Below are 56,305 nucleotides of genomic sequence, written 5' to 3' on the forward strand. Positions count from 1 at the left end.
GGAGCGGAGGTCGTCTCGTGGACCCGCGCGCCGGCCGCCCGGTGACCGCGCTGCGGTCGGTCACCGTCGTCGGCCCGGACCTGCTCTGGGGCCGACGTGTACGCCACCGCCGCGATGGCCCGGGGCGCGCACGCGCTCGACTGGCTGGCCACTCTGGACGGGCACGAGGCGCTGGTGGTCGACGCCGCCGGCGGGGTGCGCACCACCCCGGCTGGCCGGGGGCACACCCGGTCGGCTGGCCGGGGCGACATGGGCTCACGGTGGGTGACGACCGGCCTCGACCCCGCCGTCATGACCGTGCGTGACGGCTTCGCCCGGCGTGGCACCGGCCCGCCCGGCGTCCCGCCGGCCCGTCCCGTCGCCGACCAGGGCGGGCGCCCGCAGACCGCCGGGGACGGCACCACCCCTCGCGCCCCCTTTGCTCTGCTGCCCCGGACGCAACAGTGACACCGCGTGCCTGTTGCGTCCGGGGCAGCAGAGCAAAGGACGAACCGGGGGGGGCGGCCTGCCGGAAGTCCGGATGACGCCATGTGACGGTGACCGGGTCGTCGCTGGCCGCCCCCACACCCGCCACGTCGGCGGACCCGGCCGGCTCCGCCGGGTGCCGCCCCGCCGCGCACGGCACCCGCCACGCCGACCGGACCCAACCGGCTCCACCGGGCCGGGGCGTACCGGGAAGAATGGGGGCATGCAGCCACACCCGAACGTGCAGGCGGTGCAGGCGGCCCTGGACGGCGCGGGCGCGCGTGACAGCGCGGGCGCGCCCAGCCTGGTCCGCCTGCTGCCCGAGGCGGTCCACACCGCGGCCGCGGCCGCCGCGGCGCTCGGCGTCGACGTCGGCGCCATCGCCAACTCGCTGGTCTTCGAGGCCGACGGCGAGCCACTGCTGGTGCTGACCTCCGGCGCGCACCGGGTGGACACCGCCGAGTTGGCCGCCCGGCTGGGAGTCACCCGGCTGCGCCGGGCCACCCCGGAGTTCGTCCGGGAACACACCGGCCAGGTGATCGGCGGGGTCGCCCCGGTGGGCCACCCCCGCCCGCTGCGCACCCTGATCGACACCGCCCTGCAGGAGTACGCCGAGATCTGGGCGGCCGGCGGGGTGCCCCAGGCGGTCTTTCCCACCACGTACGCGGACCTGCTGCGGATCACCGCCGGCACCCCGACCGAGGTGGCGTGAGCGAGCCCGGCGGGGCGACTGCCGGCGACACCGTTCCCGAGCTGGTCACCCTGCACGTGTGGCGGATCTCCCGGGCCGCGCTGCCCCGGGCGCTCACCCGGATGGCGCTCGACCCGCGCCGGCTGCGCGCCACCCCCGGCGTACGGTTCGGCAAGCTGCTCGGCACCGGGACCGGCACCGGCTTCGGGCCCGGCGACGCCGACCTGACCCGGTGGGCGGCGCTGACCGTCTGGGGCTCCCCCGCCGCCGCCGACGGCTTCGACACCTCCCCGGTCGGCCGGGCCTGGGCCCGGATCGCCCGGGCCACCGTCCGGGTCGACCTGCGCCCGGTGAGCAGCCGCGGCGAGTGGTCCGGCCGGCGCCCGTTCGGCGACCCGCCCGGCGGCCGGGTCGGCGGACCGGTGCTGGCGCTCACCCGGGCCCGGCTGCGGCCCCGCCGGGCGGCCACCTTCTGGACGGCGATCCCCCCGGTGGCCGCCGCGCTGCACGCCGCGCCCGGGCTGCTCGCCCGGTTCGGCGTCGGCGAGGCCCCGCTGGGCTGGCAGGGCACGGTCAGCGTGTGGCGCGATCCCGCGGACCTCGTGGCGTTCGCGTACCGTCACCCGGAGCACCGCGCCGCGATCAGCCGCACCCCCACCGAGGGGTGGTACGCGGAGGAGCTCTTCGCGCGGTTCGAGGTGCGCGACGTGGTCGGCGACCGGACGGTGCTGGGGTGGGTCGCCGACGGCGACGCGGCAACGGTGAAGGGACACGCATGAGGTTGGTGCGGTGGACGCCGGATGATCTCGTCCGGCGGCTGGACGACGTGGTCGCCGTCTACGGGGAGGCGATGAACTACCGCGCCGACCTGCTGGAGGCCCGCCGCGGCTACATCGCCACCCACGTGCGCCGCCCCGGCTTCCGCGCCGTCGCCAGCCTCACCACCGACGGCCGGCTGGCCGGCTTCGGGTACGGCTACCTGGGCGCGCCCGGGCAGTGGTGGCACGACCAGGTGCACCGGGCACTGGACCCGGCGGCCCGCCGGCGCTGGCTGACCGACTGCTTCGAGGTGGTGGAGCTGCACGTCCGGCCACCGGCGCAGGGGCACGGCCTGGGCACCCGACAGTTGACCGCCCTGCTCACCCTCGCCGAGGGCACCACCACCCTGCTGTCCACCCCCGAGGCCGACGAGCAGACCTCGCGGGCCTGGCGGCTGTACCGGCGGTTCGGCTTCGTCGACGTGCTGCGGCACTTCCTCTTTCCCGGCGACGAGCGACCTTTCGGGGTGCTCGGCCGGGACCTGCCGCTGGCCGTCGCCGACCCGGCCGCCACCGTCCGGTCCGGCCCAGCGGCACCGTGATCCGACGGCGAGCCCCCTGGGCGTTGCTGGCCGTCCTCGTCCTCGCCCAGATCTGCTACCCGCTCACCACCGGCACCACCCGGGCCCGGCTGACCGTGACCACCGTGCTGCTGGGCTACCTGCTCGCGGTCGGCCACGCCCTGCTGCGCCGCGGCCCGCGTACGGCGGGGGCGCTGGTCGCGGTGGCCACCGGCGGCGGCTTCGCGATCGAGGCCCTGGGGGTCGCCACCGGCTTCCCGTTCGGCAGCTACGACTACTCCGGCGAACTCGGTCCGAAGCTGGCCGGGGTGCCGCTGATCATCCCGCTGGCCTGGACCTGGATGGCGTGGCCCGCCTGGCTGGCCGCCGTCCGGTTGACCTCGTCCGGGCCCGGGCGGATCGCGCTGGCCGCCGTCGGGCTGGCCGCCTGGGACCTCTTCCTCGACCCGCAGATGGTGGCCGAGGGCTACTGGGTGTGGCGCGACGCCGACCCGGCCCTGCCCGGGCTGCCCGGCATCCCGGTCAGCAACTACCTGGGCTGGCTGCTCTTCGCGGTGCTGCTGATGAGCGCGCTGCGCCCGCTGGCCGGGCCGTCCGTCGCGGTCACCGACTCCCGGGACGACCCGATGTTCGCGCTCTACCTGTGGACGTACTTCTCCAGCGTGCTGGCCCATGCGGTCTTCCTCGACCTGCCCGCCTCGGCGGCCTGGGGCGCGGCCGGCATGGCGGTGGCGGCGGTGCCGCTGGCGGTGACGCTGGTCCGCGCCCGCCGGCACGGCGACGACCGGCGGGCACCCCGCCGACCGGCGCGTCCCGGCGTCGACGCCACCGCATGAGCGCGGCGGTCCTCGCCCTGGTCCTCGCGCTCGCCGCGCTGACCGCGCACACCGGGGTCAACGCGGGCCGCTGGCTGCGCCGCCCCGCCGGCGGGCCGGTCGAGGTCACCGAGCCGGTGGCGGTGCTGCTGCCGCTGCGCGACGAGGCGGCCCGGCTCACGCCCTGCCTGCGGTCGCTGCTCGCCCAGCGGGGGGTGCCGCGGCTGCGGATCGTGGTGCTCGACGACTCCTCCACCGACGGCACCGCCGAGGTGGTCCGCGCCGTGGCCGGCGATGATCCCCGGGTCACCCTGCTCACCGGGGTCACCCCGCCACCGGGCTGGCTGGGCAAGCCGCACGCCTGCCACCAGCTCGCCGGCCGGGCCGATCCGGCCGCCACCGCGCTGGTGTTCGTCGACGCCGACGTGGTGCTCACCCCGTACGCGGTCGCGGCGGCGGTCACCGAGCTGCGCGCCGCCGGGGCGACGCTGCTATCGCCGTACCCCCGGATCGTGGTGCGGACGGCGGCCGACCGGCTGGTGCAGCCGCTGTTGCAGTGGTTGTGGCTGACCTTCCTGCCGCTGCGCGCGATGGAACGCTCGCCGCGGCCGTCGCTGGCCGCCGCCGGCGGGCAGTTCCTGGTGGTGGACCGGGCCGGCTACGACCGGGCCGGCGGGCACGCCGCGGTGGCCGACAAGGTGCTGGAGGACATCGAGCTGGCCCGGGCGGTCAAGCGCGCCGGCGGGCGGATCGCCCTCGCCGACGGCTCCCGGTTGGCCGCCTGCCGGATGTACGAGGACTGGCCGCAGCTGCGCGACGGCTACACCAAATCCCTCTGGGCCTCCTTCGGTCACCCGGCCGCGGCGGCGGTCGTGGTGGCCCTGCTGCTCCTGCTCTACGCCGCTCCGCCGCTGGTCGCCGTCGCGGCGCTGGCCGCCGGCGCGCCGGTGGTGGCCGCGCTCGCCACCGCCGGCTACCTGCTCGGGGTCGCCGGGCGGGTGCTCAGCGCCCGGGCCACCGGTGGGCGGGCCTGGCCCGACGCGCTGGCACACCCCGTGTCGGTCGTGGTCCTCGGTTGGCTGACTTTGCGGTCGTACCATCTGCGGAAGCGGCGACGTCTGTCCTGGCGGGGCCGCCCGGTCAGCTAGGAGGACGCGCATGGCGCGGATCGTGGTCGTCGGCGCCGGGGTGGGCGGCCTGGCCGCCGCCGCCCGGTTGGCCGTCACCGGGCACGAGGTCACCGTCTTCGAACGCGCCGACACCGTCGGCGGCAAGCTCGGCCGGTACGCGCACCACACCCCGGCCGGCTCGTTCCACTTCGACACCGGCCCCAGCCTGTTCACCCTGCCCCAGGTCTTCCACGACCTGTTCGAGGCCACCGGGGCCAAGCTCGACGAGTACCTCGACCTGGTGCCGCTGGACCCGATCGTGCGGCACGTCTTCCCCGGCGGCGGGCCGGTGCTGGACTCCTGCGCCGACCCGGCCGAGTTCGCCGCCCGGATCGGCGCGGCCCTCGGCGACCGGGCGGCCGCCGACTGGCAGCGGCTGTGGCGCCGGGCCGCCCGGGTCTGGGAGGCCTCGCACCGGGACATCCTGCGCCGGGCCGTCGGCTCGCCGCGCGACCTCGCCGCGCTGGCCTGGCGGCTGGGCGACCTGGCCGCCATCGGTCCCGGCCGCAGCCTGCGCGGGCTGGGCCGGTCGCAGCTGTCCGACCCGCGGCTGCGGATGCTGCTCGACCGGTACGCCACCTACACCGGCGCCGACCCGCGCCGCGCCCCGGCCGCGCTGGTCGCCGTCCCCTACGCCGAGCTGACCTTCGGCGGCTGGTACCTGCGCGGCGGGCTGGGCACCCTGGCCGACGCGCTGCTGTCGCGCTGTCTGGACCTCGGCGTGGTCGTGCAGACCGGCGCCACGGTCACCCGGATCGACGCCGCGGGCGGCCGGGTGCACGGCGTACGTCTCGCCGGCGCCGCCGCGCCCGTCCCCGCCGACGTGGTGGTGGCCAACACCGACGCGCTCACCCTCTACCGGGACCTGCTGCCCAGCCCGCGCCGGCTGGCCGGGCTGACCGACCGCAGCCTGGCCGGCTTCGTGCTGCTGCTCGGGGTACGCGGCGACTCCGGGCTGGCCCACCACAACGTGTTCTTCCCGCGCGACTACGACGCCGAGTTCGACGCGGTCTTCGGCGACCCGGGGCGGGGCGTACGGGCCCGACCGGCGGTCGACCCGACCGTCTTCGTCACCGTCGCCGACGACCCGATGGTCCGCCCGGACGGGCACGAGTCGTGGTTCGTGCTGGTCAACGCCGCCCGCCACGGCACCGCCGCCGGGGCCGTGGACTGGCGCCGGCCGGGGCTCGCCGAGGCGTACGCCGACCGGATCCTCGACGTGCTCGCCGAGCGGGGCGTCGACGTCCGGGACCGGCTGGTGTTCCGCGAGGTGCGTACCCCGGCCGACCTGGACGCGGCGACCGGCGCGCCGGGCGGCACGATCTACGGCACCGCGGGCGGGCTGCTGCGCCCGGCCAACCGGGGCCCGGCCCACGGGCTCTGGCTGGTCGGCGGCTCCAGCCACCCCGGCGGCGGCCTGCCGATGGTCACTCTCTCCGCGCAGATCGTCGCCGAGGAGATCGGCCCGGCCTGGTAACGCGCCGCCCGGGGGCGGTGAGCGACGAGCGGGTCAGCCGGCGTCGACCAGGGCGCGGCGCACGGTCGACAGCAACTGCCCCAGGCCGAACCCGGCCAGCAGCACCCAGACGGCGGCGGCCATGGTGATGGTGCCGGCGGCCAGGTCCGGGTCGATCAGGCCGGTCAGGCCGGCCAGCAGCAGCCCCACCAGGGCCACGCAGACCCGGGTCGGGCGCTCCCCCACGGTCACCGCGCCGATGTCGCGCATCCCGGCGGCGACCGCGCGGGCCCGCACGTACTCGTGCAGCCAGGACAGCGCGCCGCCGGCGACGACCAGCGCGCCCGGCGCGCCGACCAGCCAGAACGCGGCCAGCCAGGCGATCTCACCGAGCCGGTCGGCGAGCGAGTCGTAGACGTAGCCGAGGCGGGTGGTCCGGTTGGTGGTCACCGCCACCGCCCCGTCGACGCTGTCCGCCACCGAGGCGAGCAGTACGAACAGCGCGCCCAGGATCGGCCCATCCACCGACCGCACGGAGAACAGCGGCACGCAGAGGCAGAGCAGCACGCCGGCGACGGTCACCGCGGTCGGGGTGATCCGGAGCCGGCCCAGGATGTATCCCACGTGGTAGGCGAAGCGCAGCCAGGCCCGGACCACCGGCGCGGCGGCACGCGGGTCGAAGCCGCCGTGCAGCCGCGCCCACGCGGTCGCGTAGTCGTCCCACTTCAGCTGTGTGCCCACCATCGGTCAACCGTCGTGGCGTGGTTCAGGTGGCGGGGTGCCCGCGTTCACACCCGGGCGCCGGCCTGGAGACTGCGCCAGACCTCCCGGGTGGCGGTGGACCGGTTGAGGGTGATGAAGTGGATCCCCGGCACCCCCTCGTCCAGCAGCTTGGCGCACATCTCGCTGGCCTGCTCGATGCCGAGCCGACGCACCGCCTCCGGGTCGTCGGCCACCCGCTCGAAGCGCTCGGCGAGCGCGGGCGGGAACGGCGCCCCGGACAGCTGCACGGACCGCTCGATGGTGCCGATCTGGGTCACCGGCATCACGCCGGCCAGGATCGGGGTGTCGCAGCCGGCGGCGGCGACCCGGTCCCGCAGCCGCAGGTAGTCGTCGGCGTCGAAGAACATCTGGGTGATCGCGAACTCGGCGCCGGCCCGGCACTTGCGGACGAAGTGCGCGGTGTCGCTGGCCACGTCCGTCGAGCGCGGGTGCTTGTACGGGAAGGCGGCCACGCCGACGCTGAAGTCCCCGGCGTCGCGGACCAGCCGGACCAGTTCCTCGGCGTAGAGCACGCCCTCGGGGTGGCGGACCCACTCGCCGCCCGGGTCGCCCGGCGGATCGCCGCGCACGGCGAGCACGTTGCGCACCCCGACGCCGGCCAGCCGGCCGATGACGTTGCGCAGCTCGGCGACCGAGTGGTTGACCGCGGTCAGGTGGGCCATCGGCAGCAGGGTGGTCTCGGTGGCGATCCGCTCGGTCACCGCCACCGTGGTGTCCCGGGTCGACCCGCCCGCGCCGTAGGTGATGGACACGAACGAGGGGCGCAGCGACTCCAACTCCCGGATGGCCTGCCAGAGCAGCCGCTCGCCCTCGGGCGTCTTGGGCGGGAAGAACTCGAAGGAGAAGGTCGGCTGGCGCTCACGGATCAGCTCCCCGATCGCCGGCTGGGGATTGGGGAGGACGGAGGGAAGACCGAGCGCCACGACCCGACTCTAGCGGGCGACGGCCCGCCGACCCACGATCTTCCCATTGCGGCATCGACGGCGGTCGTCGAACGCCGGCGGGCCGCTCGGTGCGGCGACGCACGGCGGGTCCGACGCGACGTCGTACCCCCGGAGTAGGAAGGAGCCAGCGCGGGTGGCGCCGGTCGGGGCCGGCGCCCGGAGGCACGCGCGGGGGTCAGCACCGACCGACGGCGCGCCGGTCCCGTCCCGCGGGGCGGCCGCCGTCGCCGCGCCGACGCCCGACCGGAGGACCGATGACCCCGCCCGACCCGCGCCTGCTCGGGCCGCTGATCGCCCAGCTGCGGCTGGCCCGCGGCTGGAGTCAGCAGCGGCTCGCCGCCGAGCTCTGCGCCGCCTCCGGCGCGGCCACCGTGACCCGGCACGAGATCTCCCGCTGGGAGCGCCAGGCCCGGGTGCCGGGCGACCGCTGGCTGCGCCGGCTCGCCCTCGTGCTCGACGCGCCGGCCGGGCAGCTGGTCGAGGCCGCCGGGCGCAGCCGGCACCACGGCCCGGTGGGCGCGGGCGGGTCCCGGTCCCGGTCGGCCCTGCTCGCGCTGGCCCAACGCTGGGTGGCCGACCCGCACGCTCCGCTGCTGGTCGCGCCGGCGGCGCACCAGTCCGCCCCGGCGGGCGCACCCGGCCGGTCCGACCCGGGCGGGCCGGCTGGCCCCGGCGAGCTGGCCGAGCTGCGCCGGCTCGACGACCTCACCGGCGGCGCCGACCTGGCCCCGGCCGGGGCGTACCGGCTGCGGCGGGCGGCCCGGGCGCTGGCCGGGGCGGGTCCGGCCGAGCGGCGGCGGCTGCTGCCGGTGCTGGCCGAGACGGCCCAGCTCGCCGGGTGGCTGCACGCCGACGCCGGCGAGCCCACCGCCGGGCTGGACGCCTACCGGCTCGGCCTGCGGGCCGCTGCGGCGGCCGGTGACCCGGCGCTCGCCGGGCACGTGCTCGGGTCGGCCAGCCATCTGCTGGCCGGGGCCGGCGACCCGGAGGGCGCGCTGCTGCTGGCCCGCACCGCGTACGCGGGGGCCCGGCGGTCGGCCGGTCCGGGGCTGCGGGCGCTGCTGCTGCACCGGGTGGCGCTGGCGGCCGCGCTGGGCGGGCGGGTCCGGGCCGCCCGGCAGGCCCTGGACGCGGCGCGGCGGACGGCCGGCGCGGTCGAGCCGGGCGCCGAGCCGGCCTGGCTCTACTGGCTCGACGACACCGAACTGGCGGCGATGACGGGCCGCGCCCTGGTCGCGCTCGGCCGACCCCGGCCGGCCCTGCCGCTGCTGCGCGCCGCCCGGCGCGGTGGCCGGCCCCGCCGGGCGGCGGTCTACGGCGGCTGGCTGGCCCGCGGCCTGCTCCAGGTCGGCGAGGTGGAGCAGGCCTGCGCGGTGGCCGGGGCCGCGCTGCTGGACGCGGTCCGCGCCGGGTCGGCGCGGGCCGCGACCCCGCTGGTCGAGCTGGAGCGCCGGCTGGCCACGCACCGCGCCGAGCCGGCGGTACGCCGCTACGCCGCGCTGCTCGCCGACGCCCGCGGCTTCCTGCCCCGCGGCCCGGTCACCACCCCCTCCCGACCGCCCGCGCCCGGGCGGCGGGGCGGCACGTCGGGCGCGGCGGGCGCGACGCGCCGGCCCGGTGGGGGGACGCGGCCAACCCCGACCGGCTAGCGTCGGTACGTGACCCACGCTGCTCCCGTCTCCCCCGTCGACCGCGCCGGCCTGCGTCAGCGCGTCGACAAGGCCCTGGCCGAGTTCCTGGCCAACCAGCGCACCTGGATGACCGGCGTCGACGACGCGCTGGTGCCCGTCGCCGAGGCGATCGAGGCGTTCGTGCTGGGCGGCGGCAAGCGGCTGCGCCCGGCGTTCGGCTACTGGGGGTACCGGGGCGCCGGCGGAGTCGACTCCGACCACGTGGTGACCGCGCTGGCGGCGTTGGAGTTCGTGCAGGCCAGCGCCCTGATCCACGACGACCTGATGGACCGCTCGGACACCCGCCGCGGCGAGCCGGCGGTGCACCGGCGGTTCGCCGCCCGGCACCGGGCGGCCGGCTGGGGCGGCGACCCGGACGGGTTCGGCGACGCGGCGGCGATCCTCCTCGGCGACCTCTGCCTGGTCTGGTCGGACGAGCTGCTGCACTCCGCCGGCCTGGATCCGCGGACGGTGGCCCGGGCCCGGCCGGTCTTCGACGAGATGCGCACCGAGGTCACCGTCGGGCAGTACCTGGACGTGCTGACCCAGGTCACCGGGGACACCTCGCTGGAGCGGGCCGGCAAGGTCGCCCGGTACAAGTCGGCCAAGTACACGGTCGAGCGGCCGCTGCTGCTCGGCGCCGCGCTGGCCGAGGCGTCGGCGGACGTACGGGCGGCGTACTCGGCGTACGGGTTGCCGCTGGGCGAGGCGTTCCAGCTTCGCGACGACGTGCTGGGGGTCTTCGGTGACCCGGCGCAGACGGGCAAGCCGGCCGGGGACGACCTGCGCGAGGGCAAGCGCACCTACCTGGTGGCGGCGGCCGTCGAGGCGACCGACGACGCCGGCCGGGAGCTGCTGCTCGGCCAACTGGGCGATCCGGGGCTGGACGAGGCCGGGGTGGCGCGGCTGCGGGAGCTGATCAGCGCCAGCGGCGCGCTGGCCCGTACCGAGCAGCGGATCGTCACCCTCACCGACGCCGCGCTGGCCGCCCTGACCACGGTCGACCTGGACACCGAGGCCCGCCAGGCCCTGGTCGACCTCGCCATCGCCGCCACCCGCCGCGCCGACTGACCCCCCTGCCAGAGTTGATCATGAAGTTGTTGCCCCGACACATCGGTGCCGGTGGCAACAACTTCATGATCAACGGGGCGAGGGGCCCGGGGGGGGGTTAGAAGCCGAGGGCTTGGGCGCGGCGTTTGACCTCGCGGGCGTGGTCGCCGCCGAGGGTGGCCGCGCCGGTACCGCCGGAGAGGGTGTCGTCGGGCTCGTAGAGCCAGCGCAGGGCGGCCTCGTCGTCGTAGCCGGCGTCGGCCAGCAGGTTCAGCACGCCGGGCAGGTGCTTGAGCACCGTCTTGTTCGCCACCAGGTCGACGGGAATCCGGCGGACGCCGTCGCGGCGGACGGCGATCAGCTCCCGGTCGCGGATCATCTGGTGGACCTTGCTGATCGGCAGCTCGAGGCGCTCGGCCACGTCGGGCAGGGTCAGCCAGGCGGCCGGGTCGGAGGGGCCGGCGAGGGCGGCGCCGGAAGCCTGGTCGGCGGGTACGGAATCGGTCACCCGACCACCCTGCCACGTCGCCCCGGCCCGGGCGCAGCGGCACCCCGGGTGGCCTGCGACAGCACGGCGGGACGGATCGGATCGTGTCCCGGCTGTAGCATCCTGTTCAACCTTCACCCTCTGGACACATAGACTGCCTGCCGATGGACACACAGGTCGCCGACACGTTGCTGGGCTCGCTGCTCGACGGGCGTTACCGCATTCGCGGGCGCGTCGCGCGCGGCGGGATGGCGACCGTGTACACCGCCACCGACGAGCGCCTGGAGCGCACCGTGGCGGTCAAGATCATTCACCCGACCCAGGCGCCGGAGACCCGCGGCCGGGCGGCCGGGTTCATGGCCCGGTTCACCGACGAGGCGAAGACGATCGCCCGGTTGACCCACCCGAACGTGGTGGCCGTCTACGACCAGGGCACCCACGGCGGGCTGCCGTACCTGGTGATGGAGTACGTCCGCGGCCGCACCCTGCGCGACGTGCTGGCCGAACGGCGCCGACTCAACCCGGACGAGGCGCTGGCGATCATGGAGCAGATGCTCGCCGCGATCGCCGCCGCGCACCGGGCCGGGCTGGTCCACCGGGACGTGAAGCCGGAGAACGTGCTGGTCGCCGAGGCGCCCACCGGCGGCGTGGCGAACCTCGTCGACAGCGTGGTCAAGGTCGCCGACTTCGGCCTGGCCCGCGCGGTCGAGGCCAGCGCCGAGGAGGAGAACGGCAACCAGCTCATGGCGACCGTCGCGTACGTGGCGCCGGAGCTGGTCACCGACGGGCACGCCGACCCGCGCACCGACGTCTACTCGGCCGGCATCGTGCTGTTCGAGATGCTCACCGGGCGGGTCCCGTACGACGGGGACCGGCCGGTGGACGTCGCCTGGCAGCACGTCGACCGGGACGTACCGGCCCCGTCGACCCTGGTACCCGCGCTGCCCAAGGCGCTCGACGACCTGGTCGCGCGGGCCACCCGGCGCGACCCCGGCGCCCGCCCGACCGACGCCGGCGCCCTGCTGGCCGAGGTGCAGGTGGCCCGGGACGACCTGGGCAACCCGAACACGCACACCGCCGTGCTGCGGCCGGTGGGCGACGAGAACTCGGCGGTGGCGCAGCCGACCATGGTCGTGGCGGCGGTCCACCCGGCCGAGCGGCCCGCCTGGGCGCGGCTGCCCGAGGGGGGCCCGCAGCGGCCGCACCGCCGTCGGGCCGCCCCGGAGTCGGACCTCGGGGCCCGGTTCGCCGCGCTGCGCACCCGCCTGATGGGCAGCCAGCGCGGCCGGCTCTCGGTCGCCGCCGCGGTGGTGGCGCTCGGCCTGCTCGCCGCGCTGGGCGGCTGGTGGGTCGGGGTGGGTCGCTACACGGTCGCCCCGGAACTGGTGAGCCTGAGCAAGGCCGAGGCCCAGGCCCAGGCGGACCGGGCCGGCTTCACCCTGGTCTACGCCGAGCCCCGCTACGACGAGAAGACCCCCCGGGACAGCGTCGTGACGCAGGATCCGGTCTCGGCCGCCAAGATCCTCAAGGGTGGCACCATCACGCTCACCCTGTCGCTGGGCCCGGAGCGGTTCCCGGTGCCGGACGTGGTGGGCAAGGAGTTCGAGCTGGCCGAGGTGGATCTGACCAGCGCGAAACTGCTGGTGGCCAAGGGCACCCCCCGCTACGACGACAATCTGCCGGCCGGGGTGGTGCTGGAGACCAACCCGAAGGTCGGCGCCGAGGTGAAGCCGGGCACGAAGATCACCCTCATCCTGAGCAAGGGCCGGGCGCCGATCTCGGTGCCGAACCTGCTCGGCAAGAACGTCAACGAGGCGCGGACCACGCTTGCCCAGCTCGGCCTGGTGCCGGTGGAGACGTACAAGGACTCGGACAAGCCGAAGGACGAGATCCTCGGGCAGAGCCCGGCCAACGGCTCCGGGGTCGAGAAGGGCGCGCAGGTCCGGCTCGAGGTCAGCAAGGGTCCGGCCCAGGTGATCATGCCCCGGGTGGTCGACCTGCCGTGCCCGCAGGCCAAGCAGCAGCTGGAGAGCCAGGGCTTCCCGGTGACCGTGCAGTTCAACCCGAACGGGATCGTCCGGTTCCAGAACCCGCCCGAGAACTCCCCGGTGCCGCCGGCCACGCCGGTCACCATCGGGTGCCTGTGACCATGCGACCCGTCGGCTCACACACCCCCACCTCGGGCGGACTGGCCCGGGCGGCCCTGCCGTACGTCGACGCGGCCGGCGCCGAGGTGGTGCAGGTCTACGTCTCCAACTCGCGCGGCTGGGCGCTGCCGGCCGGCGACCCGGCCCAGGACGCGCTGTTCCGGGACGGCTGCGCCGAGCGGGGCGTCCCGGTCTTCATCCACGCCTCGCTGCTGGTGAACCTCGGCTCCCCGACGGCGGCGACGGTGCAGCGGTCGGCGGAGACCCTGGCGCACGCGCTGCGCCGCGGCCGGGCGATCGGCGCCCGGGGCGTGGTGTTCCACGCGGGCAGCGCGGTCGACGCGGGGCACGCTGAGGCCGCCATGCGGCAGGTCCGCGAGACGCTGCTGCCGTTGCTGGACGAGGCGGCGGCCGCGGGCGGGCCGATGCTGCTGGTCGAGCCGAGCGCGGGCGGGGGTCGCTCGCTGGCCTCGCGGGTCGAGCAGCTGGGCCCCTACCTGGACGCGGTGGACCGGCACCCCGGGCTCGGGGTCTGCTTCGACACCTGCCACGCGTGGGCGGCCGGACACGACCTGGCCGCCGAGGGCGGCATGACGGCGACGCTGGACGCCCTGGTGGCGACCGTCGGGGCGGAGCGGCTGCGGCTGGTGCACGCCAACGACTCCAAGGACCTGTGCGGTTCCACCCGGGACCGGCACGAGAACATCGGCAAGGGCAGCATCGGTGAGCCCGCGTTCGCCGAACTGATGGCCCACCCGGCCACCGCCGGCGTCCCCGTGGTGGTGGAGACCCCCACCGAGAAGCACGAGGGCCACGCCGCCGACATCGCCACCCTCAAACGCCTCCACCCCTGACCCACCCCACGGGCCCGCCCGGCCCCACCCGGCCCGACCCGGCTCGCCACGGTGATCAAGAGGTTTGCGTCAGTTCCGGGCCGGATCCTGACGCAAACTTCTTGATCAACACGGCCGAGGCGGGCGCGGGCAGCGCGGGCGCGGGCAGCGCGGGCGCGAGCAGGGCGGGGGGGTCGAAACGCAGCCGAGCCCCGGGCCGGGTGGGCGCGGGGCTCGGGTGCGGAGGTGGGTCAGGCGCGCAGCAGGCGGGTGAGGATCTCCACCGCGCGGTCGATCCCGGCGTCGTCGACGTCCATGTGGGTGACCAGGCGGGCGGTGCGCGGGCCGAGCACCGAGACCAGCAGGCCCTCGGCACGGGCGGCGGCGGCCAGGGCCTTCGCGTCCAGCGGGTGCTTGGTCAGGTCCAGCGGGACCAGGTTGGTCCGGACCGGCGCGGCGAGCACCCCGAACGGGGCGACCGCCTCGGCCAGCCGGGCGGCCTTGGCGTGGTCCTCGGCGAGCCGGGTGACGTGGTGGGCCAGGGCGTACCGGCCGGCGGCGGCGAGCACGCCGACCTGGCGCATGCCGCCGCCCATCCGCTTGCGGATGAACCGGGCCCGGTCGATCTTTTCGGCGCTGCCGAGCACCAGCGAGCCGATCGGGGCGCCGAGGCCCTTGGACAGGCAGACCGACAGCGTGTCGAAGAGCGCGCCGTACTCGGCCAGCGGCACCCCGTCGGCGACGTGCGCGTGCCAGATCCGGGCCCCGTCGCAGTGCAGCGCCAGCCCGTGGTCGTCGGCGACCCGGCGCAGCTCGCGCAGGGTGGTCAGCGGGATCACCCCGCCGCCGCCCCGGTTGTGGGTCTGCTCGACGGCGATCGCCCGGGTGGGCACCGCGAAGTAGCCGTCGGGCCGGACCATGCCGGCGACCACGTCCGGGTCGATGTCCGCGCCGACCGCCGGCCAGGTCCGCGAGGAGATTCCGCCGTACGCGGCGGCGGCGCCGATCTCGTACGTGACGACGTGCGCGTCGGCGTCGCAGAGCAGCTCGTCACCGGGGGGCACGACGAGCTGGAGGGCGATCTGGTTGGCCATCGAGCCGGTCGGGGCGAACAGCGCCGCCTCTTGCCCGAAGAGCGCGGCGACCTCGGCCTCCAGCGCGGCGACCGTCGGGTCCTCGCCGTAGACGTCGTCGCCGACCTCGGCAGTGGCCATCGCCTCCCGCATCCCGGCGGTGGGCCGGGTCACGGTGTCCGAACGAAGATCGACAAAGTCAGCCACGCAGCATCTCCGCCACCAGGAAGGCCAGCTCCAGCGACTGCTGGGTGTTCAGTCGCGGGTCGCAGGCGGTTTCGTACCGATCGGGCAGGTCGAGGTCCTCGATGCCCTGGGCGCCGCCGAGGCACTCGGTGACGTCCTCGCCGGTCAGCTCCACGTGCAGGCCGCCCGGGTGGGTCTCCAGGCCGCGGTGCACCTCGAAGTAGCCGAGCACCTCGTCGACGATCCGGTCGAAGTGTCGGGTCTTGTAGCCGTTGGACGACTCGTGGGTGTTGCCGTGCATCGGGTCGCACTGCCAGACCACCTTGGCGCCGGCGGCGGTCACCTTGGCCACGATCGGCGGCAGCGCGTCGCGGACCTTGTGGTTGCCCATCCGGCTGATCAGGGTGAGCCGGCCGGGGACGTTGTCCGGGTTGAGCTTCTCGCAGAGCTCGATGGCCTCGTCCGGGGTGGTGGTCGGGCCGAGCTTGACGCCGATCGGGTTGGCGATCCGGGAGATGAAGTCGATGTGCGCCCCGTCGAGCTGCCGGGTCCGCTCGCCGATCCAGAGGAAGTGCCCGGACAGCCCGTACGCCCGGCGGTCGGAGACCCGGGTGAGCGCCCGGTCGTACTCCAGGGCCAGGGCCTCGTGGGAGCAGTAGAGGGTGACGGTACGCAGCGCCTCGTCCTCGGTCATCCCGCAGGCGCGGATGAAGGCCAGCGCCCGGTCGATCTCCCGGGCGATCGCCTCGTAGCGCTCGCCGGCCGGCGAGTTCTTGACGAAGCCCTTGTTCCAGTCGTGCACGGCGTGCAGGTCGGCCAGCCCGCCGGCCAGGTACGCGCGGAGCATGTTCATCGCGGCGGCCGAGTTCGCGTACGCCCGGATCATGCGCTGCGGGTCGGCGATCCGCGCCTCCGGCGTGGCCTCCAGCGCGTTGATCATGTCGCCGCGGTAGGCGGGCAGCCCGCGGGCGTCGGTCGGCAGGGACCGGGGCTTGGTGTACTGGCCGGCGACCCGGGCGACCTTGACCACCGGCAGCGAGGCGCCGTAGGTCAGCACGATCGCCATCTGGAGCAGGGTGCGGGCGTTGGCCAGCAGGTGGCTCTCGGTGTTGTCGGCGAAGGTCTCGGCGCAGTCGCCGCCCTGGAGAAGGAACGCCTTGCCCTCGCAGACCAGCGCGAGGCGCTGCCGGAGCTGGTCGACCTCGTAGGGCGCGACCACCGAGGGTACGACGTCGAGCACCTTGCAGACCTCGGCCACCTGCGCCGGGTCGGGCCACGGCGGGGTCTGTGCCCGGGGCAGGTCCCGCCAGCGGTCCAGGCCGAGGGCCGCGTCCTCGGCGGAGTCGACGGTGGGTCGGCTGGTCTGCAGCCCGGGGCTGCTCACGGCGGGGTAGCTCAGCTGATGCCACTCATGGCGCATGAGGGAAAGCGTACGGCGACGGTCGGGGTGACCCGCCGTCGAGGGTGACGGTTCCGGCAGATGGGAGGGTCAGGGGTTGACCGACGGCTCCGGGGTGTGCCCGCCGGGAGCCTCGCCGGAGATGCACCAGTCGGCGCCGCTGCGGGTGACCGTGAACAGCAGCGGCCGGGCCACGTCCCGGGCGCCGACCGAAACGGTCACCGAGGCGCTGACCTCCTGCCCGCGCGGGCCGGAGCGCACGTCGGTGATGGCCGCCTTGGGCACCTCGAAGTGGTCGGCGAAGTCCCCGTTCGGGCCGGTGGCCGCCGCGTCGAAGGCCTGCTGCATCGGCGCGCAGAGCTGGCTGCGGCCGGCCGCGACGTCCTTGGCGGCCATCGCGTCGAGGTAGGCCTGCACCCGCTCGCGGGACTTGGTGGCCGCCTCCTCGGCGGGGGCGCGCCCGATCGCGGGGCCGTCGCCCGCGTCGTCGTCGCCGCCGATCCCGCAGCCGAGCAGGGACAGCGGCAGCAGTGCCAGCGCGGCGACGCCGGCGGCGCGGTGCCTCAGGCGCATGGGTCCTCCCCTCGCTGCGGACATCGAGAGATGCCGAGCGGCGAGTCTGTCACATCGACCGACCTGCATGGCAGGCCGTCATGCCCCGCCGCTCTCTCCAGCCGACAACCCGCACGATCGAACAGGGGTGACGGATACCCGACGGCGGGCCCCCGGCGGCCGGCCGGGGCGCTGTCGCCTCGCGCACCCGACAGAGGCTGGCTAGTCTGCGGTGGTCGACGCGCCCGGGCGCGTCGCCGTGGCAGGAGGTGACCGCCCATCCTTTCCGTGGCGTCGGTCGACACCGGGTGGCTGCCACCGGCCGAGCGGTTCGACTTCTGGCAGGACCTGGTCGCCCGGGAGTCGGTGCCGGCCCGGATCAGCAGTGACCACGCCGCCGACTTCACCGCCTCGGCCCGGGTGGTCGACCTGGGCGTGGTCCGGCTCGGGGTGTGGCGGTACCCGTCGCTGGAGCTGCACCGGACGCGCCGGATGATCCGCAGCACGGATCCGGAGCTGTACCAGCTGGCCCTCCCGCTGTCCGGGTACGGCGCGATGTCGCAGCAGCGGCGTCAGGCGCCACTCGCCCCGTCCGGCTTCGCCTTCGTCGACACCGTCCGCCCGCACGGGTCGTCGCACCGGGCCGACGGGACGGCCGCCGGTCCGCTGCGCACGCTGACCGCGCTGGTGCCCCACGCGGCGCTGCCGCTCCCGGCGCACCGGATCGAGGAGCTGCTCGCCGCCGAGCTGCCCGCCGGCAGTGGAATGGGACTGCTGCTGGCCCGCTTCCTGCGCCAGGTCGGCGACCACCCCGAGCAGTACGCGCCGACCGACGCCGCCCACCTCGACCAGGTCGCCCTGGCGCTGATCGCCGGCACCCTGGCCGGCCGGCTCGACGACGAACACGCCCTGCCGATGGACGTCCGGGTCACCGGGCTGCGTACCCGGATCGAGGCGTTCGTGCAGCGGCACCTGGCCGACCCGGAGCTGACCCCGGCCGCGGTCGCCGCGGCGCACCACCTGTCGCTGCGGTCCCTGCACCGGCTCTTCGAGGGCACCGGCACCACGGTGGCCGGCCTGATCCGCGCCCGCCGCCTGGAGCGCTGCCGGCGCGACCTGGCCGATCCCCGGCTGGGCGGCCTGCCCGTGCACGAGGTCGCCGCACGCTGCGGGTTCCGCGACCGGGCCCACTTCAGCCGGGCGTTCCGCGCCCGGTACGGCATGTCGCCCCGCGAGCATCGGGAGCGGGCCGCCCGACGGTGAACGCACGCGGGCGGGGAGGGACCGTGGGTGTCCCTCCCCGCCGTGTGGGTGGTGCGTCGGCCCTCGGCTCAGCCGAGACCGCCCTTGATGGCGCCGATCAGCTCGCCGTTGCCGGTGTCGCCGGAGAGCTCCCAGAAGAAGGCGCCACCGAGGCCCTGGTTCTTCGCGTAGGTCATCTTGCCGCCGATGGTGGACGGGGTGTCGTAGCTCCACCAGTTGCTGCCGCACTTGGCGTACGCCGTGCCGGCGATGGTGCTGGTGGCCGGGCAGGTGTTCTTGAGGACCTTGTAGTCCTCGATGCCCGGCTCGTAGGTGCCCGTTGCGGCGCCGGTGGCGGTGCCGCCCGGAGCGGTCTGCGTGACCCCGGTCCAGCCCCGGCCGTAGAAGCCGATGCCGAGCAGCAGCTTGCTGGCCGGGATGCCCTTCGCCTTGAGCTTCTGGATCGCGGCGTCGGAGTTGAAGCCCTGCTGCGGGATGCCGGTGTACGAGGTGAGCGGCGAGTGCGGGGCGGTGGGGCCCTGCGGGTTGAAGGCGCCGAAGTAGTCGTACGTCATCGGCATGAGCCAGTTCAGCGACGACGCCGCGCCGGCGTAGTCGGTGGCGTCGATCTTGCCGCCGGTGCTGCCGTCGGCGGTGATGGCGGCGGTGACCAGCGCGCCGGAGCCGAACTTCGACCGCAGGGCGCCGACCACGTTCTTGAAGGCGTTCGGTCCGCTGCTGTCGCACTGCAGGCCGCAGGCGTTGGGGTACTCCCAGTCGACGTCGATGCCGTCGAAGACGTCGGCCCAGCGCGGGTCCTCGACGAGGTTGTAGCAGCTGTCGGCGAAGGCGGCGGGGTTCTGCGCGGCCTGGGTGAAGCCACCCGACCAGGTCCACCCGCCGAAGGACCAGATCACCTTCAGGTGCGGGTACATCTTCTTGAGCTTGCGCAGCTGGTTGAAGCTGCCGCGCAGCGGCTGGTCCCAGGTGTCCGCGACACCGTCCACACTGTCGGCCGCCGTGTACGCCTTGTCGTAGTCGGCGTAGCTGTCACCGATGGTGCAACGCCCGCCGGTGGTGTTGCCGAAGGCGTACAGGATGTGGGTCAGCTTGGCCGCGGACCCGCTGGTGTGGATGTTCTTGACGTGGTAGTTGCGGCCGTAGACGCCCCACTCGGCGAAGTAGCCGACGACCTTCTTGTCCCCGGTCGGCGGGGGCGGGGTGGTGGGCGGCGGGGTGGTCGGCGGCGGCGTGGTCGGCGGGGTCGTGGTGGGCGGGGTCGTGGTGGGCGGGGTGGTGGTCGGCGGCGCGGTGGTAGTCGGCGGCGGGGTGCTGCCGCCGCCGCACGGCGCGCCGTTGACGGTGCAGTTCAGCGGCGCCTTGTACGCCCCGGTGCCGTTGTAGCCCCAGCTGAAGCTGGCGCCCGGGCCGAGCGGACCGGCCCAGCTCTTCTTGACGGCGACGTAGTGGTTGCCGCTGCTGGTGACGTCGGCGTCCCAGAAGGTGCTGATGGTGGTGCCCGACGGCAGGTCGAACTCGATGCGCCAGGTGTCGACGCTGGCGCTGGAGCCGTTGGCGACGGTCACGCGGGTCTCGTGGCCGGTCCCCCAGTCCTGCACCTTGGCGAACGTGGCGGTCACGCTACCGGCGCCGAACGCCGAGGTCACCGGCACCGCGGCGACGGTCAGCGCGACCACGGCGCCGGCCCAGAGGGCACGACGGAGCGATCTCTTCATGTGGCACCTCCTCCAACAGTTAGGAAACTTTCCAGAAGATGGGGAGACGCTACTCACGCCGTCATCACTTCGTCAAGATGTGCATTTATCGATTTCCCGTGGGTCGCGGCGGCGCGCCCGCCGGGACGCGTAGCCTCGCGACATGACCGTCTTCGACATCGAGATCGACGCCCTGGCCGGCGGCCCGGCCGACCTGGCCGCGTACCGGGGCCGGGCGCTGCTGGTGGTGAACGTGGCCTCCCGCTGCGGCCTCACCCCGCAGTACGCCGGCCTCCAGGAGCTCTACACCACATACGCCGACCGGGGCCTGGTCGTGCTCGGGGTGCCGTGCAACCAGTTCGCCGGGCAGGAGCCGGGCACGGCCGACGAGATCGGCGACTTCTGCCAGGTCAACTACGGGGTCACCTTCCCGTTGACCGAGAAGGTCGACGTCAACGGCCCGGCGCGGCACCCGCTCTACGCGGAACTGGTCGGCACCCCGGACGCCGAGGGGCACACCGGGGACGTGCGGTGGAACTTCGAGAAGTTCCTCGTCGCGCCGGACGGCACGGTCGCGGCCCGGTTCGCCCCGACCGTCACCCCGGACTCCGCCGAGCTGCGCGCCAGCATCGAGAAGGTCCTGCCGGCCTGAGCCGCCGCCCGGCCGCCCGCCCGCGCGGCCGGCGCGGGCCGGGGCGCGGCGTCGTCCACCCCCGGACGAAGGCGCGACCGCGCCGCCCACCGGTCGGTGGGCGGCGCGGCGCCGCCGGGGACGGCGGTGGCCGCTCAGCCGGCCGCCGAGCGGAACACCGGGTAGTAGCCGCCGGACTGGCCGGCCGCCGTCGGGTGGTACGAGATGCCGATGTTGGCGTAGTTCAACGCGTGCAGCCACTTCTCCCCGTAGCTGCACAGCTGGTGCCCGACGAAGATCGACCGGACGTCGGCGAAGGTGAAGCCGGCGGCGGCCGCGGCGCTGCGGGTGATGTCGTCGACCAGGTTGATGCCTTCGTTGATCTTCGCGCGGGAGGTGGCGCTGAGCCCGACGCAGAGCGTGCCGAGCTGGTAGAAGACCGGGTAGCCGACGACCACCACCCGGGCGGACGGGGCCCGGCTGCGGATGCCGTTGTAGACGGTGGCCAGCAGGCCGGCCAGCTGCGCCCGGGCCTTGTCCTCGGCGGCCTGCACCGCGGCCACGCACTGCGTCTCACCCTGCAGCACGCAGGTGGTCATGATGCTGGAGAAGCCGACGTCGTTGCCGCCGACGGTGACGCTGACCAGCGTGGTGCTCGCCGAGAGCGCGGAGAGCTGGGTGCTGGTCACGCTGGTGGTGGTCGCCCCGGAGCAGGCCACCGAACGGTACGAGGCGGGCTTGATGTTGGTGTTGTACAGCGCCGGGTACGCGCTGGTGCTGCGCTGGCAGGAACCGCTCTCGGCGGTGTAGTTCCCGGCGCCGACGCCGGAGGCGTACGAGTCGCCGAGGGCGACGTACTGGTCGCTGGGGGATGCCTGGGCGGGCACCGCGATGCCGAGCGTGACGCCGAGGGACGCGGCGAGGCTCAGGGCGAGGGTCACGAAACGGGATCTCCGCACGTCGCACTCCTGGGGGTGGGAAGTGGTGGTGTGAGATAGATATCAATTGATCGGCGCGGGTCGGAAGATCACCGATTGCGCGGCAGATGCAGATAGATCCTTAGCGATACAAACCATTGCCAGTGATGCGATCAATGATGAAGGATTCCTCCACGGGACGATCCGTGCGCGCCGCCGGCCGAATAACCAAGCACGGCGGTGGGGAATACCGACGTCCACACCGGAGTTGGCAACGGACATGACAACTGTGGGACTGATCGGCAGCGGCAACATCGGTGGCACCGTGGCCCGGCTGGCGGTGGCCGCCGGTCACGACGTGGTGCTCAGCAACTCGCGCGGACCGGAGACGCTGAAGGACCTGGTGGAGGAGCTGGGCCCGCGGGCTCGGGCGGCCACGCCGGCCGAGGCCGCTGCGGCGGGGGACCTGGTCGTGGTCACCATTCCGCTGCGGGCCTACCGCGAGGTGCCCGCCGCGCCGCTGGCCGGCAAGACGGTCATCGACACCAACAACTACTACCCGGAGCGGGACGGGCACTTCCCGGAGCTGGACGACGAGTCGACCACCACCAGTGAGCTGCTCCAGGCGCACCTGCCGGAGTCCCGCGTGGTCAAGGCCTTCAACAACATCTACTTCGCGCACCTGCACGCCCTGGCCCGCCCGGCCGGGGCCGCCGACCGCAGCGCGCTGCCGATCGCCGGCGACGACGCCGACGCCAAGGCCGCGGTGACCGCGTTCCTCGACTCGCTCGGGTACGACGCCGTCGACGTCGGGCCGCTGGCCGAGGGCTGGCGGTTCCAGCGGGACACCGCCGCGTACGCCGGCCTCTACTCGGCCGACCCGAACGACTGGGAGCGGCCCGCCGCGAGGAACGCGGAGCAGGTCCGGGCCGCGCTGGCCGCCGCCCGCCGCTACGCCGACAGCTGAGCGGCGACGCTCCACCCGGTGGCGGTGCCGGTCCGGCACCGCCACCGCTGCGGGCCGGCCCCCGTTGCGGCGTCCCGGCCGCCCGGGGCCTCCCCCGGAGCAGCGGACCCAGCCGGTCGGGAATCGCGCAGCGGACGGGCCGGGGTCAGGCCGGCGAGCGCCACTCGCCGGCGAGCACCGACCAGACCTCGAGGTCGATCCGGCCCGCCGGGCCCGGGTAGAGCTGCCGCAGCGTGCCGTCCCGGCGCATGCCGAGCCGCCGGGCCACGGCGATGCTGCGCGTGTTGGTGGCGTTGGTGCGCCACTCCACCCGCTGGATGCCCCGCTCGCCCACCGCCCAGTCGACGATCCGGCCGACCGCGCGGGTGATCAGCCCCCGACCCTCGGCCGCCGGCTCCAGCCAGCAGCCCGCCTCGCAGACGCCGAGCGCCGCGTCGAACGACACGAACATCACCCCGCCGACCAGGACCCCGTCGTCCCAGATACCCCAGATGCCGCCGGCGTCGCGCGCCCACAGGTCGGCGTAGCGGCGCAGCACGGTCCGGGCCGAGCCGAGGTCGGTGGCCACGAAGGACGCGCCGACCCAGGGCGCGATGTGCTCCCGGGCCCGGTCGAGGTGGGCCAGGAACTCCTCCGCGCACCAGGGCGACAGCGGGCGCAGCTCGGCGGAACCGGTCAACGGCAGGGCGAACACGGCGACTCCTCAGGACGCGGGCAGGCTCAGGCGCAGGGTGGGGCCGGGGGTGTCCCGGAAGCCGAGCGAGCGGTAGAGCGCCTCGCCGGCCACCGACGCCCGCAGATCGATCTTCAGTACACCGCGGTCCCGGTACCAGTCGAGCAGGCCCGTCATGCAGGCCCGGGAGTAGCCGCGTCGCCGGTACCCCGGATCGGTGACCACGTTGAAGACGTAGCCGGTCAGTCCACTGGGGTTGCCCGGCCCGCCCAGGCGACGCTCGATGGTGCCGGTCGCGCAGGCGGCGAGCACGCCGGGTCGGTCGGGGGCGTCCACCACGAAGACGGCCATCAGGTCCACCGGGTCGGCGAGCCGCTCGCGCAGCACCTCCCGGGCGGCCGGCTGCCACGGCCCGGGCGACGGTTCCGCCCCCTCCATCGACGCCAGCATCACCCCGCGCAGCCGGACGATCTCCGCCGCGTCACCGGGTCCGGCCCGCCGCACCTTGATCATGACCGGACGGTACCGCACCCCGGAGGCCGGGCGTGGCAGGAGATTCCGCTGGCCGGGAACGGCGACGACACGCGCGTCGGAGGTTGCGCCGCAGTCCCTTGAACGAGACTCTATGACCGGTCCCCCTGACACGCCTCGGAGGCGACAATGCCCCAGCTCCGTACCGCGCCCCGCCGGCTGGTCGCGGCCGCCGGGGCGCTGCTGCTCGGCGCCGCGCTGACCGCCGTCGCCACCCCACCCGCCCGGGCCGCCGCCCCGCAGGACGTCGGGTACGTCCGCCTCGCGCACCTCTCCCCCGACACCCCCGCCGTGGACGTCTACCTCTCCGCGCCGGGCGCGGCCGAGCCCCGGGTCTTCCCCGCCGTCGGCTACGGCGTGGTCTCCGAGTACCTGACCCTGCCCGCCGGCCGGTACGCGGTGGCGATGCGCGAGGCGGGCGCCCCGGCCAGCCAACCACCGGTGCTCACCACCGAGGTGGCCGTCGAGGCCGGCGCGGCGTACACGGTCGCCGGGGTGGGCCGGCACGCCGACCTCGGCCTGCGGGTGCTCGCCGACGACCTCAGCGCCCCGGCTCCCGGGCAGGCCAAGGTCCGCGTCGTGCAGGCGTCGGTCCGGGCGCCGGTGATCGACGTCGCGGCGACCGACGGGCCGGCCATCGCCGACGCGGTCCGCTTCGCCACCACCACCGACTACCGCGAGGTCGAACCGGGACGCTGGCGGCTGCGGCTGGGCGGGGACAACGGCCCGACCACGGACGCCGAGGTCACCCTGAGCGGCGGCCGGGTCTACTCGCTGCTGGTGCTGGACGGCCGGCGCGGCGGACTCGCCACCGAGCTGCGCGAGGACGCCCGGGGCGGGGCGGTCACCCCGGCCGGCGGGGTGCCGGCGGGAGCCGGTGGGCTGGCCGGGCGCGGGCTCGGGGCGTACCCGATGGTGGCCGGCGCCCTGCTCGCGGCGGCCGTGGTGGTCGGGGCGGCGCTGCTGGTGCGGCGCCGGCGGCGACCGGTCTGGTGACCAGCCGGCCCGGCTTCGCGATCCGACGGCACCGCGACCGCCGGGCGCCGCTGGCCGCGCTGGTCGCGGCCAGCGCGGCGGTCTGCCTCGCCGCCGGCACCGGCGTCGGGCTGGCCGGCGAGGCCGCGCCGGTGCCACCGGCGAGCTGGCGGCCGGGCTGCGCCGACGGTTGCGCCACCACCGCCACCCCGCTGCCCGCGCCGCACGGTCCCCCCACCCGGGTACGCGTCGCGCGGATCGGCGTCGACGCCGACCTCGCGGTGCTCGGGCTGGACGCGGCCGGCCAGCTGGTCCCGCCGGCCGACTACGACCGGGCCGGCTGGTACGGCGGCGGCCCCGCGCCCGGCGACCCGGGGCCGGCGGTGATCGCCGGCCACCTCGACTCCCGCCGGGGGCCGGCCGTCTTCGCCCGCCTCGATGAGCTGCGCGCGGGCGACCGGATCGAGGTCTGGCGGGGCGGGCAACGGCTGGCCTTCCGGGTCACCGGGTCGTTGCGCACCCGCAAGGACGCCTTCCCCACCGCCACCGTGTACGGCCCCACCCCCGGCCCGGAGCTGCGCCTGGTCACCTGCGGCGGTGACTTCGACCGGCGCACCGGCCACTACCGGGACAACGTGGTGGTCTTCGCGGTCGCGGAGTCGTCGGCCGACCCGCTCCCCCGCTCGGCGGCCGACTGAGCGTCCGACCGGTCGGCGGTGCGTCAGACCGGTCGGCGGCCGGCGAAGCCGCACTCGGCGCGGTGGTACCAGCGCACGTCGGTGTCCCCCTCCAGCCAGCACCACAGCACCGGCCGGCCGTCGCGTTCGCCGGGGAAGTCCAGCAGCACCGGGGCGATGCCCTTGACCTGGATCTCGTGCCCGTTCAGCTCCTCCAACACGGCGTGCAGCCGGGCCTCCAGCCCCTTCACCTCGGCGCGGCCGCCGAGGGCCGAGACCCCCGAGGCCGCCAGGTCGGCGCGGAGTTCGGCGAGGTCGGCGCGGAGCCGGATCAGCTCGTCGACGCGGGGGCGCAGGGTGGCCACCAGGTGCCGGGCCTGGGCGAGAGTGAACACCCGGCCAGTATGGGCCACCGGGACGTCCTCGACCGGCCGAGACCGCGCCCAAAGAACCCCGGGACGGTGTGCCCCGGCACGCTTGCCGGCGGGCTCAGTCGGCCTGGGCGGCCAGCTCGCGGGCCCGGTCGCGGGCCGCCTCCAGCGCCGCCAGCATGGCCGCGCGGACGCCGTGGTTCTCCAGTTCACGGATGGCGGAGATGGTGGTGCCGGCCGGTGAGGTGACCGCCTCGCGCAGCTTCACCGGGTGCTCCCCGGAGTCGCGCAGCATCACCGCCGAGCCGATCGCGGTCTGCACGATCAGCTCGTGCGCCACCTGGCGGGGCAGGCCGAGCAGGATGCCCGCGTCGATCATGGCCTCGACCAGCAGGTAGAAGTACGCGGGACCGGAGCCGGAGAGCGCGGTGACCGCGTCCTGCTGGGATTCGGGCACCCGGATGGTGGCGCCGAGCGGGGTGAACATCTCCTCGGCCAGCTCCAGGTGCGCGCCGGTGGCGTGCGCGCCGGCCGAGATGGCGGTCATCGCCTGGTCGACCAGGGCCGGCGTGTTGGTCATCACCCGGACCACCGGGGTGCCGTCGGGCAGCCGGCGGGCGAAGAAGCCGGTGGGCAGGCCGGCGCAGAGCGAGATGACCAGCTTGTCCGGCGGGACCTTGGGGCCGATCTCGTCCAGCAGGGTCACCGCGTCCTGCGGCTTGACCGAGATCGCCAGCACCGCCGCCTCCTCGACCGCGGTGAGGTTGTCGACCACCCGTACGCCGTACCGGGCGGTCAGCTCCTCGGCGCGCGCCGGCCGCCGGGCGGTGGCCAGCAGCCGCTCCACCGGCCAGCCGGAGCGCAGCAGCCCGGAGAGCATCAGCTCGCCGATCTTGCCGGCGCCGATCACGGCGACCGTGTGCCTGCCCGGTGCCATCGCTGTGGTACCCCTTCCGTCACGGTGGCCGGCGGCGCGGCGGGTGATCCGTCGCGCCGCCGGCACCGGGCGATCAGCTGCCGAAGAAGACCTCGGCCTCGGCGTACCGCTCCAGCGGCACGGTCTTCAGCTCGCGGGTGGCGTCGGCCAGCGGCACCCGGACGATGTCCGTGCTCTGCATCGCGACCATCTTGCCCCAGTCGCCCTCGTGCGCCGCGTCGATCGCCTGCAGGCCGAGCCGGGTGGCGAGCACCCGGTCGAAGGCGGTCGGGGTGCCGCCGCGCTGGATGTGGCCGAGCACGACCGTGCGGGCCTCCTTGCCGGTCTTCGCCTCCAGCTGCTCGGCGAGCCACTGGCCGATGCCGCCGAGGCGGACGTGGCCGAACGAGTCGAGCTCCTGGTTGTGCAGCACCATCTGGCCGTCCAGCGGCTGGGCGCCCTCGGCGACCACCACGATCGGGGCGTACTGGTGCTGGAAGCGCTTCTCGACGTAGCCGGCGACCTGCTCGACGTCGAACTGCCGCTCCGGCAGCAGGATCACGTTGGCGCCGCCGGCGAGGCCGGCGTGCAGGGCGATCCAACCGGCGTGCCGGCCCATCACCTCGACCACCAGGGTGCGGTGGTGGCTCTCGGCGGTGGTGTGCAGCCGGTCGATGGCCTCCATCGCGATGTTGACCGCGGTGTCGAAGCCGAAGGTGTAGTCGGTGGCGCCGAGGTCGTTGTCGATGGTCTTCGGCACGCCGATCACGTTGACGCCCAGCTCGTGCAGCTTGGTGGCCACGCCGAGGGTGTCCTCGCCGCCGATCGCGATCAGGGCGTCGACGCCCTGCGCGGCGAGGTTCTCCTTGATCCGCTCCACCCCGTTTTCGATCTTGAACGGGTTGGTCCGGGACGAACCGAGGATGGTGCCGCCGCGCGGCAGGATGCCGCGGACCTCCGCGATGCCCAGCGGCCTGGACAGGCCCTCCAGCGGGCCCTTCCACCCGTCCTGGAAGCCCACGAACTCGTGACCGTAGGTGGCGACGCCCTTGCGGACCACCGCCCGAATGACCGCGTTGAGACCTGGGCAGTCGCCGCCGCCGGTGAGCACGCCGATACGCATGATCTGCTCATCCTCCTGGAGCATCAGGTGAAGCCCGGATAAGCCCCAGGATATGCGTCAGATCAGACCATCGGCGCCGTTGCCGGCCCGGGGCGGGCCGTCAGTGCGCACTGTAGTCGGCGCGGGGGCCCGCCGACACCGCGCCCCGGCCCGTCCCACCCGCCGAACCGGGCTACCGGTCAGTAGCTGACCTCGTGGTTCTCGCCCGCCCTCGGCGGCCTGCCGGTCACCGCCGCCCTGGCGAACCCGAGCAGGTTGACCACCGCGCCGCCCCGCGAGTCCCAGTACTCGGCGGAGTTGGCGTGCACCTTGATCAGCGTCAGGCCGGGGGTGTCCAGGCCGTCCGGGAACCAGGTCTTCAGCAGCGGGTTCCACAGCTGCTCGGCCTTCGCCCGGTCGTAGCTCTCCTGGGCGGTGCCGGAGACCGACACCCAGGCGTCGTGCCGCTGGTCGGAGAAGGCGACGTTCACCTCCGGGTTGACCCGGATCTGGCGCACCTTCGGCGAGTCCGCGTAGGCGAAGAACCACAGGTCGCCGTCGAACTCCGCTTCCTGCAACCCCATCGGCCGGCTCACCATCCGCCCGTCCACGCCGATGGTGGTCAGCATGCAGATCCGGGCCTGCCGGATCAGCTCGGTCACCCGGCGGCGGGCGTCGGCGGCGCTGGTCGGGTCACTGCTCATCGTGAACTCCCTCGCATCGGCTCGTCGGACCGGTGCCCAGGACAGAACGGGTCAAACCCGCATTGCCTCACCGGCCTGTCATCACCGGCCCGTCATCGCCCGCCAGCGCGCCAGGTTGTGCCGGGCGTCGACCAGGGCGTCGTGCCGGTCGGCGTCGGCGTCGGGCAGCTTCGGCCGACCCCGGTCGTCCCAGAGCTGACGCAGCTCCTTGGTGAACCGGGGAATCTCCCGGGGCAGCGCCGGCATCGCCCCCCAGAGCTGGGCCAGCACCACGTGGTCGTACGCGGCGTACCAGGCCCAGAGTTCGAGCTGCTCGCCCGGGCGGTCGCGGACCGGCTCCAGCAGGAAGTCGTAGAGGTCGTCGCGGATGCGCTCGCGCGAGCGCCAGGCGCGGTCGGCCGGGGACGGCAGCTTGTCGAGCACGTTGCGGCGCACCCAGGGCACGGCGCGGGAGTCGTCGAACTGGGTGGAGACCGCGTAGAACTCGCGGCCGTACTCGTCGACGACACCGATCGACACGAGGTCGACGATGAGGCCGTCCTCGATGAATTCGCAGTCGTAGAAATAGCGGTAGACCATCGCGTCAATCCTCGCCTACGCCCGGCGGCCTCCGCCGCCCGGGTCCGTTCCCGGCCGGCTGCCCACCCTTGCCGCGGGGGCGAAACCGCACCTCAGCCGGCACCCCGACCCCGACCGGCGGCGTCACGTAGACGATTTGAGGGGTGTACAGCAAGCGACTGGACCGTCATGATCTGATGTGTACCGCTACCGGACGCCGAACCGGTGTCAGTTCACCTCTTCAGGGGCCGTCAGGTTCACCCGGTGAGCGAGTTGTGGTCCTTGACCGGGGAGGGGTTGGGCCGTGGAGATGCGCCTACCGGAGCCGGGTGACGCCCTCACGGGCGTGGAGATGTTCGCCGGGCTGGAGCCGGAGGTGCGGCAGCGGGTGATCGCCGCGGCGGTGCCGCGCACATACCGCAAGGGCCAGCTGCTCTTCGTGGAGAACGACCCGGGCGAGTCGCTGATCGTGCTGCGCCGGGGGGCGGTGGCGGTGTTCCGCACCGCGCCGACCGGCGAACGGGCGGTGCTGTCGGTGATCCGACCGCCGGACGTGCTCGGCGAGGTCTCGCTGCTGGACGCCTCCACCCGCTCGGCGTCCGCCGAGGCGATCGAGGACAGCGCCGCGCTGGCCCTGTCCCGGCCCGCCTTCATGGAGCTGGTGCACTCCAACCCGCGCATCCTGGACGCGGTGATGCGCTCGCTGGGCGGCCTGATCCGCCGGCTGACCGAGCAGAACGCCGACCACGTCTTCCTGGACCTGCCCGGCCGGGTGGCCAAGACCCTGGTCCGGCTGGCCGGCGAGAGCCAGGCCCCGATGATCACCATCGAGCTCAACCAGAGCCAACTCGCCGAGATGGCCGGCGGCTCCCGGCAGAGCGTCAACCAGGCGATCGGCTCCTTCGCCAGCCGGGGCTGGCTGCGGACCGAGGGTCGCCGGATCGTCGTCACCGACGTGTCGGCGCTGCGCCGCCGGGCCGGGATGAACGACCGCTGACCGCGCGACGCGGCCGGGCGCTGCCTGCGCCGGCCGCGTCGTCGGCTCACCGCCCCCGGCTCACGGGGTGGTGCTGGTCGGCCCCGCCCAACTGGTAGTGGTGCCGGTCGGCCCGGCCCAGTCGGTGCCGTCCTTGCCGCCACCGGACTGCTCGCTGACGATCCCCTCGGCCTGGAGCACGGCCAGCGTGGCGGCGTCGACGTCGACCGACTCCCCCGCGGAGTGGGCGACGCCGTCACCGTCGGTCCAGTTGCTCTCCAGCTTCACATACACCATGATCTCTCCCCTTGATCATTGATGGGATTTTCGGCCGCCTGAATGTAGCTCTCCCAACCGGCCGGAGGAGTGTCCACAAGCCAACAGCCCGGTACCTGACAGCGCCGGCAACGGCGATACTCACGGTGGACACCGGGCGACGACCGGCAGGCAGACCCACCCAGTGGAGGGCGTCATCTCCGCGCAGTGTGACCGTTGTGGACGTACCGCCGCCGACGGCGACCGCTTCTGCGGTGGCTGTGGGACGGAGCTGGGTGCGCTCTGCCCGCACTGCCTACGGCCGCTCGCCACCGACGCGGTGTTCTGCACCTCGTGCGGCGCGCCCCGCGCCGGCTCCGGCCGGCCCGTCGCGACCCCGCAGGAGGACCGCCGCCGGGTCAGCGTGCTCTTCGTCGACCTGATCGACTTCACGCCGTACGTCGAACGGGCCGACCCCGAGCAGGTCCGCGGCATGCAGACCGGCTTCTTCTCCGCCGCCAAGCGGGTCGTCGGGCAGTACGGCGGGGTGGTCGAGAAGTACATCGGCGACGCGGTGATGGCGCTGTTCGGCGCCCCGGTGGCCACCGAGACCGACGCGCTGCGCTGCGTGCGGGCCGGGCTGGAGCTGCAACGGGTGCTCACCCGGTTCGCCCCCACCGGCGCCGACGAGCTGCGCTTCCGGGTGGGCGTGGCGACCGGCGAGGCGCTGGTCGACGTGGCCGCCGCCCGCGACGGCGGGCAGGCCATCGTCGCCGGCGACGTGGTCAACACCGCCTCCCGGATGCAGTCGGTGTCGCCGCCCGGCGGGGTGCTGGTCTGCGGCAACACCCACGCGCTGACCAAGGACGCCATCCGGTACGCCGAGCAGCCGCCGGTCACCCTGCGCGGGCGTTCCTCGCCCACCGAGGTCTGGCTGGCCCTGTCCCCGGTCCGCCGGCAGCCGACCGACCGGGAACCCGACACCACCCCGCTGATCGACCGCGAACACGAGCTGGGCCTGCTGGTCAACGCCCTGCACCGGTCGCTGCGGGACCGCCGGCCCCAGGTGGTGACGCTCTTCGGCCGGGCCGGCATCGGCAAGAGCCGGCTGATCCGGGAGCTGTACCGGCACTCCGGGCGGCTGGTCGACGAGCCGGTGAGCTGGCGTACCGGGCGGTGCCCGCCGTTCGGCGAGAACGTCACGTTCGCCGCGCTGGCCGACATCGTCAAGACCGAGGCCGGCATCCTGGACACCGACCCGGCCCCCACCGCGTCCCGCCGGCTGAGCGCGGCGGTGGCCGAGCTGGTCGGCCCCGGCGAGCGGGACCGGCTGGTCGACGCGCTGCGCCCGCTGGTCGGGCTCGCCGGCGTCACAATGCCCGCCGAGGAGACCGAGTCGGCCTGGCGTCGCTTCCTGCTGGCGCTGGCCGCCCGCCGTCCCACCGTGCTGGTCTTCGAGGACCTGCACTGGGCCGACGACGCGATGCTGCGCTTCGTCGAGCTGCTCGGCGCCGGCGCCCGGGACGTGCCGCTGCTGCTGCTCTGCACCGCCCGCCCGGAGCTGGTGGACCGGGACCCGAGCTGGGCGGGCACCATCACCGGCTCGGTGACGATCACCCTCCCGCCGCTGCGCGACACCGGCATCGCCTCGCTCTACGCGCACATGTTCGGCCAGGCGGCCTTCTCCGCCGACATGCTCAGCCCGCTGATCGAGGTGGCCGGGGGCAACCCGCTCTACGCCCACGAGTACGTGCGGATGCTGATCGAACAGGGCGCGCTGCGCCAGTCCGGGCGGGGCTGGTCGCTGGAGAAGCACCTCGAACTGCCGATGCCCGAAAGCGTGCACTCGGTCATCGCCAACCGCGTCGACCTGCTCGACGCCAAGGACCGCGCGGTGCTGCTCGCCGCCTCGGTGGTGGGCGTGCAGTTCTGGCCGGGCGCGGTGGCCGCCGCGCTGGGCCAGCCGGTCGAGTCGGTGGAGCGGTCCCTGCGCCGGCTGGAGCAGCGCGACTTCGTCCACGAGCAGGCGGCGTCCACGATGGCCGGGCAGCCGGAGTTCCGGTTCCGGCACGTGCTGGTGCGCGACGTCTGCTACCAGCGGCTGCCGCGTACCGAGCGGGTGGCCCGGCACGAGCGGACGGCGGGCTGGCTGGACGCGCTGTCGCAGAGCCGGGACACCGACCTGGCCGAGGTGCTGGCGCACCACCGCTGGGCGGCCCACGAGATCGCCCGCACGCTGGGCATGCCGACCCAGCGGTACGCCGGCCCCGCGCGGGCCGCGCTGCACCGGGCGGCCCGCCGCGCGTACGCCCTGCACGGGCTGGACGCCGCGGCCAGCCACGCGGGCCGCGCCCTCGGCCTGGCCGACGACAGCGACCCGGTCGACCGGCTGCAACTGGAGCTGCTGAGCACCGAGATCTCGTTCTACCGCGACGGCAACGCCTTCCTCTCCGGCGGCGGCCCGGAGCAGCTGCACGCGCTGGCCGACCGGCTGCTCGCGCACGACGACGACGCCTGCGCGGCCCGGGCGTGGACGCTGCTCGGCCAGGCCGCCTGGCTGCGCGCCGACCGCAGCGCCGCGGTGGCCTGTCTGGACCGGGCGGTCGCGCTCTTCGCGCCGCTGCCGGACAGCGCCCAGAAGGCGGACGCGCACGCCGAGCTGGGCCGGCTGCACATGCTCAACTACGAGCGGGACGCGGCGGTCGCCGCCGCCGAGACGGCGGCCGGGATCGGCGAGCGCCTGGGCCTGGCGGAGATCCGCACCAACGCCCGGATCACCGCGGCCACCGCCCGCTACCAGGCCGGCGACCGGGCCGGCCTGGACGAGCTGCACGCGCTGGTCGAGTTGAGCCGGACCCAGCAGCTGCTCGCCCTGCCCCGGGCGTTGCAGAACCTCGCCTTCGCGCTGCGCGAGGAGGGCGACTGGCTGCGCTCCGACGCGCTGCTGTCGACCGCGCCGGCCGCCCGGGGCAGCGGGCAGACCCTCGCCACCAGCTACTCCGGCGAGGCGATGCGGGCGTACTTCGACGGCGACTTCGGCCGGCTGCTGGCCGCCGCCGACGCGTTCGTGGACACCCCCACCGGCGGCTGGGACATGCAGGTGCGCGGCCTGCGCTCGTGCCTGCTGGTGCTGCGGGGCCTGCCGGTGCCCCCGGCGCCACGCCCGCTCCCGGCCGCCGGGGACGAGCCGGCCGCCGTGGGAGCCGAGCGGCACCGCGACGACGTGGCGGCGGCGCTGGAGACGGCCCGCCGCAGCGGGTTCCACCGGCCCTACTGGACGATGCTCGGGATGGCCGCGCTCTGCCGGGCGTTGCAGGGACGACTCGACGAGGCGGCCGCGCTGGTGGACGAGCTGGCCGACGCGTGGACGGCCGTACCGGCGCTGGCCAGCGGCGAGTGGATCGCCGCGGCGGCGTACGCGGCGACGCTGGCCGGCCGGGACGCCGCCGTACGGGTCCGGGCGATGCTGGACCAGTTGGCCCACCGCACCCCGTGGTCGGAGGCGGCGCTGCGCACCGTGACCGGGGCGCTGGCCGCGGCGGACGGCGACCACCGGCGCGCCGGCGAGCTGCACCTGGCCGGGGCGGAGATCTACGCCCGGATCCCGGACGTCACCGACCGGGTGCTGGCCCTGGCGCTGGCGGCGGCGGAGCTGACCCTGGCCGGCGACCCGGCGGGCCGGGCACCGCTCGCCGAGGTGCGCACCTTCGCCCTGCGCAACGACGCCCCGGGCCTGCTGGACCTGGCCCGCGGCCCGGTGTCGCAGACCGGCCCCGCCCTCGCCTCCTGACCCCCACCCCCACCCCCACCCACCACCCCGGCCCAAGATCCGCCTACTTTCAGAGAAAGAGTGGCTATTCCGCGCGGAATAGCCACGCTTTCCGTGAAACTGCAGCTCACGGCAGCATGTGGCGGGGTGTGTGGGCGGGGAGATCGGCCGGGTGGGTCAGGCGGCGATCGGCTCGCGGGCGAGCGGCTCGGCGGGGGGCTGGTTCTTCAGCTTCGCGGCGTACATGTCGATGTACTCGCGACCGGAGAGTTCCATCAGCTCGTACATGATCTCGTCGGTCACCGCCCGCTCGACGAAGCGGTCGCCGGCCAGGCCGGCGTAGCGGGAGAAGTCCAGCGGCGGGCCGAACCGGATCCGGACCCGGGCGATCTTGGGGATCAGCTTGCCGGGCGGCTGGATCTCGTCGAGGTTGAGCATCGCCACCGGGACCACCGGGGCGCCGCTCTCCAGCGCGAGCCGGGCCACCCCGGTCTTGCCCCGGTACAGCCGCCCGTCGGGCGACCGGGTCCCCTCCGGGTAGATCCCGGCGACGCCGCCGGCCCGCAGCACGCTGAGCTGGGTGTCCAGGGCGGCCTGGGCGGCGCGGCCGCCGGAGCGGTCGACCGGGATGCAGCCGGCGACGCCGGCGAAGAACGCCTTGGTGAGCCAGCCTTTGATGCCCTTACCGGTGAAGTATTCCGCCTTGGCCACGAAAGTGACTTTTCGCGGCACGATCAGCGGGGTGAAGATCGAATCCGAGAACGAGAGATGGTTGCTGGCGAGGATCACCGGACCGGTCTCCGGCACGTGGTGCAGCCCCTCCACCCGGGGTCGGAAGATCAGCCTGAGCAGCGGGCCGAGGATGATGTACTTCATCAGCCAGTACAGCAACGGTGTCCTTCCGGAGCAGGGGCGGGCGACACACCGGAGGACCGGCCGGTGGGCCACCGGGCGGACCCGGCGACCGCGCCGTAAATGGCCGTCGGCGGGCGGGATCGTCGGCCATGAGCCTACGAACCGGGAGCGGCACGCCACAACGCACTCCCGGAACCGGGTCCGGACGTGTCACGATTCAGGGCACGGCGTACGGGGCGCCGACACAACCGCACCGTGAGGTGCGCCGAGGAGGATGTCCGGTGTCAGCGGGTGGGGCCCGCCGGGGGCGGCGGGACAACGGGCTCGACGCGAGCGAGTACGCCGTCGCGGGCGACGTCGATCCGCGCGTCGGCGAGCACCTGCTCGACGTGCTCGCCGCCGGCGGGATCGCGGCCTACCTCCAGCCGTCGGCCGACCTCAACCCGATCACCCGCACCACCACCGTCCCGGCCCGGCCGGTCGACCGGCTCTACGTGGACCGCTCGCACCTGACCACCGCCCGGGACTACCTCACCCAGCTCGCCGACGAGTCGACCCCGGAGCCGCCGCGCGGCGAGCCGGACGTCGACGCCGAGTGGGACCGGATCGTGGCCGCCTTCCACACCGCCCCGGCCGCCGGCAGCCACCCCTGGCCCGCCGCCGAGGACGTCGACGACGACCCGACCGATCCGACCGGCCCGGCCGGCGCGCCGGCGACCCGCACCGAGGAGGCCACCGGCCCGACCGCCACCGACGTGCGGCGGCTGCCGTACGCGGCGGACATCTCCGGTGTCTCGGTGAGCCGGCCGCGGGCCGAGGAGCCGTCGCTGCTGGACGGTCTGGACACCTTCGGCGCCGACCTGCCGGGCGAGGAGGACGAGGGCTACACCCCGCCCCCGCCCCCGCCGCTGCCCCGGGTGTCGAAGTACGCGGTGGTCGGCGTGCTGGCGATCGTGCTCGGCTTCGTGCTCTTCCTCAACCCGGCGCTGCTGCCGGTGGACGCCTCGGTGGTGACCCTGCTCGGGTTCACCGGCATCCTCGCCGGCTTCGTCACGCTGATCTGGCGGCTGCGCCCCGGCGACGAGGACGACGAGGATCCGGACGACGGCGCGGTCGTCTGACGCTCCCCGCCCGATCGGCACGCTTCGCCCGTATCCCGGGACGGCCACGCCCCCGCCGCCGAGGTAACAGTGGTGTAACTTACGGTCAGTAGGAATACCGCTGTCCGTCACTTCCCCCTCCGGCTGCCCGGTTGTTCCTCCCTCGCGGTGGTCGGCCCGCTGCGGATCGGAATGCCCGAGATGCGACAGAATTCCAGTTCCCTCGTGGTGGTGGCCAATCGGCTCCCCATCGACGACAGCGTGGCGCCCGACGGTGCCTGCGAGTGGCGCCGCAGCCCCGGTGGGCTGGTCAGCGCGCTGCACCCGCTGCTGCGACACACCCCGGCCACCTGGGTCGGCTGGGCCGGCGGCACCGGTCCCGCGCCCCGCCTGCCCGACATCGACGGCGTCCGCATGCACTCCGTCGCGCTCACCGCCGAGGACCTGCGCGACCACTACGAGGGCTTCGCCAACGCCACCCTCTGGCCGCTCTACCACGACGCCGTCGAGCAGCCGGTATACCACCGCCGCTGGTGGGAGGCGTACCAGCGGGTCAACCAGCGGTTCGCCGAGGCGGCCGCGGCGGTGGCCGAGCCGGGCGGCCTGGTCTGGGTGCAGGACTACCACCTGCAACTGGTTCCCGGCCTGCTCCGGGCGCTCCGGCCGGACCTGCGCATCGGCTTCTTCCTGCACGTGCCGTTCCCACCGCCGGAGCTGTTCATGCAACTCCCCCGGCGGGCCGAGCTGCTGCGCGGCATGCTCGGCGCCGACCTGATCGGCTTCCAGCGGGCCCAGGCCGCGCACAACTTCGCCCAGCTGGTGGTGAAGGTGCTCGACCTGCCGGCCACCGACCGGCGGATCGGCGTCGACGACCGGGTGGTGCGGGTCGGGGCGTACCCGGTCTCGATCGACACGGCCGAGATGGCCGCGCTCGCCGGCCGTCCCGACGTGACCGCCCGGGCCCGCCGGCTGCGCCACGACCTCGGCGACCCGCAGCAGGTGATCCTCAGCGTCGACCGGATGGACTACACCAAGGGCATCGAGCAGCGGCTCAAGGCCTACAGCGAGCTGCTGGCCAGCGGTCACGTCAAGGTCCGGGACACGGTGCTGGTCCAGGTGGCGGTGCCCAGCCGGGAGCGGGTCGGCCAGTACCAGATCCTGCGGGACCGGGTGGAGCGCGAGGTCGGCCGGATCAACGGCGAGTTCGGCCGGGTCGGCGAGCCGGCCATCCACTACCTCACCCAGCACTTCGACCGGGCCGAGCTGGCCGCCCTCTACCGGGTCGCCGACGTGATGGCGGTGACCCCGCTGCGGGACGGGATGAACCTGGTCGCCAAGGAGTACGTCGCCGCCCGGGTCGACGACACCGGCGCGCTGCTGCTCAGCGAGTTCGCCGGCGCGGCGGCCGAGCTGGAGCAGGCGTACCTGGTCAACCCGCACGACCTGGAGGGCCTGAAGCAGATGCTGCTCACCGCGCTGCGGGCCAGCCCGGACGACGTCGGCGACCGGATGCGGGCGATGCGGGCGCACCTGCACCGCCACGACATCCGCGCCTGGGCCCGCTCCTACCTCAGCGCGCTGGACCAGACCGGCTCGCTGGTCACCCGGCTGGGCAGCACCGGCTGACCCAGGTCACACCCGCTGCGGGTCCTTGACCAGCCAGTCGAGGATCGCGTCGATCGGCTCCCGCCACCGGGCGTCGAGCATCAGGTCGTGCCCCATGCCGGGGAAGAGCAGCGGAGCCGAGCCGTACCGGCGGGCGGCCCGGGTCAGCGCGGCCGGTGGCACCACCCGGTCGTCCGGGCTGCCCAGCACCAGCACCGGCGGGCGACCCACCGGCGGCTCGGCCTCCCGGCCGGCCAGCAGCTGCCACTGCGCGCGCCGCCCGGCCCGGCCGAGCCGCGCGACGTGCCGGCGGGCGTCGGCCTCGGGCAGCTCCCCGCTGAACAGCTGCCGGCGGTGCAGCCGCAGGCCGCCGCCGAACAGCGCGGGCAGCGTGCCCACCGGGTTGCGGCGCAGCGCCACGCCGGCCGTCGACCAGCCACCCAGCACCGGCGCGACCAGCACCGCGGCCCGGGCCGGGTAGCGGGCCAGCGCGTGGGTCACCACGAGCGCCCCGGCGCCGTGCCCCACCAGCACCGCCTGGCGCGGCAGGCCCGCCGCCACCTGGACCACGTCATGGGTGTACGCCCGCAGCGTCGCCTCCGGCGCCGGCTCGCTGCCGCCGTGCCCGCGCAGGCTCAGCGCGTACGCCGCGAAGCCGCGCGACGCGGCGTGCTCCAGCCAGTGCTCGGCGAACGCCCAGGCCCCGTGCCCGAAGCCGGGGACGAAGAGCAGCGGTGGCCGCCCCTCCTCCAGCTCCGGGGCCGCGCCCAGCACCTCCCGCCGGGCCGGGCGGACCGGGCGGGCCCACTCCCGGCCCCGCATGATCCGCAGCCGCTCGCTCACCGGTGGCCCTCCAGCTCGTACAGGGCGCGCTGTACGGCGCGCAGGTAGTCGGCGTGGCCCACCTCGAACCAGTGCCGGCTGCTGTCCTTGACCTTGCCGGAGTACCGCTCACCGGCACCGGCCTCCACCTTGGACGCGAACGCGGCGGCCCGCTCCGGGCGGCCCAGCCGGGCCTGGAGCAGCCGGGCGAAGAGCACGGTCTGCCAGTGCGACAGGGGGAAGATGCCGGAGTCCGGCTGGACCAGGCCGGCCACCGCGAGCGTCGGGTACCCGGGGACGAGGGCGTTGAGCCAGAGCCGGGGGCGACCCGAGGCGTCGTCGTCGCCGAGCACCTTCGGGTCGAGGAACTCGAAGCGGGGCAGGTAGCCGGTGGCGAAGACGACCAGTTCCGGGTCGATCTCCCGCCCGTCGGTGAGGGTGACCCCGCCGGCGTGGAACCGGGCCAGCTCCGGCACCGGGGTGATCTCGCCGTGGCCGACGTAGTAGACCAGCTGGCTGTTGGCGATCGGGTGGGTCTCGTAGACCCGGTGGTCGGGCTTCGGCAGGCCGAACCGGGTCAGGTCGCCGACGGTCAGCCGCAGCGTCCAGTGGTAGAGCCACTGCCGGACCCGCAGCGGCACGCGCAGCGCGAGCAGGGCGTCGTTGACCTGGTCGGCCGGGCGGCCGAGGACGTACTTCGGGGCGTACCAGTAGCCGCGGCGGGTGGAGTGCCAGCAGCGCGACGCCTGCTGGGCGGCCTCGACCGCGATGTCGCAGCCGGTGTTGCCCGCGCCGACCACCAGCACCCGCTTGCCGCGCAGCTGCGCGGGGTCCTTGTAGGACGAGGCGTGCATGACCTCGCCCCGGAACTCCTCCAGCCCCTCGTAGCGGGGCAGCTTCGGCGACCAGTTGTGGCCGTTGGCGACCACCACGGCGGCGTAGCGGGAGGTGCGCTCGGGGCCGTACCCGCCGGTGCTGCGGGTGGTGACGTCCCAGCGGTCGCCGGTTACCGGCTCGACCCGGACGACCTCGGTGCCGAACCAGATGTGCTGGCGCAGGTCGAAGTGGTCGGCGTAGCGCTCGAAGTAGGACAGCAGCTGGCTGTGGTGCGGGTAGTCCGGCCAGGAGTCCGGCATCGGGAAGTCGGGGAACTGGGTGAACGGCCGCGACGAGATCAGGTGGGTGCTGGCGTACACCGGGCTGCGGTCGTGCCGCCAGTTCCACGCGCCGCCGACGCCGGTCTCCCGCTCGTAGCAGTCGACGCCGAAGCCGTGCTCTTTCAGGTTCTTCACGGCGGTCAGGCCGCTGGCGCCGGCGCCGATGACGCAGACCGTGTCGCCCCGGTCGGCGACCGGGCGGCCGTCCCGGCTCGGGGTGAGCGTGGTCTCCGGATCGGGCCGGCCGTGCTCGGTGGAGGGGGGCACCGGGGAATCTCCTTATGTGCGGCACGAACGCCGGTTCGACGGGCATCCTCCCCGTACCCGCAGTCGGTTGTCCAGCCCGGCACTCCGGGCGCGGACCGGCGCCGGGCTCAGGCGGTGGCCGGCAGGAGCAGGTCGACCAGGACCGGGAAGTGGTCGCTGGCCCGCCGGGTGAGCGGGGTGTCGACCACGTCGTAGCCGACCACGGTGACCCGCGGATCGACGAAGAGCGCGTCGATGCGCCGGCGCGGGTTGGCGCAGGAGTAGGTGTGCCGGTCGGCGGCGTCGGCGGCCACCGCCGCGTCGGTCAGTCCCGTGCCGACGGTGCGCCAGGCCTCCCCGTCCGGGCCCTCGTTGAGGTCCGCGCCCAGCACCACCGGCAGGTCGGCGCCGGCCAGCTCGCGCTTGAGCAGCGCCGCCTGGCCGGGCCGCTCGGCCGGGTCGGTGGACAGGTGCGAGCCGCCCAGCAGGAACCGCGCGCCGCCGACCGCGCACTCGGCGTACGCCGCGCCGCGCAGGTGCCGCCCGGGGGTGAGCGGGAACCGCTGGCAGCGGGTGGCCAGCACCCGCACCCGGAGGCTGGTGAGCAGCAGGTTGCCCAGCGACGGCAGGCCACCGGCGGCCACCACCAGGCCGAAGGACTCGGCGAGGGTGGCGCAGCGTTGCCGCCACCGGAACCGACGCGGGGCCTCCTGCACGATCACCACGTCGGGGGCCGCCTCGCGGACCACCGCCGCCAGCGCGGCCGTGTCGTCACGCTGGCTGTGGATGTTGTACGACACCACCCGCAGCCGCACCCCGCCGGCGGGGGCCGGCGCGACGGTCACCGCCGGCGGGCGAGGTCGGCGGCACCGATGACGCCGGCGGTGTTGCCCAGCTCGGCGGGGCGCACCTCGGCCACCGGGAGCCGGCTGCGCTGGGCCAGCGCGTCGGTGAACGAGCGCCGGGTCGGGCCGAGCAGCAGGTCACCGGCCTCGACGACGCCGCCGCCGACCACCAGCACCTGCGGGTCGAGGATCTGGGCCATGTCGGCGAGGCTGGTGCCGAGCCAGCGCCCGATCTGGGCGAACGCCTCGGCGGAGATCGGGTCGCCGGCCTGCGCGGCGGCGGTGACCATCCGGCCGGTGACCGCCTCGGCGTCGCCGCCGGCCAGCTCCAGCAGGGCGGTGGCACGCTGCGGCTCCTGCCGGGCGCCGGCCCGGGCGAAGCGGACCAGGGCGCTGCCGCTGGCGTACTGCTCGATGCAGCCGAGCCGGCCGCAGCCGCACTGGTGGCCGTCCGGGACGGTCAGCATGTGGCCCAACTCGGCCGCGATGCCGTTGGCGCCGCGCAGCAGCTCGCCGCCGAGCACGATGCCGCCGCCCACCCCGGTGCCGATGGTGAACATGACCATCGAGTCGTCGGCGTCGCGGGCCGCGCCGTAGCGGAACTCGGCCCAGGCGGCCACGTTGGCGTCGTTCTCCACGATCACCGGCAGGCCGGTGGCGGTGCTGACGTACTCGCGCAGCGGTTCGTCCCGCCAGGCCAGGTTGGGGGCGAAGAGCACGGTGGAGCGGGAGGCGTCGATCCAGCCGGCCGCGCCGATGCCGACCGCGCCGACGTCGTGGCCGGTCGCCAGTTCGGTGACCAGCTCGATGATGACGTCGCGGGTCTTGCCGACGTCGTCCGCGGGGGTGTCCCGTCGGGCCTGCACGAGAACCTTGCCGGTGTCGTCCACGACACCGCCGGCCACCTTCGTGCCACCGACGTCGACTCCGATGGTCAGCGTCACCGCTGCCACTCCCCTCTGCTGTGCTGCCCGACATCGACCGGACCGGCCGGATGCGATGTCGGATGTCCCGTGTTCAGGCCTCGTCGCCTGGTGCGTCCCCGCCCGCGCCGGCCGGCGCTCGCGAGGCGGGCACCACCGGACGGTCGGCCGTCGGCCGGACCTGGGCCGGCGCGACCGGCCCGGCGTCGTCGACGGGCGCGGCGGCGGCCGGCACGACCTCGTCCTCCGCCCGCGTGGCGGCGGACCAGACGTCCCGCTCCGGCGCCGACGGAGAATCATGCCCGGTACGGGTCGCCTCGCGCCACAGGTGGTCGGCGTCAGCGGCCGACCCGGCCGCGGGACCGGGCGCGCCGGCCGCTCCGGCCGCCCTGTCCGGGGCTTCCCCGTTGTCGGCGGGAGCGAACGCGCGCATCAGACTGGCGATTCCGGCGGCCAGATCACCCGCGCCGGTGGCGAGCCGCTCGGCGAATTCCGGACTCGGATCGCGTAGCGCCGCGATACCGCGGCAGACCGGGCAGATGCAGCATTCCGGCGATCCGGTGGCGAATCCCCCGGTGCGGCCGGCGCCCCCGGCCGGGCCGGACGCGCCGCCACTGTGACCGAGGACACCGGAGAGGATTCCACCCAGCGGACCCCACGGACCGCCGCCGGACCCGGCGTTGGCCAGCCGTGCCGTGGCGAGCAGCGTGGCGACGAGCCGCTCGGCCTCCTCCCGGGCGGAGCCCGGTTGCGTACCCGCCATCGTCGGCTCCTCTACCGTGCCGCCGGCTGCGTCACTGTGCCGCACCGGTTGCTTCTACCCGGCGCTTGAGCTGCTTCAACGCCGTATCCATGATCATTTTCTCGGCCTTGCGGCGAAACATGCCGAGCATGCCGACCGACAGCTCGACCTCGAGGGTGTAGGTGACCGTCGACGTCCCGTCCGGGTTGCCGACGATGTCGTACGACCCGCGCTGGGACTTCTGCATCTTCGACGGCGCCACCAGGTGCCACTCGATCCGGGACAGGTCCTCGGCGTACTCGTACGCCAGCACGTACTCGTCGGCCATCACGCCGGCGTCGATGGTGAAGTGGACCTGACTGGCGTAGCCGTCCTCGTACTCCTCGACCACCTCGGCCCGGCGCACCGCCTCGGTCCACTCGGGGTAGCTCGCGAAGTCGCAGATGACCGCCGCCACCCGGTCCGGTGACGCGCCGATGATGATCGACTGGGTGGAGGAGTCCGCCATGGGGGGAGGCTACCCGGAGCGGCCCCGGCACGCGGCGCTTGACCCCGGCCACGCCCGGCGCGGCGGCGCCGGCGGCCCCGCGACGGCGCCGTCCCACCAGGCGGGCGGGCAACCTCCCTAGCTCACCCGCCCGGGCGTGCGGGTAGGTTTCGACAAAGCCGACCCGCCACGGCGGCCGGCCCGGCCAGTGCGAGCACGAGGGAGTGCAGGTGCGCGAGTTCTCCGTCCCGCCGATCGTCACCATCGGCGACGCGGCCAACCTGACCGACCCGGTCTGGGACAACGCCGAGGCCGCGCCGGACGCGGTCCAGTTCGTCCGGCCCGCCGTCCGCGCCGAGGGTGCCGCCCAGGTGGACGTGACCTGCCGGCAGTTCCGCGACGAGGTCGTCGCCGTGGCCCGCGGCCTGGTCGGCTCCGGCATCAACCCGGGCGACCGGGTCGCGCTGATGAGCCGCACCCGCTACGAGTGGACCCTGCTCGACTACGCCATCTGGGCGGCCGGCGCGGTCACCGTGCCCATCTACGAGACCTCCAGCGCCGAGCAGGCCGCCTGGATCCTCGCCGACTCCGGCGCGGTCGCCGTCGTGGTGGAGTCCAACGCGCACGCCACCCTGGTCGCCGGCGTCCGCGACCGGCTGCCCGAGCTGCGCCAGGTCTGGCAGATCGAGCTGGGCGGGGTGGACGAGATCGTCGCGGCCGGCGCGTCGGTCGAGCCGGAGGAGGTCGAGCGGCGCCGCAAGGCGGTCGGCTCCGCCGACGTCGCCACGATCATCTACACCAGCGGCACCACCGGGCGGCCCAAGGGCTGCGTGCTGACCCACCGCAACATGTACGCCGACATCGCCAACGCGGTGCCGGTGCTGCCGAACCTGTTCCGGCCCGGCGCGTCGACCCTGCTCTTCCTCCCGCTGGCGCACGCCTTCGCCCGGCTCATCCAGATCGGCGTGGTGCAGGCCCGGGCCACCATGGCGTACTGCCCCGACACCAAGAACCTGGTCGCCGAGCTCCAGGCGTTCAAGCCGACCTTCGTGCTCTCCGTGCCCCGGGTCTTCGAGAAGGTCTACAACGGCGCCCGGCAGAAGGCCGAGGCGGACGGCAAGGGCAAGATCTTCGACCGGGCCGAGCGGGTGGCCATCGCCTACAGCGAGGCGCTGGAGACCACCAACGGCCCGGGCCTGACCCTGCGCGCCCAGCACGCGCTCTTCGACAAGCTGGTCTACCGCAAGCTGCGCGCCGCGCTCGGCGGCCGTTGCCGGGACGCGATCTCCGGTGGCGCCCCGCTCGGCGCCCGGCTCGGGCACTTCTTCCGCGGCATCGGGGTGACCATCTGCGAGGGCTACGGCCTGACCGAGACCTCCCCCGCCGCCGCCGCGAACCTGCCCACCGCCACCCGGGTCGGCACGGTCGGCCGGCCGCTGCCCGGCGTCACCATCCGGATCGACGACGACGGCGAGATCCTGATCTCCGGCGACCTGGTCTTCCAGGGCTACTGGCGCAACGAGGCGGCGACCGCCGAGGCGATCACCACCGACGGCTGGTTCCGCACCGGCGACCTGGGCCAGATCGACAGCGACGGGTTCGTCAGCATCACCGGCCGCAAGAAGGAGATCATCGTGACGGCCGGCGGCAAGAACGTCGCCCCGGCCGTGCTGGAGGACCAGGTGCGGGCGCACCCGCTGGTCAGCCAGTGCCTGGTGGTCGGCGACCGGCAGCCGTTCATCGCCGCGCTGGTCACCGTCGACGAGGAGGCCCTGCCGAAGTGGCTGGCCACCCACGGCCTGCCCGAGGACACGCGGGTCGAGGAGCTGCTCGAGCACGAGGAGCTGCTGGTCGAGATCCAGGGCGCGGTCGACCTGGCCAACCAGGCGGTCTCCAAGGCCGAGGCGATCAAGGTCTTCCGGATTCTGCCCCGGGACTTCACCGAGGCCACCGGCGAACTGACCCCGTCGCTCAAGGTCAAGCGGCAGGTCGTGCACAAGACGTACGCGTCCGAGATCGCCGAGATCTACCGGAGCTGACTACCATCCGTCACGTGCCCGCCTCCACACCCGTCCGGCCCCAGCCGCATCCCCTCGCCGCCGCGGCGCGCGGGGTCATGCTCGTCCTGGTCGGCGCCCTGACCCTGATCGCCACCCGCGACCCCGCCCAGCTCTGGTGGATCGCCCTGCTGGCGGCCGCCGGCCTGCCGGCGGTGCTCGCCCCCGAGCACCGGCTGCTCGGCCCGCTCAGCCGGGTCGCCGAGGCGGTGGTGCTGGGACTGGCCGCCAGCCAGGTCGCCGTCGAGTCCGCTCTCGGCGGATCGGTCGGTGGGCTCGGCGCCTCGGCGGTGCTGCCCTACCTGGCGGTGCCGGTGACGGTGACCGCGCTGCGTCGCCGCTTCCGGGAGGGAGCGGCGCTGCTCGGCGTCGCCGCGGCGACCCTGCTGATCGCCGGGGCGTTCACCGAGGTGGACGGCGGGCGGCAGCTCGGCCAGCCCGGCTACCTGGCGGTCTGCGCGCAGTGGCTGATCCTGGCCGGGCTCGGCCTCTACGCGGCCGGCACGCTGCACCAGGTGATGCGGGTCCGGGGCGAGGGCAAGCCGCAGCCGTACGCGGAGGCGACCCGACTGCTGACCCAGCTGCGCACGGTCGCCCGGCAACTGCCCGGCGCGACCCTGGACCCGGGCGGCATCTCCGAGCACCTGCTGGAGGAGCTGCGCGGCGTCGCGCCCAACAACCGGGCCGCGGTGCTCTCGGCCAGCGGCGGCGGCCGGCTCGTGGTGCTCGCCCAGGTCGGGGTGGACCGGGTGGACTGGGAGACGACGCTCGACGCGGACTCCGCCATCGCCGACGCCTGGGCCAGCCAGCAGCCGCAGACCGCCGCCCGGTCGCAGGCCCGCTCGCACCGCGGCGGGGACGTCTCGGCGCTGATCGTGCCGCTGGTCGCCGGCGTGCGTACGGTCGGGCTGGTGGTGCTGGAGGCGGACGCCGCGCACGCGTACCCGCCGCCGGTGGTGTCCCGGGTGACCGCGCTGACCGGCCCCGCCGCGCTGCGGCTGGAGGCGGCGCTGCTCTTCGACGAGGTGCGCTCGCTGGCCACCAACGAGGAGCGGCAGCGGCTGGCCCGGGAGATCCACGACGGGGTCGCCCAGGAGCTGGTGATGGTCGGCTACGGCATCGACAACGCCCTGGCCACCGTCTACGACGACGCCGACGAGACCGCCGAGGGGCTGCGTACGCTGCGCGGCGAGGTGACCCGGGTGATCACCGAGCTGCGGCTGAGCCTGTTCGAGCTGCGCAGCGAGGTGGACCGGCACGGCGGCCTGGCCGCCGCGATCGCCGAGTACGCGCGCACCGTCGGCGCCTCCGGCGGCCTGCGGGTGCACCTGTCGCTGGACGAGTCCACCGCCCGGCTGCCCGCCGCCACCGAGGCCGAGTTGCTGCGCATCGCGCAGGAGGCGGTGACCAACGCGCGCAAGCACGCGGGGGCCTCGAATCTCTGGGTCACCTGCGAGGTGGACCCCCCGTACGCGCAGATCGAAGTGTCGGATGACGGTCACGGCATCGGTGACCAGCACGCGGACGGGCACTACGGTCTTGCGATCATGGCCGAGAGAGCGGAACGTATCCGGGGCCGGTTGGAGATCAGGCCGCGACAGCCCAGCGGCACGACCGTGGCGGTGGTGGTCGGTTCCTCGCCCCGGCGCGATAACGTGCGTGGCAGCGCAGCAGCAGAAGGGGAGTAACCCGAGGATGACCACAAGCCCGACACCGGCCACTCGTACCAAGGTCCTCCTTGTCGACGATCACGACCTGATCCGCAAGGGGCTTCGGCACGCCTTCGAGCGCGACCGGCAGTTCGAGGTCGTCGGCGAGGCCGCCACGGCGGCGGAGGGCGTACGCCAGGCTGGCGCGCTGCAGCCGGACGTCGTGATCATGGATCTGCGCCTTCCGGACGGCAGTGGCCTCGAGGCCACCCGGGCCCTGCGCAAGTCCAGCGCGTCGATGGGGATCGTCGTGCTGACCATGTACGCCGGTGACGACCAGCTCTTCGGCGCGCTGGAGGCCGGGGCGAGCGCCTTCGTGCCGAAGACCGCGCCGGCCGACGAGGTGGTGGCCGCCGCCCGGCACGCCGCCTCCTCCCCCAGCGCCTTCACCGCGGCCGACCTGGCCGAGGCGATGAAGCGCCGGCTGGCCCCGTCCGGTCCGCAGCTCTCCCCCCGCGAGGGGCAGGTGCTGCGGCTGCTGGCCGACGGCATGAGCGTGGCCGGCATCGCCAAGCAGCTCTTCGTCAGCGAGTCCACCGCCAAGACCCACATCTCGAAGCTCTACGAGAAGCTGGGTGCGGCCAACCGCGCCCAGGCGCTGATGACGGCGCTGCGGCTGGGCCTGCTCGAGGCCCCGGACGCGCCGAAGTTCTGAGGGGCTCCGGCCCGTCGTCGAGAGGTCCGCACCGCCCGCCGGTCGCGGACCTCTCGCCTGTCCGGGGCACGGCCGCGGCAGCGCCGCCAGCGCCCCTGAGTGAGCACGCCGTCGCGCAATGACCGTGGTCTTTGCACCGGGGCGAAGCGGGGGCAGAATACCCGGGTGGCCCGCGCGGGCGACGATCCTCGCGTTGTCAACTAAAGGGGTGGGCATGCAGCGGCCGGACTGGGCACCCGACGACATCGACATCGAGCGCCCCAGCGTCGCCCGCATGTACGACTACTACCTCGGCGGCTCGCACAACTTCGCGGCCGATCGGGCGGCGGCCCGGGCGATGATGGAGGCGGTCCCCGAGGCCCCGCTGATGGCCCAGGCCAACCGGGCGTTCATGCGTCGGGCGGTGCAGTACCTGGTCGACTCCGGCGTCCGCCAGTTCCTCGACATCGGCTCGGGCATCCCCACCGTCGGCAACGTGCACGAGATCGCCCAGCGCGCCGCGCCCGACTCCCGGGTGGTCTACGTCGACGTCGACCCGGTGGCGGTGGCGCACAGCCGGGAGATCCTCCAGGGCAATCCCGGCGCCACGGTCGTCCAGGAGGACCTGCGGCGACCGGCCGCGATCCTCAGCCATCCCGAGGTGACCAAGCTGCTCGACCTCTCCCAGCCGGTGGCCGTGCTGATCGTGGCGGTGCTGCACTTCGTCCCGGACGCCGACCGGCCGGAGGAGATCCTGCGGACGCTGCGCGAGACGCTGGCGCCGGGCAGCTACCTGGTGATGTCGCAGGCCACCGACGAGGACCGGGGCCACACCGGCGAACGGGCCGAGGCCGAACGGGTCTACCGCCGCACCGACAGCCCGCTCTCGATCCGCAGTCGGGCCGAGCTGACCGCGCTCTTCGACGGCTTCACGCTGCTCGAACCGGGCGTGGTGTGGGTGCCCCAGTGGCGGCCGGAGTCGCCGGAGAGCGCCGAGGACGCCGCGCAGGCGGTCTTCATGGGTGGCGTCGGACGCCTCGGTGGGTGAGACACCGGACCTGCCGGGGCATCCGTCGTGCCCCGGCGCGTTCGCCCGCGCCTGGGCCAAGGCGGTCTCGGGCACCAGCTACCTGCCGATGACCCAGGCGCAGCTGGAGCTGCTGCTGCAACGGCTCACCGAGCGGTTGGCCGGGGCGCTGCGGGCCGAGCCGTTCGACCCCCGCGTCGGGCATCAGGTGGGCGCGGAGCTGGTCGCCGCCCACATCGCCTCGGCCGAGGGTCTCGGCCGCACCGTGGAGGTCATCCAGCTCCGCCTGATCCGCGACCTGGGACTGGTCGCCGACGACGTCGAGGACCGGATGGCCCGGCTGCTGGCCACCGTCGCCACCGGGTACGCCCGGGCGCTGCGCGACCGGACGCTCGACGAGCAGGAATCGATCCGCCGGGCCGCGATGGTGGCCCGGGCCCAGGCCGAGCGGGCGCTGCGCGACAGCGAGTCCCGCTTCCGCCACCAGGCCACCCACGACCCGCTGACCGACCTGCCCAACCGGGTCCTGTTCACCGAGCGGCTCACCGCGGCGATCGGCGCGCCGGGCCGGGGCGCCGACCGGGTGGGCGTCTGCTTCCTCGACCTCGACCGGTTCAAGGTGGTCAACGACTCGCTCGGGCACCAGGTCGGCGACGCCCTGCTGGTGTCGGTGGCGCGGCGGCTGCGCGCGGCGCTCGGCGAGCACCTGCTCGCCCGGCTCGGCGGCGACGAGTTCGTCATCCTGGTCGAGCGCACCGCCCGGGTCGATGACGCGGTCACGGTCGCCGAGGCCGCGCTGGCCGCGCTCGCCGAGCCGGCCCTGGTCGACGGGCACGAGCTGACCGTCACCGCCAGCATCGGCATCGTGGAGCGCCCGGTGGCCGGCACCACCCCCGGCGAGCTGATGCGGGCGGCCGACAGCACCCTGCACTGGGCCAAGGCGGCCGGGGGCGCCCGCTGGTCGGTGTTCGACCCGGACCGGCACCGCGCCGACCTGGCCCGGTACGCCCTCGCCGCGGCGATGCCCGCCGCGATCGACCGGGGCGAGTTCTTCCTCGACTACCAGCCGCTGACGTCGTTGCGGGACGGCACGATGCTCGGCGTCGAGGCGCTGGTCCGCTGGCGCCACCCGGAGCTGGGGGTGCTGCGGCCGGACAGCTTCATCGGGCTGGCCGAGGAGACCGGCCTGATCGTCCGGCTCGGCGGCTGGGTGCTCGCGGAGGCCTGCCGCGAGGCGGAGAGCTGGGGCGCCCGCGCCCCCTTCGTCAGCGTCAACCTGGCCGTCCGCCAGGTGCACCGGCCCGGCCTGGTGCAGGAGGTGCGCAGCCTGCTGGCGGCCACCGGCCTGCCGCCGGAACGGCTCCAGCTGGAGATCACCGAGAGCACCATGATGAGCACCGCGGAGGAGCCCGTCCGGGCCCTGCGGGTCCTGGCCGACCTCGGCGTACGGATCGCCATCGACGACTTCGGCACCGGTTACTGCAACCTGGCGTACCTGCGGGACCTGCCGGTGACCGAGCTGAAGGTGGCCGGGGAGTTCGTCACCGGGCTGCGGTCGCCGGCGGTCGACCCGGCCAGCCGCACCGACGAGCGGATCCTCGCCTCGCTGGTGTCGCTGGCCCACGCGCTGGACCTGACCGTCACCGCCGAGGGGGTGGAGACGGCCGGGCAGGCCGAACGGCTGCGGGCGATCGGCTGCGACGCCGGCCAGGGCTGGTACTTCGGGCGGCCGGGGCCGGCCGAGGGCTGCCTCGGCCGTTCCCCCGCGCTGTCCACCGTGGCCGGTGCCGAGCCGGTCGCCTCAGCCGGGTAGCGACGGCCCGGCTGCGGTACGCCGCGGCGCCCGGCCCGGCACCGGGAGCTGGCTGTCGTCCCCGTTGAGGTACGTCAGCACCGCCAGCACCCGCCGGTTGTCGTCGTCCGACGGCGGCATCCGCAGCTTGCTGAAGATGTTGTTGATGTGCTTGCTGACCGCCTTCTCGGTGACGAAGAGCCGGGCGGCGATCGCCGCGTTGGACCGCCCCTCGGCCATCAGGCCCAGCACCTCGCGCTCGCGGGCGGTCAGCTCCTGCAACGGCTCGGCCCCGGACCGGCTGGCCAGCAGTTGGGAGACCACCTCCGGGTCCATCACCGTGCCGCCACCGGCCACCCGGCGTACCGCGTCGACGAACTGGGCCACGTTGGAGACCCGGTCCTTGAGCAGGTAGCCGACGCCACCGGCGCGGTCGGAGAGCAGCTCCCGGGCGTAGAGCTGCTCGACGTGCTGGGAGAGCACCAGGATCGGCAGGCCGGGGATCTCGGCGCGGGCCTGGATGGCGGCCTGCAAGCCCTCGTCGGTGAAGGTCGGCGGCAGCCGCACGTCGAGCACCGCCACGTCCGGGCGGTGGGTGACCAGGGCCGACAGCACCGACGGTCCGTTGTCGACGGCCGCGACCACCTCGAAGCCGAACGCCTCGAGGATGCGGGTCAGCCCGTCCCGGAGGAGGGCGAGGTCTTCGGCGATGACAACTCGCAAGGCAGCTCCATGGTCACGACTGTGGGCCCGCCGGGCGGACTGGTCACCACCATCGTTCCATCAAAGGCCGCGAGCCGTCGTCCGATCCCGGCCAGTCCGCTGCCCGCCGCCGGGTCGGCGCCGCCCCGGCCGTCGTCACCCACCACCATGGTCAGTCGACCGTCGCCGTAGCTCAGGTGGATCCAGGCGTGCGTGGCGCCGCTGTGCTTGGTGACGTTCGCCAGCCCCTCGGCCACCGCGAAGTACGCCGCGGACTCCACCGGCGCCATCGGGCGGCCCGGCAGGTCCACCTCGACCGCCACCGGCAGCGGCACGGCCAGCGCGAGCGCCCGGACCGCGCCGTCCAGGCCACGCTCGGCGAGCACCGGCGGGTGGATGCCGCGCACCAGGCCGCGCAGCTCGACCAGGGCCTGACCGCTGGTCTCCCGCGCCTCGGCCAGCAGCTTCCCGGCGGCGGTCGGGTCCTGCTCCAGCAGCTGCTCGGCCAGGCCGATGCTCATGCTCAGCGCGACCAGCCGGGCCTGCGCGCCGTCGTGCAGGTCCCGCTCGATGCGGCGCAGCTCGGCCGCTTGGGCGTCGACGGTGTCGGCCCGGGTGACGGTGAGCTGGCGGACCCGCAGCGCCAACTCCGCCGCCCGGGTGGGGGCCAGGAAGAGCCGGGCGAAGCGCAGGTGCAGCCAGACCAGCCAGGGGGCGACGGCCAGGCCGCCGAGCAGCAGCAGCCACCCCTGCGGCAGCGCGGCCAGCGCCTCGGCCAGGTTGGTCATCGGCCAGAACAGGCCGTAGCCGTAGGAGTCGGCGAGGAGATAGAGCAGCAGCGGCACCCCGAGCGAGCCCTCCAGCCCGTACAGCGGCAGGGCGAACGCGAGCAGGCACGCCCCGCCGGTGACCGCGCCGGGGACCAACCAGGCGAAGTCCCGCCAGGTGGCCGGGTCGCCCACCACCCACCGAAAACGCCGCCAGGTGCCGAACTGCGCCCCCTCCGGCAGCGGCCGGTACGGCGTGGCGATGGGTACGCCGCCCCACCGGGCCAGCCGGCGCTGCAACCCGGTCGACAGCCGCACCAACGCCGTCGCCATCGGGAACAGCGCGAAGCCGATGCCGAAGGCGGGGATGAGCAGCAGCGACACCAGCGACAGCACGAACAGCGCGACGTTGGTGGTCAGGGAGAGCACGGCGACGGCCAGGCCCTGGAGGGCGGCGGCCGCGCCGGGCCGGACCGTCTGCCGGGCGAACTCTCGTACGGGGCTGTCCACGGGTTCCATTCTCCGGCACGACCGCCCCGGCTTCGGTGGTGCTAGGACCACCGGCGTCGGGGACGTGACACTCCTGTCCGCACGCCCGCCGCCCAGAAGGATCGAAGGCAGGAAGCAGCACCGCCGCGGCTACGCGGTCCGCCTGGTTCCGCACCCGCCCGTCAGACCCCGATCCTCGGAGGAACCCGACATGTCCCGGCAAAGACTGGCCGGTCTGCCGTCCGGCCGACGCAGCAAGTACGCCCTGATCGTCTTCTGGCTGGTCCTCGTCGCGGTGGCCGGCCCGCTCTCCATCAAGCTGAGCGAGGTGCAGAACAACGACACGCTCGGCCTGCTGCCCGCCAGCGTGGAGAGCAGCCGGGCCGTGGAGCGGGCCGAGGCGGCCTTCCCGGACTCGAAGAAGCCCGTGGCGATCGCCGTCTACGTCCGCGACAGCGGCCTCACCGACGCCGACCGCGCCAAGGCCGAGGCCGACCGTGCCGTCTTCGTCCGGTACGCCGACGGTGGCGCGGTGTCGCCCCCGGTGCCCAGCGAGGACGGGAAGGCGCTGCTGGTGTCCTTCCCGGTCGCCGGTGACGACACCCAGCGCCCGGAGGCGGTGACCGACGTCAAGGAGCGCCTCGCCCTCGACCAGCCCGCCGGCCTGCGCACCGCGCTGACCGGCGACGCGGCGGCGGAGAGCGACGTCCTCGACGCCTTCGGCGGGATGGACACCACGCTGCTGCTGGCGACCGCGGCCACCGTCGCGGTGCTGCTGCTGGTCACCTACCGCAGCCCGGTGCTCTGGCTGATCCCGCTGATCACCGTCGGCATCGCCAACCAGTTCGCCGGCGGCATCGTGTACCTGATGGCGAAGTACGGCGGGGTGACCGTCGACTTCCAGAGCCAGACCATCCTGACGGTGCTCGTCTTCGGCGTCGGCGTGGACTACGCCCTGCTGCTGATCGCCCGGTACCGCGAGGAGCTGCGCCGGCACGCCGACCGGCACGAGGCGATGCGGGTGGCGCTGCGCCGGTCGTTCGGCGCGATCTGCGCCTCGGCGGCGACCGTCGCGATCGGACTGCTCTGCCTGCTCGCCGCCGACCTGCCGTCCACCCGCGGCCTGGGCCCGGTCGGCGCGGTCGGCATCGGCGCCGCCCTGCTCGCGATGACGACCCTGCTGCCGGCGGTGCTCGTCCTGTGCGGCCGGTGGCTCTTCTGGCCGTTCGTGCCGCGCTACACGCCGACCGCCGTCAGCGCCGACGTCACCGCCGACCACGGGATCTGGCGCCGGATCGCGGGGCTGGTCGGGGGCCGTCCCCGCGCGGTCTGGATCGGCACCGCGGCGGCGCTCGTCGCGCTGACCTTCGGCATCGGCAACCTCAGCATCGGCCTGCCCAACGAGGAGTCCTTCACCTCCGAGGTCGGCTCCGTGACCGGCCAGCGGCTGATCGCCGCGCACTACCCGAGCGGTTCCGCGTCGCCGGCGGAGATCCTGGCCACCGCCGGTGCGGCCGACCAGGTGATCGCCGCCGCCCGGGCGGTGCCCGGCGTCGCCCGGGTCGACGAGCCGGAGCGCTCGCCGGACGGCGCCTGGGTACGGGTCCCGGCGGTGCTGGCCGACACGCCGGACAGCGACGCCGCCATGGAGATCGTGCAGCGGCTCCGCACGGCGGTGCACGAGGTGCCCGGCGCCCAGGCGCTGGTCGGCGGCAGGACCGCGGTGCTGGTGGACGAGGAGCGCATCGTCGGCCGCGACAACCGCGTGGTCATCCCGCTGATCCTCGCCGTCGTCCTCGTCATCCTGGTGCTCCTGCTGCGGGCGCTGGTCGCGCCGCTGCTGCTGATGGTGAGCGTGGTGCTGTCGTACGCCGCCGCGATGGGGGCCGCCGGCTTCGTCCTGGACGCGCTGGGCTACACCAAGCTCTTCGTGGGCATCCCGCTGCAGGCGTTCCTGTTCCTCGTCGCCCTCGGCGTCGACTACACGATCTTCCTGATGACGCGGGCCCGGGAGGAGGCGGCGCGGCTGGGCCACCGGCCGGGCGTCCTGCGGGCGCTGACCGTCACCGGCGGCGTCATCACCAGCGCGGGGGTCGTGCTCGCGGCCACGTTCGGCGCGCTGGGCGTGCTGCCGCTGGTGCCGTCGATGCAGACCGGGGTGATCGTGGCCGTCGGCATCCTGCTCGACACGCTGCTGGTCCGCAGCCTGCTCATTCCGGCGCTGGCGCTCGACCTGGGCGCCCGCACCTGGTGGCCGGGGAAGCTGTCCCGGCGGACCGAGGCAACCGCCCCGGCCGCCCCGGCCGAGCGGATCCCCGCCGGAGCCTGACCGAATCCGCACCTCCGCCGACCGGGCGGGCCGGGCTTCACCGCCTGGCCCGCCCGGTCCCGCGTGCGCACTGCCGCATCGCGGCGCCCCGCCCCCGTGGTGCCGACCCCGGCACCGCGACGCCCCGTCACCCCTCCCTTGACGGGCGCAGGACGTCGCACCGCTCCCCCGAGCCGCCACGCGCGTGTCTCTCCGACCCGGCCGTCACCGAACGAGCGTGATACCTCAGAGTCATATTGATGCCTCTGAGGTATCACGCTCGCGGTGGCGTCATGCCCCGCACCGGCGCGACAGGGGCGGGACCCCGCAGCCTCGCCACGCGGACCGCGCCGGCACGCGCCGGTTGTCAGCCGGCGAGCAGGGCGGCCATCCGCTGCGCCTGGGTCTCCCAGCGCCACTCCCGCTCCACCCAGGCCCGGCCGGCCGCCCCGAGCTGCCGGGCCAGGTCCCGGTCGGCGAGCAGGGTGGCCACCCGGTCGGCGAGCTGGGCCACGTCCCGGCCCCGCACCACGTACCCGGTCTCCCCCTCGCGGACCGCGTCGGGCGCGCCACCGGAGTCGCCGGCGACCACGGGCAGGCCGGTCGCGGAGGCCTCCAGGTAGACGATGCCGAGCCCTTCGACGTCCAGGCCGCGGTTGCGGGTGCGACAGGGCATCGCGTAGACGTCACCGGCGGCGTAGTGGGCGGGCAGCTCGGCGGCGGGCACCGAGCCGGTGAAGACCACGTCGCGCTCCACGCCGGTGTGCCGGGCCAGCTTCTCCAGCGCCGCCCGGTACGGCCCGCCGCCGACCACCAGCAGCGCCGCGTCCGGCACCCGGCGGCGGATCTCCGGCATGGCCCGGATCAGCATGTCCTGCCCCTTGCGGGGCACCAGCCGGGACACGCACACCACCACCGGCCGGTCGGCCAGGCCCAGCCGGACGCGGACCGGCTCGCCGTCGACGGCCGGGTGGTAGGCGTCCACGTCGACGCCCGGAGCCAGCCGGTGCAGGTCGGTCACCCCGTGCAGCGCCCGTTCGAGCCGTACCCGGGTGTAGTCGCCGAGGTAGGTGACCACGTCGGTGCCACGACCGATCCGGCGCAGCGCGGCCCGGGCGGCGGGCAGCGCCGCCCAGCCGACCTCGTGGCCGTGGGTCTGCGCGACCACCCGGCGGATCCCCGCCCGCCGGCGCAGCCCGGCCGCGAGCAGGCCCAGCGGGGCGGCGGCACCGAACCAGACGGTGTCGCAGTCGTGCTCGCGGGCCAGCCGGGCGGCCCGGCGGGCCACCAGCGGGGTGGGCAGCAGCACCCGGGTCCGCTCCCGGACCACCTCGAAGGGCTGGTCGGCGTCGAACTTCGCCGCCCCCCGCCAGCTGGAGGCGTAGACCACCACGGAGCCGGAGGGCTGGCGGACGGCGAGGTTGTGCACGAAGGACTGGATGCCGCCGGGGCGGGGCGGGAAGTCGTTGGTGATCAGCAGCGTCCGGCTCATCTGCCGGCCTCCCTGGCGTAGGCGCGGGCGGCGGCCATCCGCTCCACGGTGGACGGGTGCGACGCCGACCAGAGGTACTCCCAGCGCGGCGGGTCGGGATCGGCCAGGTTGACCCCGGCCAGCCGGCGCTGCATCGCCTCGAAGGTGGCCGGGTCGCCGGTCAGCGCGAGGGCGTGCGCGTCGGCGCGCGCCTCGACCCGGCGGGAGACCAGCGCCTGCGCCGGCGCGGCGACCAGCCCGGCCACCGTCACCAGGGCGATCAGCAGCGGGAACGCGCGCGGCTCGGCGACCGAGTCGACCCCGGCCAGCCGTAGCAGCGGCCCCCAGGAGCCCAGCAGGTAGAGCGCGACGACCGCGAGGGCGGCGCCGAGCGCGCCGGTGAGCGTGCCGGTCCAGACGTCCCGGTCCTTCGCGTGCCCCAGCTCGTGCGCGACCACGCTGGTCACCTCGGCCGGGGTGGCCTCGCGCAGCAGGGTGTCGTAGACCACCACCCGCCGGGTCGGCCCCA

General features: G+C 74.8%; 53 protein-coding genes (1 of these 53 only partly in view). 26 read left to right on the forward strand and 27 right to left on the reverse strand.

Annotated features, from left to right (window positions below; genetic code table 11):
• Nucleotides 1-96: 96 nt before the first annotated feature.
• The 7 genes from ACTWM8_RS21910 (at nt 97) to ACTWM8_RS21940 (ending at nt 5,956) form a co-directional block, all read left to right on the forward strand.
• On the forward strand, nt 97-447 hold the full coding sequence (locus ACTWM8_RS21910) for a hypothetical protein (RefSeq protein ID WP_446210673.1): 351 nt from the start codon (nt 97-99) through the stop codon (nt 445-447).
• A 241-nt stretch (nt 448-688) separates the two neighbouring features.
• Nucleotides 689-1,177, forward strand: a complete 489-nt coding sequence (locus ACTWM8_RS21915; RefSeq protein WP_446210674.1) for a YbaK/EbsC family protein — start codon at nt 689-691, stop codon at nt 1,175-1,177.
• Complete coding sequence (locus tag ACTWM8_RS21920; protein WP_446210675.1) at nt 1,174-1,935, forward strand: monooxygenase; 762 nt, start codon at nt 1,174-1,176, stop codon at nt 1,933-1,935. Before ACTWM8_RS21915 ends, ACTWM8_RS21920 begins: the two co-directional genes overlap by 4 nt.
• Nucleotides 1,932-2,516 (forward strand): GNAT family N-acetyltransferase, encoded by a 585-nt coding sequence (locus ACTWM8_RS21925; RefSeq protein ID WP_446210676.1) that lies wholly within the window; start codon nt 1,932-1,934, stop codon nt 2,514-2,516. The genes ACTWM8_RS21920 and ACTWM8_RS21925 overlap by 4 nt, the downstream gene beginning before the upstream one ends.
• On the forward strand, nt 2,516-3,331 hold the full coding sequence (locus tag ACTWM8_RS21930) for a carotenoid biosynthesis protein (RefSeq protein ID WP_446214627.1): 816 nt from the start codon (nt 2,516-2,518) through the stop codon (nt 3,329-3,331). Before ACTWM8_RS21925 ends, ACTWM8_RS21930 begins: the two co-directional genes overlap by 1 nt.
• Nucleotides 3,328-4,458 (forward strand): glycosyltransferase, encoded by a 1,131-nt coding sequence (locus ACTWM8_RS21935; RefSeq protein WP_446210677.1) that lies wholly within the window; start codon nt 3,328-3,330, stop codon nt 4,456-4,458. The genes ACTWM8_RS21930 and ACTWM8_RS21935 overlap by 4 nt, the downstream gene beginning before the upstream one ends.
• Nucleotides 4,459-4,468: 10 nt before the next feature.
• Complete coding sequence (locus ACTWM8_RS21940; protein WP_446210678.1) at nt 4,469-5,956, forward strand: phytoene desaturase family protein; 1,488 nt, start codon at nt 4,469-4,471, stop codon at nt 5,954-5,956.
• A gap of 33 nt (nt 5,957-5,989) precedes the next feature.
• Here ACTWM8_RS21940 and ACTWM8_RS21945 read toward each other — a convergent pair whose 3' ends face one another.
• On the reverse strand, nt 5,990-6,679 hold the full coding sequence (locus tag ACTWM8_RS21945) for a CDP-alcohol phosphatidyltransferase family protein (RefSeq protein WP_446210679.1): 690 nt from the start codon (nt 6,677-6,679) through the stop codon (nt 5,990-5,992).
• Between the two features lie 44 nt (nt 6,680-6,723).
• The gene (gene metF / locus ACTWM8_RS21950; protein WP_179801058.1) at nt 6,724-7,641 is read right to left on the reverse strand and encodes a methylenetetrahydrofolate reductase [NAD(P)H]; all 918 of its coding nucleotides are present in this window, start codon (nt 7,639-7,641) and stop codon (nt 6,724-6,726) included.
• Nucleotides 7,642-7,916: 275 nt separating this feature from the next.
• On the opposite strand from metF, the gene ACTWM8_RS21955 reads away from it, so the two are divergent.
• Both ACTWM8_RS21955 and ACTWM8_RS21960 read left to right on the forward strand, forming a co-directional pair.
• On the forward strand, nt 7,917-9,311 hold the full coding sequence (locus ACTWM8_RS21955; RefSeq protein WP_446210680.1) for a helix-turn-helix domain-containing protein: 1,395 nt from the start codon (nt 7,917-7,919) through the stop codon (nt 9,309-9,311).
• A 9-nt stretch (nt 9,312-9,320) separates the two neighbouring features.
• Nucleotides 9,321-10,403, forward strand: coding sequence for a polyprenyl synthetase family protein (locus tag ACTWM8_RS21960; protein WP_280838223.1), 1,083 nt, complete (start codon nt 9,321-9,323; stop codon nt 10,401-10,403).
• Nucleotides 10,404-10,500: 97 nt separating this feature from the next.
• Here the strand turns inward: ACTWM8_RS21960 and ACTWM8_RS21965 are convergent, their stop codons facing one another.
• On the reverse strand, nt 10,501-10,890 hold the full coding sequence (locus tag ACTWM8_RS21965) for an Rv2175c family DNA-binding protein (RefSeq protein ID WP_446210681.1): 390 nt from the start codon (nt 10,888-10,890) through the stop codon (nt 10,501-10,503).
• A gap of 143 nt (nt 10,891-11,033) precedes the next feature.
• Between ACTWM8_RS21965 and pknB the strand changes: the two genes are divergently transcribed.
• A complete protein-coding gene (gene pknB / locus ACTWM8_RS21970; RefSeq protein WP_446210682.1) occupies nt 11,034-13,016 on the forward strand; it encodes a Stk1 family PASTA domain-containing Ser/Thr kinase in 1,983 nt (660 codons plus the stop codon).
• A 2-nt stretch (nt 13,017-13,018) separates the two neighbouring features.
• Complete coding sequence (locus ACTWM8_RS21975; protein ID WP_446214628.1) at nt 13,019-13,870, forward strand: deoxyribonuclease IV; 852 nt, start codon at nt 13,019-13,021, stop codon at nt 13,868-13,870.
• Between the two features lie 230 nt (nt 13,871-14,100).
• Here ACTWM8_RS21975 and ACTWM8_RS21980 read toward each other — a convergent pair whose 3' ends face one another.
• From ACTWM8_RS21980 to ACTWM8_RS21990, 3 genes are all read right to left on the reverse strand, one after another.
• On the reverse strand, nt 14,101-15,075 hold the full coding sequence (locus ACTWM8_RS21980; protein ID WP_446214629.1) for a threonine aldolase family protein: 975 nt from the start codon (nt 15,073-15,075) through the stop codon (nt 14,101-14,103).
• Nucleotides 15,076-15,121: 46 nt separating this feature from the next.
• Complete coding sequence (locus ACTWM8_RS21985; protein ID WP_154943912.1) at nt 15,122-16,528, reverse strand: class II 3-deoxy-7-phosphoheptulonate synthase; 1,407 nt, start codon at nt 16,526-16,528, stop codon at nt 15,122-15,124.
• Nucleotides 16,529-16,597: 69 nt separating this feature from the next.
• Nucleotides 16,598-17,080 (reverse strand): hypothetical protein, encoded by a 483-nt coding sequence (locus ACTWM8_RS21990; protein WP_377613025.1) that lies wholly within the window; start codon nt 17,078-17,080, stop codon nt 16,598-16,600.
• Nucleotides 17,081-17,347: 267 nt separating this feature from the next.
• On the opposite strand from ACTWM8_RS21990, the gene ACTWM8_RS21995 reads away from it, so the two are divergent.
• Nucleotides 17,348-18,322 carry a helix-turn-helix domain-containing protein gene (locus ACTWM8_RS21995; RefSeq protein WP_446210683.1) on the forward strand — a complete coding sequence of 325 codons (975 nt, stop codon included), beginning with the start codon at nt 17,348-17,350 and terminating at the stop codon, nt 18,320-18,322.
• A 68-nt stretch (nt 18,323-18,390) separates the two neighbouring features.
• Here the strand turns inward: ACTWM8_RS21995 and ACTWM8_RS22000 are convergent, their stop codons facing one another.
• Nucleotides 18,391-20,037: a glycosyl hydrolase family 18 protein gene (locus tag ACTWM8_RS22000; protein ID WP_446210684.1), complete on the reverse strand. Its 1,647-nt coding sequence runs from the start codon at nt 20,035-20,037 to the stop codon at nt 18,391-18,393.
• Nucleotides 20,038-20,179: 142 nt separating this feature from the next.
• Here ACTWM8_RS22000 and ACTWM8_RS22005 point away from each other — a divergent pair, with 142 nt between their 5' ends.
• Nucleotides 20,180-20,668: a glutathione peroxidase gene (locus tag ACTWM8_RS22005; RefSeq protein ID WP_346539216.1), complete on the forward strand. Its 489-nt coding sequence runs from the start codon at nt 20,180-20,182 to the stop codon at nt 20,666-20,668.
• A gap of 134 nt (nt 20,669-20,802) precedes the next feature.
• Here the strand turns inward: ACTWM8_RS22005 and ACTWM8_RS22010 are convergent, their stop codons facing one another.
• Nucleotides 20,803-21,606, reverse strand: a complete 804-nt coding sequence (locus ACTWM8_RS22010) for an SGNH/GDSL hydrolase family protein (RefSeq protein ID WP_446210685.1) — start codon at nt 21,604-21,606, stop codon at nt 20,803-20,805.
• 238 nt (nt 21,607-21,844) lie between these two features.
• On the opposite strand from ACTWM8_RS22010, the gene ACTWM8_RS22015 reads away from it, so the two are divergent.
• Complete coding sequence (locus tag ACTWM8_RS22015) at nt 21,845-22,531, forward strand: NADPH-dependent F420 reductase (RefSeq protein WP_446210686.1); 687 nt, start codon at nt 21,845-21,847, stop codon at nt 22,529-22,531.
• A gap of 145 nt (nt 22,532-22,676) precedes the next feature.
• Here ACTWM8_RS22015 and ACTWM8_RS22020 read toward each other — a convergent pair whose 3' ends face one another.
• Both ACTWM8_RS22020 and ACTWM8_RS22025 read right to left on the reverse strand, forming a co-directional pair.
• A complete protein-coding gene (locus ACTWM8_RS22020; protein ID WP_446210687.1) occupies nt 22,677-23,225 on the reverse strand; it encodes a GNAT family N-acetyltransferase in 549 nt (182 codons plus the stop codon).
• Between the two features lie 9 nt (nt 23,226-23,234).
• Nucleotides 23,235-23,717 (reverse strand): GNAT family N-acetyltransferase, encoded by a 483-nt coding sequence (locus ACTWM8_RS22025; RefSeq protein ID WP_446210688.1) that lies wholly within the window; start codon nt 23,715-23,717, stop codon nt 23,235-23,237.
• 147 nt (nt 23,718-23,864) lie between these two features.
• Between ACTWM8_RS22025 and ACTWM8_RS22030 the strand changes: the two genes are divergently transcribed.
• Nucleotides 23,865-24,731: a DUF4397 domain-containing protein gene (locus tag ACTWM8_RS22030; RefSeq protein ID WP_446210689.1), complete on the forward strand. Its 867-nt coding sequence runs from the start codon at nt 23,865-23,867 to the stop codon at nt 24,729-24,731.
• The gene (locus ACTWM8_RS22035; protein WP_446210690.1) at nt 24,728-25,408 is read left to right on the forward strand and encodes a class F sortase; all 681 of its coding nucleotides are present in this window, start codon (nt 24,728-24,730) and stop codon (nt 25,406-25,408) included. The genes ACTWM8_RS22030 and ACTWM8_RS22035 overlap by 4 nt, the downstream gene beginning before the upstream one ends.
• 23 nt (nt 25,409-25,431) lie before the next feature.
• Here the strand turns inward: ACTWM8_RS22035 and ACTWM8_RS22040 are convergent, their stop codons facing one another.
• The 5 genes from ACTWM8_RS22040 to ACTWM8_RS22060 all read right to left on the reverse strand — a co-directional run bounded on the left by ACTWM8_RS22040 (nt 25,432) and on the right by ACTWM8_RS22060 (nt 29,059).
• The gene (locus ACTWM8_RS22040) at nt 25,432-25,782 is read right to left on the reverse strand and encodes a DUF2203 family protein (protein WP_446210691.1); all 351 of its coding nucleotides are present in this window, start codon (nt 25,780-25,782) and stop codon (nt 25,432-25,434) included.
• A gap of 94 nt (nt 25,783-25,876) precedes the next feature.
• On the reverse strand, nt 25,877-26,695 hold the full coding sequence (proC, locus tag ACTWM8_RS22045; protein WP_446210692.1) for a pyrroline-5-carboxylate reductase: 819 nt from the start codon (nt 26,693-26,695) through the stop codon (nt 25,877-25,879).
• Between the two features lie 73 nt (nt 26,696-26,768).
• Nucleotides 26,769-27,797 (reverse strand): 6-phosphofructokinase, encoded by a 1,029-nt coding sequence (locus tag ACTWM8_RS22050; protein WP_446214630.1) that lies wholly within the window; start codon nt 27,795-27,797, stop codon nt 26,769-26,771.
• 179 nt (nt 27,798-27,976) lie between these two features.
• Nucleotides 27,977-28,480 (reverse strand): pyridoxamine 5'-phosphate oxidase family protein, encoded by a 504-nt coding sequence (locus ACTWM8_RS22055; protein WP_446210693.1) that lies wholly within the window; start codon nt 28,478-28,480, stop codon nt 27,977-27,979.
• An 81-nt stretch (nt 28,481-28,561) separates the two neighbouring features.
• Complete coding sequence (locus tag ACTWM8_RS22060; protein ID WP_154943925.1) at nt 28,562-29,059, reverse strand: polyadenylate-specific 3'-exoribonuclease AS; 498 nt, start codon at nt 29,057-29,059, stop codon at nt 28,562-28,564.
• A gap of 283 nt (nt 29,060-29,342) precedes the next feature.
• Here ACTWM8_RS22060 and ACTWM8_RS22065 point away from each other — a divergent pair, with 283 nt between their 5' ends.
• Nucleotides 29,343-30,035, forward strand: coding sequence for a Crp/Fnr family transcriptional regulator (locus ACTWM8_RS22065; protein ID WP_088961072.1), 693 nt, complete (start codon nt 29,343-29,345; stop codon nt 30,033-30,035).
• Nucleotides 30,036-30,095: 60 nt separating this feature from the next.
• On the opposite strand, the gene ACTWM8_RS22070 is transcribed toward ACTWM8_RS22065, so the two are convergent.
• Nucleotides 30,096-30,311: a hypothetical protein gene (locus tag ACTWM8_RS22070; RefSeq protein ID WP_446210694.1), complete on the reverse strand. Its 216-nt coding sequence runs from the start codon at nt 30,309-30,311 to the stop codon at nt 30,096-30,098.
• A gap of 163 nt (nt 30,312-30,474) precedes the next feature.
• Between ACTWM8_RS22070 and ACTWM8_RS22075 the strand changes: the two genes are divergently transcribed.
• Nucleotides 30,475-34,059, forward strand: a complete 3,585-nt coding sequence (locus tag ACTWM8_RS22075) for an ATP-binding protein (RefSeq protein ID WP_446210695.1) — start codon at nt 30,475-30,477, stop codon at nt 34,057-34,059.
• A 156-nt stretch (nt 34,060-34,215) separates the two neighbouring features.
• On the opposite strand, the gene ACTWM8_RS22080 is transcribed toward ACTWM8_RS22075, so the two are convergent.
• Nucleotides 34,216-34,929, reverse strand: coding sequence for a lysophospholipid acyltransferase family protein (locus ACTWM8_RS22080; protein ID WP_446210696.1), 714 nt, complete (start codon nt 34,927-34,929; stop codon nt 34,216-34,218).
• Between the two features lie 245 nt (nt 34,930-35,174).
• Here ACTWM8_RS22080 and ACTWM8_RS22085 point away from each other — a divergent pair, with 245 nt between their 5' ends.
• Both ACTWM8_RS22085 and ACTWM8_RS22090 read left to right on the forward strand, forming a co-directional pair.
• Nucleotides 35,175-36,014: a DUF308 domain-containing protein gene (locus ACTWM8_RS22085; protein WP_446210697.1), complete on the forward strand. Its 840-nt coding sequence runs from the start codon at nt 35,175-35,177 to the stop codon at nt 36,012-36,014.
• A gap of 180 nt (nt 36,015-36,194) precedes the next feature.
• On the forward strand, nt 36,195-37,619 hold the full coding sequence (locus tag ACTWM8_RS22090) for an alpha,alpha-trehalose-phosphate synthase (UDP-forming) (protein WP_446210698.1): 1,425 nt from the start codon (nt 36,195-36,197) through the stop codon (nt 37,617-37,619).
• Nucleotides 37,620-37,625: 6 nt separating this feature from the next.
• Here the strand turns inward: ACTWM8_RS22090 and ACTWM8_RS22095 are convergent, their stop codons facing one another.
• From ACTWM8_RS22095 to ACTWM8_RS22120, 6 genes are all read right to left on the reverse strand, one after another.
• Nucleotides 37,626-38,420: an alpha/beta hydrolase gene (locus ACTWM8_RS22095; RefSeq protein WP_446214631.1), complete on the reverse strand. Its 795-nt coding sequence runs from the start codon at nt 38,418-38,420 to the stop codon at nt 37,626-37,628.
• Nucleotides 38,421-38,437: 17 nt separating this feature from the next.
• A complete protein-coding gene (locus tag ACTWM8_RS22100) occupies nt 38,438-39,844 on the reverse strand; it encodes a flavin-containing monooxygenase (RefSeq protein ID WP_446210699.1) in 1,407 nt (468 codons plus the stop codon).
• Between the two features lie 107 nt (nt 39,845-39,951).
• Entirely contained in the window at nt 39,952-40,668 is a 717-nt protein-coding gene (locus tag ACTWM8_RS22105; RefSeq protein WP_446210700.1) for an endonuclease/exonuclease/phosphatase family protein, read from the reverse strand.
• Nucleotides 40,665-41,612: an ROK family glucokinase gene (locus tag ACTWM8_RS22110; protein WP_446210701.1), complete on the reverse strand. Its 948-nt coding sequence runs from the start codon at nt 41,610-41,612 to the stop codon at nt 40,665-40,667. The genes ACTWM8_RS22105 and ACTWM8_RS22110 overlap by 4 nt, the downstream gene beginning before the upstream one ends.
• 73 nt (nt 41,613-41,685) lie before the next feature.
• Nucleotides 41,686-42,354, reverse strand: coding sequence for a hypothetical protein (locus ACTWM8_RS22115; protein ID WP_446210702.1), 669 nt, complete (start codon nt 42,352-42,354; stop codon nt 41,686-41,688).
• A 31-nt stretch (nt 42,355-42,385) separates the two neighbouring features.
• Nucleotides 42,386-42,841 carry an SRPBCC family protein gene (locus ACTWM8_RS22120; protein ID WP_088961061.1) on the reverse strand — a complete coding sequence of 152 codons (456 nt, stop codon included), beginning with the start codon at nt 42,839-42,841 and terminating at the stop codon, nt 42,386-42,388.
• A gap of 209 nt (nt 42,842-43,050) precedes the next feature.
• On the opposite strand from ACTWM8_RS22120, the gene ACTWM8_RS22125 reads away from it, so the two are divergent.
• The 5 genes from ACTWM8_RS22125 to ACTWM8_RS22145 all read left to right on the forward strand — a co-directional run bounded on the left by ACTWM8_RS22125 (nt 43,051) and on the right by ACTWM8_RS22145 (nt 50,060).
• Nucleotides 43,051-44,859 (forward strand): AMP-dependent synthetase/ligase, encoded by a 1,809-nt coding sequence (locus ACTWM8_RS22125; protein WP_446210703.1) that lies wholly within the window; start codon nt 43,051-43,053, stop codon nt 44,857-44,859.
• A gap of 14 nt (nt 44,860-44,873) precedes the next feature.
• Nucleotides 44,874-46,565, forward strand: coding sequence for a GAF domain-containing sensor histidine kinase (locus ACTWM8_RS22130; RefSeq protein WP_446210704.1), 1,692 nt, complete (start codon nt 44,874-44,876; stop codon nt 46,563-46,565).
• Nucleotides 46,566-46,572: 7 nt separating this feature from the next.
• Nucleotides 46,573-47,241, forward strand: coding sequence for a response regulator transcription factor (locus ACTWM8_RS22135; protein ID WP_007072219.1), 669 nt, complete (start codon nt 46,573-46,575; stop codon nt 47,239-47,241).
• 214 nt (nt 47,242-47,455) lie between these two features.
• Nucleotides 47,456-48,268, forward strand: a complete 813-nt coding sequence (locus tag ACTWM8_RS22140) for an SAM-dependent methyltransferase (protein ID WP_088961058.1) — start codon at nt 47,456-47,458, stop codon at nt 48,266-48,268.
• A gap of 88 nt (nt 48,269-48,356) precedes the next feature.
• Nucleotides 48,357-50,060: a putative bifunctional diguanylate cyclase/phosphodiesterase gene (locus ACTWM8_RS22145; RefSeq protein ID WP_446214632.1), complete on the forward strand. Its 1,704-nt coding sequence runs from the start codon at nt 48,357-48,359 to the stop codon at nt 50,058-50,060.
• Here ACTWM8_RS22145 and ACTWM8_RS22150 read toward each other — a convergent pair.
• Nucleotides 50,049-50,762, reverse strand: a complete 714-nt coding sequence (locus tag ACTWM8_RS22150; protein WP_179801084.1) for a response regulator — start codon at nt 50,760-50,762, stop codon at nt 50,049-50,051. The genes ACTWM8_RS22145 and ACTWM8_RS22150 overlap by 12 nt on opposite strands.
• Complete coding sequence (locus ACTWM8_RS22155; protein WP_446210705.1) at nt 50,714-52,018, reverse strand: histidine kinase; 1,305 nt, start codon at nt 52,016-52,018, stop codon at nt 50,714-50,716. The genes ACTWM8_RS22150 and ACTWM8_RS22155 overlap by 49 nt, the downstream gene beginning before the upstream one ends.
• Nucleotides 52,019-52,208: 190 nt before the next feature.
• On the opposite strand from ACTWM8_RS22155, the gene ACTWM8_RS22160 reads away from it, so the two are divergent.
• On the forward strand, nt 52,209-54,326 hold the full coding sequence (locus ACTWM8_RS22160) for an MMPL family transporter (RefSeq protein ID WP_446210706.1): 2,118 nt from the start codon (nt 52,209-52,211) through the stop codon (nt 54,324-54,326).
• 346 nt (nt 54,327-54,672) lie between these two features.
• Here the strand turns inward: ACTWM8_RS22160 and ACTWM8_RS22165 are convergent, their stop codons facing one another.
• Together ACTWM8_RS22165 and ACTWM8_RS22170 are read right to left on the reverse strand one after the other, a co-directional pair.
• On the reverse strand, nt 54,673-55,797 hold the full coding sequence (locus ACTWM8_RS22165; protein ID WP_446210707.1) for a glycosyltransferase family 4 protein: 1,125 nt from the start codon (nt 55,795-55,797) through the stop codon (nt 54,673-54,675).
• On the reverse strand, nt 55,794-56,305 hold the end of the coding sequence (locus ACTWM8_RS22170; protein WP_446210708.1) for a M48 family metallopeptidase. The gene runs 748 nt beyond the window's last position; the window shows 512 of its 1,260 coding nt (coding positions 749-1,260); the start codon falls outside the window, past its right edge — the gene reads right to left on this strand; the stop codon is at nt 55,794-55,796. The genes ACTWM8_RS22165 and ACTWM8_RS22170 overlap by 4 nt, the downstream gene beginning before the upstream one ends.

The organism is Micromonospora sp. IBSANI012 (genome assembly GCF_052814045.1).

Coding starts and splice junctions, on each gene's coding strand:
- ACTWM8_RS22095 (WP_446214631.1), bottom strand. CDS start 38,420: ATGCGGGGCCGGGAGTGGGCCCGCCCGGTCCGCCCGGCCCGGCGGGAG.
- ACTWM8_RS22030 (WP_446210689.1), top strand. CDS start 23,865: ATGCCCCAGCTCCGTACCGCGCCCCGCCGGCTGGTCGCGGCCGCCGGG.
- ACTWM8_RS22160 (WP_446210706.1), top strand. CDS start 52,209: ATGTCCCGGCAAAGACTGGCCGGTCTGCCGTCCGGCCGACGCAGCAAG.
- ACTWM8_RS21935 (WP_446210677.1), top strand. CDS start 3,328: ATGAGCGCGGCGGTCCTCGCCCTGGTCCTCGCGCTCGCCGCGCTGACC.
- ACTWM8_RS21980 (WP_446214629.1), bottom strand. CDS start 15,075: ATGCGGGAGGCGATGGCCACTGCCGAGGTCGGCGACGACGTCTACGGC.
- ACTWM8_RS22025 (WP_446210688.1), bottom strand. CDS start 23,717: ATGATCAAGGTGCGGCGGGCCGGACCCGGTGACGCGGCGGAGATCGTC.
- ACTWM8_RS21975 (WP_446214628.1), top strand. CDS start 13,019: ATGCGACCCGTCGGCTCACACACCCCCACCTCGGGCGGACTGGCCCGG.
- ACTWM8_RS22005 (WP_346539216.1), top strand. CDS start 20,180: ATGACCGTCTTCGACATCGAGATCGACGCCCTGGCCGGCGGCCCGGCC.
- ACTWM8_RS22060 (WP_154943925.1), bottom strand. CDS start 29,059: ATGGTCTACCGCTATTTCTACGACTGCGAATTCATCGAGGACGGCCTC.
- ACTWM8_RS22120 (WP_088961061.1), bottom strand. CDS start 42,841: ATGGCGGACTCCTCCACCCAGTCGATCATCATCGGCGCGTCACCGGAC.
- ACTWM8_RS22070 (WP_446210694.1), bottom strand. CDS start 30,311: ATGGTGTATGTGAAGCTGGAGAGCAACTGGACCGACGGTGACGGCGTC.
- ACTWM8_RS22000 (WP_446210684.1), bottom strand. CDS start 20,037: ATGAAGAGATCGCTCCGTCGTGCCCTCTGGGCCGGCGCCGTGGTCGCG.
- pknB (WP_446210682.1), top strand. CDS start 11,034: ATGGACACACAGGTCGCCGACACGTTGCTGGGCTCGCTGCTCGACGGG.
- ACTWM8_RS21940 (WP_446210678.1), top strand. CDS start 4,469: ATGGCGCGGATCGTGGTCGTCGGCGCCGGGGTGGGCGGCCTGGCCGCC.
- ACTWM8_RS22145 (WP_446214632.1), top strand. CDS start 48,357: ATGACCCAGGCGCAGCTGGAGCTGCTGCTGCAACGGCTCACCGAGCGG.
- ACTWM8_RS21945 (WP_446210679.1), bottom strand. CDS start 6,679: ATGGTGGGCACACAGCTGAAGTGGGACGACTACGCGACCGCGTGGGCG.
- ACTWM8_RS21925 (WP_446210676.1), top strand. CDS start 1,932: ATGAGGTTGGTGCGGTGGACGCCGGATGATCTCGTCCGGCGGCTGGAC.
- ACTWM8_RS22050 (WP_446214630.1), bottom strand. CDS start 27,797: ATGCGTATCGGCGTGCTCACCGGCGGCGGCGACTGCCCAGGTCTCAAC.
- ACTWM8_RS22090 (WP_446210698.1), top strand. CDS start 36,195: ATGCGACAGAATTCCAGTTCCCTCGTGGTGGTGGCCAATCGGCTCCCC.
- ACTWM8_RS21985 (WP_154943912.1), bottom strand. CDS start 16,528: ATGCGCCATGAGTGGCATCAGCTGAGCTACCCCGCCGTGAGCAGCCCC.
- ACTWM8_RS21915 (WP_446210674.1), top strand. CDS start 689: ATGCAGCCACACCCGAACGTGCAGGCGGTGCAGGCGGCCCTGGACGGC.
- ACTWM8_RS22135 (WP_007072219.1), top strand. CDS start 46,573: ATGACCACAAGCCCGACACCGGCCACTCGTACCAAGGTCCTCCTTGTC.
- ACTWM8_RS22055 (WP_446210693.1), bottom strand. CDS start 28,480: ATGAGCAGTGACCCGACCAGCGCCGCCGACGCCCGCCGCCGGGTGACC.
- ACTWM8_RS22165 (WP_446210707.1), bottom strand. CDS start 55,797: ATGAGCCGGACGCTGCTGATCACCAACGACTTCCCGCCCCGCCCCGGC.
- ACTWM8_RS22015 (WP_446210686.1), top strand. CDS start 21,845: ATGACAACTGTGGGACTGATCGGCAGCGGCAACATCGGTGGCACCGTG.
- ACTWM8_RS21955 (WP_446210680.1), top strand. CDS start 7,917: ATGACCCCGCCCGACCCGCGCCTGCTCGGGCCGCTGATCGCCCAGCTG.
- proC (WP_446210692.1), bottom strand. CDS start 26,695: ATGGCACCGGGCAGGCACACGGTCGCCGTGATCGGCGCCGGCAAGATC.
- ACTWM8_RS21990 (WP_377613025.1), bottom strand. CDS start 17,080: ATGCGCCTGAGGCACCGCGCCGCCGGCGTCGCCGCGCTGGCACTGCTG.
- ACTWM8_RS22115 (WP_446210702.1), bottom strand. CDS start 42,354: ATGGCGGGTACGCAACCGGGCTCCGCCCGGGAGGAGGCCGAGCGGCTC.
- ACTWM8_RS22140 (WP_088961058.1), top strand. CDS start 47,456: ATGCAGCGGCCGGACTGGGCACCCGACGACATCGACATCGAGCGCCCC.